A 57,335-nucleotide genomic window follows, 5' to 3' on the forward strand; every position below is an offset into this window, starting at 1 on the left:
GGCAGTGGTCCAGGGAAAGTGCGGCCGGCAGGCCGCTGTGGAGCTGCCCGGCGGGGTGCTGGAGCTATCCTGGCCCGCCGGACAAGAGATGATTATGACCGGACCGGCAACCACGGTCTTTGAAGGAGAATACCTTATCTAACGCAAAGGAGAGAGTACCATGGCAAGGATCAATGAAAATTTCAACAAGCTGCCCGGCAGCTACCTGTTTTCCGAGATTGCCCGGCGGGTGGCCGCTTACACTGCCGAAAACCCGGATCGGAGCCTGATCCGGCTGGGCATCGGCGACGTGACCCGGCCCCTGCCCGCCGCCGTCACCGCCGCCATGCACAAGGCGGTGGATGAGATGGCTACCGCCCAGGGCTTCCACGGCTACGGCCCGGAGCAGGGCTACGACTTCCTGCGGGAGGCCATTGCCCAGTACGACTACAAGGCCCGCGGCGTGGATATCAAACCTGACGAGATCTTCGTGTCCGACGGCGCCAAGAGCGACTGCGGCAACATCGGCGATATCTTCGGCATCGACAACGTGGTGGCGGTGTGCGACCCGGTGTACCCCGTCTATGTGGACACCAACGCCATGGCGGGCCGGGCCGGGGAGTATGATGCCGATACCGGCCGGTGGACCAACCTGGTCTACATGCCCTGCGTGGCGGAGAACGGCTTCTCCCCCGCCATCCCGGCGGAGAAGGTGGATCTGATCTATCTCTGCTTCCCCAACAACCCCACCGGCGCGGTGGCTACCCGGGAGCAGCTGAAGGCCTGGGTGGATCACGCCAACGCCACCGGCGCCGTCATCCTCTTTGACAGCGCCTATGAGGCCTTTATCACCGATCCCGCCATTCCCCACTCCATCTTTGAGATCGAAGGCGCCCGCACCTGCGCCATCGAGTTCCGCTCCTTCTCCAAGACTGCTGGCTTTACCGGCACCCGCTGCGCCTATACCGTGATTCCCAAGGAACTGGAGCGCAACGGCACCGCCCTCAACGGCCTGTGGAACCGCCGCCAGTGCACCAAGTTTAACGGGGTGCCCTACGTAGTCCAGCGGGGCGCTGAGGCTGTGTACAGCCCCGAGGGCCGTGCTCAGGTGAAGGAGACCATCGACTACTACCTGAACAACGCCAAGGTTATCCGGGAGGGTCTGGCTGCTGCCGGCCTCACCGTGTCCGGCGGTGAGAACTCCCCCTACATCTGGGCCCGTACCCCCAACGGCATGGGCTCCTGGGACTTCTTCGACAAGCTGCTGCGGGAGGCCAACGTGGTCACCACCCCCGGCGCCGGCTTCGGCCCCAGCGGCGAGGGCTACATCCGCCTGACCGCCTTCGGTGAGGCTGAGGCCACCCGACAGGCGGTGGAGCGCATCGTGGCTATTCTCTGAGCAGAGCTGCCGACTTGAGGGATGCAGCATGCGCAGTGAGACGGAAATGATGGAATTGATTCTGGAGGGTGCCCGGCAGGATCAGCGGGTGCTGGCGGCCTATCTGAAAGGCTCCAGAACCAATCCCAATGTCCCCAAGGACCCCTATCGGGACTTTGATGTGATGTATGTGGTGACCGAGACAGAGTCCTTCCGGCGGGATACCCGCTGGCTAGATCGGTTTGGCACCATCCTGCTCAAGCAGGAGCAGGGCGACGAACTGGGATTTGGGGAGCGCTTTGGCCTGCGGGATTGCTTCGACCAGCTGTACTCCTGGCTGCTGATATTTGGCGACGGAAACCGGATCGACATCGGTGTGGAGACGGTGGAGCATATGGAGCGGGGCGCTACCCGGAACAAGCTGTTCCTGCCGCTGCTGGACAAGGTGGGATGCCTGCCTAAGCTGCCTCCGCCCAGCGACGAGGACTTTCATGTCAAAGTTCCTGCGGAGAAACGCTACCTGGGATGCTGCAACGGTTTTTTCTGGAGCCTGTGCGATGTGATCAAAGGCTGTATGCGGGAAGAACTGCCCTATGCCATGTCGGTATATCACACCCAGGCCCGCCCCATGGTGGAGCAGATGCTGGAGTGGTATGTGGGCTGTGAGACCGGCTTTTCCCTGTCCTGCGGCAAGGAGCACCGCTTTTTTCAGCAATATCTGCCGGAGGAACTGTACGAGGCCTTCACTCACACCTATGCCGCCGGTAGCTTTCAGGTGCTTGAGGACAGCATCCACAGTGCCCGGCAGCTCTTCCGCAAGACGGCCTTGCTGGTGGCCGAGCGGCTGTCCTTTTCCTATCCGGACGGGGTGGAGGAGGGCTTTCTGCGGTACCAGCAGTTGATGGCTGACATCGCTGAAACGGAAAAGAAATGAAAAAATCCCCCTGAGAGTCATAAGGCTCTCAGGGGGAATCTTTTTCATTCAGGCCAGCTTCAGATGGGAGCGCTTCAGAGCGCTGCGGATGAGCATGCACAGCAGGGGAGCGGCCACCAGCGCAATCACGGAGTTGAAGATGGAAGCGGGAATCTTGGCGTACAGGGTCAGCAGGGCGGCTGCGGGGGTCAGGCCCTCCACCAGCAGGCCGTTGTAGAAGTAGCTCTTGGCGAAGTAGAGGATGTAGTAGATGACGCAGCCCAGCACCGCGCCGGACAGGCAGCGGGGATAGGTGGGCTCCTCCCGGTGGGAGGCCTTCCACATGATCAGACCGGCGCCCAGACCCATGGCACCCTTGGTCAGGAAGGTGAGCCAGCACTCAGAGACAAACAGGGGATTGGTCAGGTCGTACATGGCGGAGCCAAGGCCGGAGGCCAGTCCGCCGATGGGACCCAGCAGCAGGCCGGACAGGCAGCACATAATGTTGGCCAACGTAAAGGAGGTGTTGCCGCCGATGGCGATGGGCATGGTGATACGCAGATAGTTGCTGGCAAACACCAGAGCGGTCATCATGGCCAGAACCGCAAGTTTCAGCGTAGAATTGGAACGGGATTGCATGGAGAACACTTCCTTCATCTATCTTTCTTTAACCTGATTATAGCGCCGAACTGACCTTTATTCAAACGTCAGATATAAAAAATATAATAAGGTCAGATTGGAGCAAAAAGCAGCCGCAGCGGAGTGCTGCGGCTGCCGGAACAGATGGCTTAGTAGCGGCCGAAATCGCCGGAGCGGCCCTCGGTAACGTCGGAGCCGAACTCGTAGTCCTTGCCGGGCAGGATAGCGTTGAGCGCGATACCGGCAATGGCGGCGATGGCCAGGTTGGTGAGGGTCACGTGGGCCTCGCCGATGGAGAAGGTGATGCCGCCGGAGAAGCCCAGGCCGCACACCAGAATGACGGCGGCAATGATCAGGTTGCGGGAGTTGGTGAAGTCCACCCGGTTTTCCACCACGTTACGCACGCCGATGGCGGAGATCATGCCGTAGAGGATGAAGGACACGCCGCCGATGATGGCGGTGGGGATGGAGTTGACGATGGCGGCGAAAGCGGGGGAGAAGGAGAGCACCACCGCGTAAATGGCGGCCAGGCGGACCACCTTGGGGTCATACACACGGGAGAGCACCAGCACGCCGGTATTCTCGCCGTAGGTGGTGTTGGCGGGGCCGCCGAACAGGCCGGCCAGGGAGGTAGCGATACCGTCGCCGATGAGGGTGCGGTGGAGGCCGGGGCTCTCCAGGAAGTTCTCACCCACGGTGGCGGAGATGGCGGACATATCGCCGATGTGCTCCATCATGGCGGCGATGGCGATGGGGGCCATGACCAGGATAGAGGTTAGATCAAACTTGGCGATAGAACCGGTGAAATCGGTAAAGAAGGGCTGCAGACCCACAGGGGCGGAGGCGGCCACGCCGGAGAAGTCGATCAGAGGTGCCACATTACCGGCGGCGTCCACGACCGTGGCGCCCATGGCGTTGGCAATGACAGCGATGATATAGGAGCCTACCACGCCCAGCAGGATGGGGATGATCTTGATCATGCCCTTGCCCCAGATGTTGGCCACGATGATGATGGCCATGGCCACGATGGCCAGCCACCAGCAGGAGGAGGCGTTGGACACGGCGGAGGGGGCCAGGTTTAAGCCGATCAGGATGATGATGGGGCCGGTGACCACGGGGGGCAGGAAGCGCATGACCTTCTTCACGCCAACCAGCTTGATGATGGCGGCTAGCACCACATAGAGCAGACCGGCCACCACGATGCCGCCGCAGGCATACTGCAGCTTGACGGCGGGGTCCATACCGGCGTATTTACCGGCATCCAGGGCGGCTACCGCGGAGAAACCACCCAGGTAGGCAAAGGAGGAACCCAGGAAAGCGGGCACCTTCAGGCGGGTGCAGACGTGGAAGAACAGGGTGCCGATACCGGCGAAAAACAGGGTGGTCTGGATGGACAGGGGCAGGCCGTAGCCCTGTACCAGGATGGGGACCAGCACGGTGGCGCCGAACATGGCGAACATGTGCTGCAGGCCCAGGATGAGCATCTTGGGCAGACCCAGGGTGCGTGCATCCCGGATGGGCTCGCTGCCGGGGGTGCGGTTGTCGTTCATGGAACATTCCTCTCTTTCTATGCGGGCAGAAAAAAAGCAACTGCTTTTTCAAAGAAAAAACAATTGCATCCTTGCCACGGCGTTTGTCTGCTGCAATACCTTCCCTTTCAAAGCAAACGCCTCCTGTCCGCATTTTAAAGTCATAATATTATATCAAAACGACGTTATATATGCAAGGAGGACCGTTGCTATTTTGCGCATTTGGGTATAATTCTAAAGATGGAAGCGGGAGGTTGGAAAACAAAGGATGATCTGTACATTGACAGATGGCCGAAACTTTACTATAGTAAATAGCAAAAGATAAGAAGGTGAACCCATGAAACGACCCTTTGTGACACTGGACCAGCTCCGGAGTATGACGGAGCAGTACCCTACGCCCTTCCACCTGTACGACGAAAAGGGCATCCGGGAGAACGCCCGGCGGCTGAAGCAGGCTTTTGCCTGGAACCCAGGCTTTAAGGAATATTTTGCAGTCAAAGCCACCCCCAACCCCGCCATTTTGAAGATCCTGCGGGAGGAGGGCTGCGGTGCCGACTGTTCCTCTCTCACCGAGCTGATGATGTCTGACCGCAGCGGCTTTACGGGTCCCGAGATCATGTTCTCCTCCAACGATACCCCGGCGGAGGATTTCAAGCTGGCCGCCCAGCTGGGGGCCACCATCAATCTGGACGACTTCACCCACATTGATTTTCTCAAGGAGACCATCGGGTATATTCCTGAGACTATCTCCTGCCGCTTCAATCCCGGCGGAACCTTCACCATCGGTGAATCCACCGAGGGCTTTCAGGTGATGGATACCCCCGGCGATTCCAAGTACGGCTTCACCCGGGAGCAGCTCTTTGCGGGCTTCAAGAAGCTGAAGGCCATGGGTGCCAAGCGGTTCGGCATCCACGCTTTCCTGGCCTCCAACACCCTGTCCAACGAGTACTATCCAACCCTGGCCGGCATCCTGTTCCAGCTGGCGGTGGAACTGGAGCAGGAGACGGGCTGCGATATCTGCTTCATCAATCTGTCCGGCGGCGTGGGCATCCCCTACAAGCCCGACCAGCCCGCCAATGATATCGCCGCCATCGGCGAGGGGGTGCGGCAGCAGTTTGAGAAAATTCTGGTGCCCGCCGGTATGGGAGATGTGGCCATCTACACCGAGCTGGGCCGCTTCATGCTGGGCCCCAACGGCTGTCTGGTCACCAAGGTGCTCCACTTCAAGCACACCTATAAGGAGTACGTGGGAGTGGACGCCTGTGCCGCCAATCTGATGCGCCCGGCCATGTACGGCGCCTACCACCACATCACCGTCATGGGCAAGGAGGACGCCCCCTGCGACCACAAGTACGACGTCACAGGCGGTCTGTGCGAGAACAACGACAAGTTTGCCGTGGACCGGATGCTGCCGGAGGTGGAGATCGGCGATCTGCTGGTAATCCACGACAGCGGCGCGCACGGCTTCTCCATGGGCTACAACTATAACGGCAAGCTGCGCTCCGCCGAGGTGCTCCTGCAGGAGGACGGCTCCACCCGCCTGATCCGCCGGGCTGAGACTCCGGAGGATTATTTCGCCACCCTCATCTTTGACTAAAACAAAACCGGGCCGGGAAATTCCCGGCCCGGTAAAAAAAGACCTGCTGCAAATGCAGCAGGTCTTTTTCATCCGATTGGAAAGCGGAATTACTTCAGCTCCACCTTGGCGCCGACCTCTTCCAGCTTCTTCTTCAGCTCCTCGGCCTCGTCCTTAGAGACACCCTCCTTGATAGCCTTGGGGGCAGCCTCGACAGCAGCCTTGGCCTCAGCCAGGCCCAGGCCGGTAATCTCACGGACAGCCTTGATGACCTTGATCTTCTCGGCGCCGACCTCAGCCAGCACCACGTCGAACTCGGTCTTCTCCTCAGCAGCGGGAGCAGCAGCGCCGCCAGCGGCGGGAGCAGCCATAGCAGCGGCAGAAACGCCGAACTCCTCCTCCAGAGCGTGAACGAGCTCGGAGAGCTCCAGAACGGTCAGACCCTTAACCTCTTCAATGAGGGCAGTGATTTTCTCAGAAGCCATGATAGGTAACCTCCTAAATAAATTATAATTGATACAGAATGGTGCGGGGGATTATTCGGCGGCAGCCTCGGCGGGCTCGACGGAGCCGCCCTTCTGCTCGCAGATGGCCTTGATGACGATGGCCAGGCTGGTGATGGGAGCCAGCATGGTGCCCAGGACCTGAGCCTGCAGGACCTCCTTGGAGGGCAGCTCGGCCAGAGCCATGATCTCGTCCATGGACAGGACCTTGCCGTCCATAAAGCCGGCCTTGATGGTGAACTTAGCACCGTTGAACTGCTTGGCGAACTTGTTGATCACACGCATGGGAGCGATAGGATCGCCGTTGGACAGGGCCAGAGAAGTGGTGCCGTTGAGCACGTCATCCATCTCGTTCAGACCCACGTTGTTGATGGCGAAACGCACCAGGGTGTTCTTCACCACGGCGTAGTCCAGCTCGTTCTTGCGGCACTCGGCGCGCAGAGCGGTGTCCTCGGCCACAGTGATGCCCTTATAGTCCACGAGCACGCCGCTGGCGGCGTTCTGCAGCTTCTCGGTCAGCTCAGCCACGATGGCCTGCTTCTCACTGAGAACCTTTGCGTTAGGCATTTGGATTCACCTCCGTTGAATTTGAGTTCAACTTTTCCGATGCAGTCACGCAACAAAAAAGCTGTTTTCGCATTCAAAGCAGCGAAAACAGCACAAAGAAGTTCATTCCGTTGTGGCTGCATTCTCGGCAGGACTTACGGCTTGCGCCGCCTGCTGTCTTTGAACACGACTGATAGTATACAATAGAACCTGTAGAATGTCAAGCGTTTTTTTGAAAAATGATCACTTTTTTGTGAACATCCTGGGGAAAAGGGTGAGAAAAACGGGGAGCAGGAAAACCTGCTCCCCATTTTACCTCTTGTCACGCTGCGGCGGCTACGCGACGCGCGGCTTCCCTCCGTCTCGGGCTGGTCTTGGGCCGCATAACGGCCCTGCGCTCGCCCTCGCTCCGGTCCATCCGCGCTGCTCCACACGCCTTCGCGCTTCTTGTTACATCAGCTTAGCGCCGTTGATCTTCACGCCGGGGCCCATGGTGGAAGCACACACGCAGGAGCGAATGTACTGACCCTTGGCAGCGGAGGGCTTAGCCTTAACGATGGCGCCCATCAGAGCGTTGAAGTTCTCGGTCAGCTTCTCAGCGCCGAAGGAAACCTTACCGATGGGGCAGTGGATGATGTTGGTCTTGTCCAGACGGTACTCAACCTTACCGGCCTTGATCTCGGTAACAGCCTTGGCCACGTCGGGGGTGACGGTGCCGGCCTTGGGGGAGGGCATCAGGCCCTTGGGGCCCAGGACCTTACCCAGACGGCCCACAACGCCCATCATGTCGGGAGAAGCAACGACCACGTCGTAGTCGAACCAGTTCTCCTTCTGGATCTTCTCAACCATGTCCATCTCGCCCACGAAGTCGGCGCCGGCAGCCTTAGCAGCCTCAGCCTTGTCGCCCTTGGCGAAGACCAGCACGCGCTGGGTCTTGCCGGTGCCGTGGGGGAGAACGATGGCGCCGCGGACCTGCTGGTCGGCGTGACGGGAGTCAACGCCCAGCTTCACGTGCAGCTCAACGGTCTCATCAAACTTGGCGGGAGCAGTCTTAACGACCAGCTCCATAGCCTCAGCGGTATCGTACAGGGCGCCCTTGTCGATGAGCTTGGCGCTCTCCTGATATTTCTTGCCTCTAAACATTGCTCTATTCCCTCCTTCGGCTTAGTCGCCCACCACGATGCCCATGGAGCGGGCAGTGCCGGCGATCATGCTCATGGCGGCCTCGATGCTGGCGGCGTTCAGGTCGGGCATCTTGGTCTCGGCGATCTTGCGGACATCGTCCTTGCTGATGGTGGCAACCTTGGTCTTGTTGGGCACACCGGAGCCGGACTCGATGTTGCAGGCCTTCTTGATCAGAACGGCGGCGGGGGGAGTCTTGGTGATGAAGCTGAAGGAACGGTCGGCGTAAACGGTGATCACCACGGGGATGATCAGGCCCACGTCGTTCTTAGTGCGCTCGTTGAACTCCTTGGTGAAGGCGGCAATGTTGATGCCGTGCTGACCAAGGGCAGGACCGACGGGGGGCGCGGGAGTCGCCTTGCCGGCGGGAATCTGAAGTTTCACATAACCAGTAATTTTCTGTGCCATTTGAAACAGCACCTCCTACATAAATGTGGTTGGAAGCGGAACTGCTGTGCAGTCCCTCCCACGTGCGGGGGAAAGGGGCCGTGCCCGGGATTACTCAACCGGCTCGATTTCGTCCAGTTCAAGCTCCACGGGGGTTTCACGGCCGAACATGGAGACCACTACGCGGACCTTGCTGTGGTCCAGGTCGATCTCCTCGACGGTGCCCAGGAAGGATTCCAGGGCGCCATTGATGATCTTGACATTGTCGCCCACCTGATAGTTCACCACAACCTCGCGCTTTTCCACGCCCAGGGCAGCGATCTCTTCGTCGGTGAGGGGGATGGCCTTGTTGCCGGAGCCCACAAACCCGGTGACGCCGCGCACGTTGCGCACCAGATGCCAGGTCTCATCGGTCAGGACCATCTTAACCAGCACATAGCCGGGGAATACCTTACGCTCTACGGTTTTGGGGCCGTTGTCCGTGATCTCGGTAACGGTCTCCAGAGGGATGCTGACCTCAAAGATGAGGTCCCGCAGGCCGCGGTTCTCCACTGCCTTTTCAATGCTGGCGGCCACAGTGTTTTCATAGCCGGAATAGGTATGCACCACATACCATTTCGCGTTCTCAGCCATCTTCTACACCTTAACCCTTGCCAAACAGATCCAACAGGGCACGAATCACGGAGCCGGCGAGGGCGTCGAACACCCAGATGCAGATCCCAACGACGATACAGCAGAGAATGACGATCACGGTGTTGTTGATGGTCTGTTTCTTGGTGGGCCACTGAACCTTCTTCAGCTCGCTCTTGAGTTCCTTGAACCACTTGCCGATCCGAGCGAAGATGCCGGGCTTCTTGTCCGCCTTGACGTCCTTCTTCTTGTCAGACTTCGCGGGCTTGGCCTGCTCGAGCTTCTCGTTTTCAGACATTCCGTTTAACCCTTCTTTCTTCTGAGCCATCTTGCAGCACTCATTACTTGGTCTCGTTGTGGACCGTGTGCTTTCTGCAGAAGGGGCAGTACTTCTTCAATTCCAGACGGTCGGGAGTGTTCTTCTTGTTCTTGTTGGTGTTATAGTTCCGCTGCTTGCACTCGGAGCAGCGCAGGGTGATCTTCACCCGGTTGCCGGCCTTCGCCATGTTCGGCACCTCCTTCATTGTTTGACCGCATAACAGCAAAAATGCCGGATGCGGCCGCAAGCCGAATCCAGCACGTACCGGCAGCAAAATACCGCCGGATGGAACGTCACGGTGCGGATTCGGCACATTTGCCTCCCTATGTCTCACGCGGAGGGAAGGGTTTCATGCGTCATCACACCGTAAAAATGCGCACAAAAAAAGAGCCCTTTTTCATAGGTAAGTGAACTATACCACAGCCTGAGACAGAAGTCAAGCAGTTTCCACTTGTTTTTTCTCCAATCCTTTTGTATAGTGTAGAAAGCAGAAAAAGGAGTGGTGATCTTGCGTATTATGGCCATTGACTACGGCGACGCCCGCACCGGCGTTGCCATTTCCGATCCCACCGGCCTGCTGGCCGGTTACACCACCGTCATCCACAGCCGCAAGGCGGACGTGGTGGCGGAGGAGCTGGCCCGGCTGGTGAAGGACCATCAGGTGGACGAGCTGGTGATGGGCTTTCCCCGCAATATGGACGGCACCGAGGGCCCCCGGGCGGAGCTGTACAAGGCCTTTGCCGCCCAGGTGGAGGAAGTCTGCGGGTTAAAGCCAGTGCTGTGGGATGAGCGGCGCACCACCGTGGAGGCCCACAACATCCTCCACGCCTCGGGCAAGAAGATGAAGAATCACAGAAAGACCGTGGATGCCGTGGCGGCGACTCTGATTCTGGAGGGCTACCTCACCTTCAAGCGGGCCAGAGGCTAAGAACTACCTACCCTTTGCGGAACAGCTCCCGCAGACCCACTATTAAAAGAAAGCCCCCAAAGCACCGCCGCAGCAGGCCGGTGTCCAGCCCGGTGGCGGCCCAGGCGGCCAGGGCGGCGCAGGCCAGTCCGGCGAGTATGGCGGGGAGCAGCACGGATTTTTCCACATAGCCATGCTTGATGTGGGCGGGCAGGGCAGCGGCGGCAGAGGGCAGAAAGTAGAGCAGGTTGATGCCCTGGGCCTGCGGTTGGGCCATTCCGGCTATGGCGGTCAGATAGATGAGCAGCAGGGTGCCTCCGCCCACCCCGAAGCCGGACAGGATGCCGGTGGCGGCCCCGGCCAGTACAGCCAGCAGCCAGCCCATCAGAAGAACAGGGCCTTCACCCCGCCGTAGAGCAGCAGCAGGGCAAAGAGCCGGCGAAGCCACACCATATTTATATGCTGAAAGAGCTTGCCGCCCAAAAGTCCGCCAATCAGTCCCCCCACTAGGTAGGGGAGGGCGGCGGAAAAGTCCACGCCGCCCCGGAAGAGGTAGATGGCGGCGGACAGAATACACAGGGGCAGGATGATGGCCACCGAGCTGGCAAAGGCCTTCCGCTGGCCCAGTCCGCACCACCCGGCCAGCAGGGGGACCAGCACCATGCCACCGCCCCCGCCGAAAAAGCCGTTGACCAGTCCCGCCGCCGCTCCCGCCAGAGCGGGGCGGAGCCAGCTCCCTTGCGTTCTCTCCAAAAAGCATCCCTCCGTTGACGGTAGTATGTCAGCGGAGGGATGTTTTTATACCATTATACGGTTTTCAGACCGGCCAGGGTGAGCACCACATCACCGGCCATCATCAGGCCTGCCACCGGCGGTACCCAGGCCACGCTGCCGGGAACGGAGCGGCGGCCGGGAGGCGGGGCCTCGTGCTGAATGGCGGCCTTGGGCTCCTCCGGGGACCACAGCACCCGGTGGTGGGCAATGCCCCGGGCACGCAGCTCCTTGCGGACCACCCGGGCCAGCGGACAGCCCTCGGTTTTGGAGATGTCCCCGATTCGGAACAGGGAGGGGTCCAGCTTATTTCCCGTCCCAAGGGCGGAGAGAATGGGGATGTTTCGGGTAATGGCGGTCTCGATCAGATCCAGTTTGCAGGAGACCAGGTCGATGCAATCCACAATATAGTCATAGGATGTGGAAAAGAAGGACTCCCGGTTGGCGGCCTCGTACTTCTCCACCCGCACCGTGGTGCGGCACTGGGGATTGATATCGGCGATGCGGTCCGCCATGGCCTGGGCCTTGGGGACGCCCAGGGTGGAGAGGGTGGCCTCCACCTGGCGGTTCAGGTTGGTGAGCCCTACCTCGTCGTGGTCGATAAGGGTGAGGGCCCCCACCCCGGAGCGGGCCAGGGCCTCGGCGCACCAGCTGCCCACGCCGCCCAGACCGAAGACCGCAACGTGGGCAGCGGCCAGCTTTTCCATGGCTTCATCGCCCAGCAGCATTTCCGTGCGTAAAAATTTCTCGTCCATAATGCCTCCTGGAGAAAAAAGGCGGATGGCGTCTGGCGCCATCCGCCTTTCGTTGTTCGGTTAGCCCACGTAGGACAGACCGGAGCCCTGGGTGACTTCCAGATCGGCAGTCAGGCCCTCGATCCACTCGTTGGTGCGGTTGCTCTTCAGGGTGCTGGTGGTCTCCACCTTCCAGGCCAGCTCGTCCTTGCCCTGGAAGTAGATCACGTGCCAACCCTGCTGACCGGACTGAGTGTTCTCCACCAGACCGGTGTCGCCGGGCTGACGGCTCTCGTCAAAGATCCAGTCGTTGAAGGCGTCAAACATGGTGCCGGGCAGAACCTGCTCGTACAGGCCGCCGTTGGTGTTGGAGCCGGTGTCGGCGGAATTGGCGCTGGCCAGCTCACCGAAGGACTCGGCGGTCTTGTCGCCAGCCTCCCACTGGGCCAGCAGCTCCTCAGCCTTGGCCTTGGCGGCGTCCAGAGAAGCCTGGGAGGGAACGGTGGACTCGTCCACGTCGGAAGTGGTCACGTCGTCCTCCTGATCCAGCTCAGCGGTGATCAGAATGTGGCGGATGTCCACGGAAGCGGTCTCGTCCAGGTAGCGATCCTGGAAGACCACCACATAGTAGCCGTTGGAGGCCTCGATGACAGTCACATCACCGCTCTTGCGGGTGCTGTCCTTCAGCCAGTCGCCGTAGGTGCTGGACAGGCTGGAACCCTTGGTGGTGTTCAGGGTGCCGTAAGTGCTCTGGTCATCGGTGTCCACATAGCCGGCCACCTGAGCTAGGAAGGCGCTGCCCTTGTTGTCGGCAGCATTGAGGGCGGCGGCGAACTCGTCAGCCTTCTCCTTGGCAGCGGCCATAGCGGCCTCGGTCTCCTCGTCGGTGGGCTCCACGGTGTTGCCCTCGGCGTCGGTGGTGGACTCGGCGGTGCCGTCGATCAGAGCGTAGTAGTACTCATAGGTGTCCAGAGAATCCTTATTTTCGGTGTAATAGGTGTTCAGATCCTCATCGGTGATGTTCAGGTTGTCGGAGTAGTGCTGCTCATACTCCTGGATCAGCTGGGCCCGCTCCAGGCAGGTGCGGTAGGCGCTCTTGGTCATGTTCTTGCCGTAGACAGCACGCAGATAGCCGTCCAGGTTGCTGAAATTGGTCTGGGAAGCGACGCTGTTCATCTGCTCGTCCACAGCGGCCTTGCCCTCGTCGCTGAGGGTATAGCCCTCCTCGGCAGCGGCATTCTCCAGGGCGGCAGCCGTCTTCAGCTGAGTGGTAGCCTGCTCCAGGAAGTAGTCATGGTAGGTCTGGGTCTGAGCCTCGTCACGGTACTGCTCAGCGGGGTCCACACTGGAGTCAAAGCTGGACATACCGTACATGCTCATGGCATATTCCTGATTGAGGGCGGCACGGTAGTAGTATTCCACATCGGATACGTTATACTCGCGTCCGGCAATGGTCAGGGCGGTCTGAGAACGCTGGAAGATACCGGAGTCCCACACCAGGAGAACCACCACCAGGATGGCGACGATCACGCCGATGGCGGCATAGAGTACCGTCTTCTGCTTGGCGGCCTTCTGCTCTTTCAGCTCGGCACGCTCTTTCTGCGTCAAGGGCCGCTCGGTATCGCCCCGGCGCTGCTTCTTTTCTCTGGATGCGCTCATTTGTTGCTTCAGTCCTCTCGTCAATGTTCCTGCCACGGGCAGGGATGGCTGTACATCCACATCTGTATAGACAAGCCTGTATTATACAGGAAATTTGACAGGCTTTCAAGCCTAAAAAGCGGTTTTACACTTTGTTCAGAATTTTAAGGCATAAGAAAACCCCACGAAACAAATGTTTCGTGGGGGCCCCGCGCTGGCCGTGCGGATCCATTTAAAACCTGCACGAAGTGGCAGGTGGGTTGCCTCCATGATGTTTCGTTGCTTCCAACTTCCAGCCGTCCCTCAAAGGGGCGCCGGGAGGCCTGCAGTCCGCATCATGAGGGGGGCATCCCGTTTAAGAAATGTGGGTTTAAATAAAACCCGTCACGCACCGCGCAGGAATCCGGGTTCAGGAGTGCTCCTCGTCCTCGTCGGCGAAAAGTGCCTCCATAAACTGCTGATACACCAGCTCCAGCTCCTCGTCGCTGTCCAGGGTAGAGAGCTGTTCCTCGCCGTCCACCTGGACGACTTTCAGAATGATCAGGCCGTTTTCCTCATCGTCCAGATCCACTTCTTCTACCGTGTCGCCCTGCTCCTCCCCCTGAATGGCGGGGAAGAAAGCCATATAGGTCTGGCCGTTGTAATCAAGGGTATCTACATGCTCCAGCTCAAACTCATTGCCGTCCTCATCGGTGACGGTGATGAAATCAGGGCCAAATTCTTCGCTCATATCGGGCACCATACCTTCCTTTTGTTCGTCTCTATTGTAGCCTGTAGCGGGCCAAAATGCAAGAGCAGGATGGGGCAAATTTTCGGAAAGTTCCAAAAGGTTCCTGAAAAGGAAGGAAAGAGGGTGGACAACAGGGGAGAACGTGATATAATAACATCGGTTCTCTGTCAACAATATTTCGCGAAAAAAGGAACAAAAGGCTCGTTTCACCCGATACGGAGGTGTCATTTTTGCCGTCAAGATCCAATGAAAATCATCCGCAGCCCCGGCGCAGCCGGAGCCGCAAGCAGTCCTCCCCGGCCGCCCATGCGCTGGGGATTGTGGGCAAGGTACTGGGTACCCTCCTGCTGGTCATGCTGATCACGGGAGTCATCCTGGCCTGCTTTGCCATGGTGTATATCAAAACGGTGATCCTGCCCCAGGCCCATCTGGACGCCAACTTTGATATGAACCTGACCAGCACCATCTATTATATGGACCCCGACACCGGGGAATACGTGGAACATCTTGCCCTCCACGGCTCGGAGAACCGGAAGAAGGTCACCTACGACCAGATTCCCGAAAATCTGGTCAACGCCACCATCGCCATTGAGGACGAGCGCTTCCTCAAGCACAACGGCGTGGACTGGAAGCGTACCCTCAACGGTGTGCTGCTGATGTTTACCGGAAAGGACATCCAGGGCGGTTCCACCATCACCCAGCAGCTCATTAAAAACGCCACCCAGTATGACGACGTCACCGTCAAGCGTAAGATCCTGGAGATCTTTACCGCACTTGACTTTGACGCTACCTACTCCAAGGACCAGATCATGGAGTGGTACCTGAATCTCATCTATCTGGGCGACAACTGCTACGGTGTGGCCACTGCCGCCGAGAACTACTTCGGCAAGGACGTGTCTGAGCTGAGCCTGGCCGAGTGTGCCAGCCTCATCAGCATCACCAACAACCCCACCCTGTACGGCCCCAACTCCACCGTGCGCATCACCAACGAGGAGACCGGTGAGGTCACCACCGGCCGTGAGCGCAACAAGCAGCGCCAGGAGCTGGTGCTGTGGAAGATGCTGGACCTGGGGATGATCACCCAGGAGGAGTACGACCAGGCTGTGGCGGAGGAGCTGGTCTTCACCCGCAGCGAGGATGAGAGCAAGCCCTCCACCATCTACAGCTGGTACGACGAGCAGGTCATCACCGACGTCATCAACGACCTGGTGACCGAGTGCGGCTACTCCGAGACCCTGGCCGAGAACATGGTGTACTCCGGCGGCCTGAAGATCTATGCCTGCGTGGATACCCGCATCCAGTCCATTGTGGAGTCGGTGTATTACGACCAGAGCAATCTCCAGCTGACCTCCAAGAAGGGCCAGGATATCCAGTCCTCCATCGTCATCGTCGACCCCCAGGGCAATGTGGTTGGCCTGGCGGGCGCGCTGGGCGAAAAGACGGCCAACCGTGTGCTCAACATGGCCAGCGGTACGGTGCGTCAGCCCGGTTCTTCCATCAAGCCCCTGTCGGTGTACGCGCCGGCCATGGAGCTGGGACTCATTACCCCTGCTTCGGTCTATGCCGATGAGCCGGTACGGGTGCTCAACGGAAAGAACTGGCCTCTGAACAATCCCCAGACCTACCGGGGCAACATCACGGTGAACACCGCTGTGGAGGTGTCCTCCAACCCTGTGGCCGTGCGTGTCCTGGAGCAGATGGGTGCCGAGACCTCCTTTGACTTTGTGGAGGAGAAGTTCCACATCGACCTGGAGGAGTCCTACCTCAGCAACGGCGAGGTCAAGAACGACTACGGTTCCAGCCAGCTGGCCCTGGGCGGTCTGACCCACGGCGTCAGCGTTATGGACATGGCCGCCACCTACTCGGTCTTCCCCCGGGACGGCGTGTATATCGAGCCCCGCACCTACACCAAGGTCACCCAGGAGGTGGACGGGGTGGAGACGGTGCTGCTGGACAACACCGAGATTGAGGGCGAAGTGGTCCTCTCCACCAAGACCACCTATTATATGAATCAGATGCTTAAGAACGTGGTGAGCAACGGTACCGGTACCGCCGCCCGTATCTCCGGCATGACGGTAGCCGGTAAGACCGGTTCTACTTCCGCCAACAACGACCGTTGGTTCGTGGGCTATACTCCCTACTACACCGCGGCCGTCTGGGTGGGCTATAAGAGCCCCGAGCGCATCTACGCCAGCAACAACCCTGCCGCCGTTATGTGGCAGAAGGTCATGAGCCAGGTCCACCAGGGCCTGTCCAATAAGGGCTTCAGCGACGCCAGCGGCCTGACCAGCGTGGATATCTGTATGGACAGCGGCCTGCGGGCCAGCGAGGCCTGCTACAGCGATCCCAGAGGGGACCGCGTGGTGCAGATGTACCTCTTCTCCGACGACGTGCCGGCGGAGAAGTGCAGCGCCCACGTGCTGGTGGATGTGTGTACCGATTCGCCCATCCTGGATGCCAACGGCAACCCCATTGCGGGTCTGTATCACCTGGCCGGTGAGTACTGTCCCAGAGAGGGTGACGAAACTACGGTAAAGTCCATCGGCGTGCTGACCACCGACAGTGCCGACACCCAGTACACCAAGGCCTATCTGGAGTCTCAGGGTACCTGTACGGTCCACACCACCGAGACGCCCCAGCAGCCTGAGCCGTACGATCCCTCCACCTTCCGGCTGGAGGATCAGTCCACCTGGCCGACTCAGGAGCAGTGGCCCGGCTTCAACCCGGAGGATCCGTCCACCTATCCCACGGTGCCCCCGGAGACGTTGCCCACGCCTGACCCCAATGAGACCAGCGAGCCGGGCGGAACCCCCTCTCCCACCCCAGCGCCAACGGAGAGCAGTACCCCCTAGTGGGAAACCATCAAAAACCGCAGACAAGCGGGCGCCTCAGGGCGCCCGCTTGTTTCTGTTTGGGGCATAAAGATTTCAAAAGAGAAATATCAGAAAAACGTAAGGAGAGCCAGAAGGGACGAAAACGAGTGCCTCAGACAGGTGTTTTGCGGGGGAAAAGCAGCTGCTCAACCACAAAACTGGTCGGCGGAAGAGGCGAAAACCGGTCGAAGGATGCAAAAACAGGATGAGCGCGGAGAGAGGGCGGCGGAGGCTGTCCGAAATTGCGATGAGAGGCCGGTTTCACCACTGGACGGAAGCGGAAAAATCTGATACACTGAAGCCAAATCACAGCAGGAGGGACGATTATGCTGATCCAACAGGTCGTTGCATTTTTACTTGCAGGGGCTTTGATGACGAGCGGCACGGCGGGAACCGATCTCAAGGACGTGCCGCAGGATAACTGGGCATATCCCTATGTTTCCTATATCGTGGAGCATGATGTCATGTATACCACTAAGACAGGCAATTTCCTGGGCGAGGTCCAGATCAACCGGGGCGATTTTATCATCAGCCTGTGGCGGGCTGCGGGCAGCCCTGCCGGCGGTTCCGTTACGTTTTCCGACGTAACGACGGAAGATGCCTGTTATGAGGCCCTGGCCTGGGCCACACAGCAGGGGATCTGTCAGGATATGGCCGGCGATCAATTCTCTCCCGCCGCCTATCTGACGCGGGAAGAGGCGTGTGCGTTCCTGTGGCGGGCGCTGCCTGCTTTCGGCGTGGAGCAGCGGGAGGGGCAGTCCGGCGGACTGGCTGACTTTTCGGATGTGGATCAGGTAAGCAGCTGGGCCCTGGATGCCGTGGGCGATCTGTATGCACGCGGTATCATCAGCGGTACCAGCGACGGTCAGCTCTCCCCCACGGGACCGGTGACCCGCAGCGAGACGGCCGCCATGCTCTACAAGACGCTGGACCTGGCGGGGAAGATCGAGGGCGGCGAGAGCCCCTCGGTGCCCACCGGCACCGTGCCGCAGGACGAGTGGTCCTGGTTTGACGATGCGGTCTTCGTGGGCGACTCGGTTTCCCTGAAGCTCACCGGCTATGTGACCAAGACCCGGCAGAGTGACCCGGATTACCTGGGCAAGGCTCAATTCCTCACCGCTGGCAGCCTGGGCAGCGGCAATGCCCTGTGGGAAGTCAGCGACAAGTCGGTCCATCCTCTCTACCAGGGTACCAAGATGCGGCTGGAGGACTCCGTTCAGGCCTGCGGCGCCAAGAAGATGTATATCCTGCTGGGCATGAACGATGTGGGCCTGTACGGGGTGGATGATTCCGCCAAGAATATGGAGACCCTGCTGGCCCTGATCAAGGAGAAGAACCCCGACCTGCAGATCTTTGTCCAGTCGGCCACTCCCATCCACAAGGGCAACGAGAAAAAGGTGCTCAACAACGCCAACCTGCGCCTGTACAATGAGAAGCTGCAGGAGATGTGCCAGCGCAACGGTTACTACTACGTGGACATCGCCTCGGTGCTGACCGACAGTGAGGGCTATCTGCCCGACGCCTACTGCAGCGACGCCTCCGGCATGGGCATGCACTTCACCGACGAGGCCTGCCGCATCTGGGTGGACTATCTGAAGCAGGACGCGGCTACCCGCCAGGCGGGCTGAGCCCCACAAAAGATAACGCGCGGCTGGTGCCGCGAAGAAAGGTGATAAAAATGAAAAAGGTAGTGCGCAGCGTGATGCTGCTGTCTCTGGCCGCACTGATGATGCTGGGCGCCGCCGCCTGCGGCGGCAAGCAGGCGGCTGCCGACCTGGACGTCAAGGCGGTCATGGCGGATATGCTGGCCAAGTATCCCATTGAGAACGGCATGGAGCTGGGCGAGAGCGACATGCTCAACTTCTACGGCATCCCGGCGGAGGATATGGAGGCCTTTGCCGCCGACCTGGCTGCCGACGGCATCACCGCCAATGAGATCGTGCTGGTGAAGGCTAAGGACGAGGACAGCGCCAAGGAAGTGGAGACCAAGCTCCAGAACCGCCTGGACGCCCGGCGCAATGAGCTCAACGGCTATCTGCCCGATCAGTACGAGATCGTGGAGAAGAGCGAGGTCAAGCGGGACGGCGTGTATGTGCGCCTCATCATCTCCCCGGAGCAGGAGGCCCTGGTGGAGATGTACAATGGCTACCTCAACGGCTGATTAGAAAACAAAAGAGGGCTCCGCTGCATATGCAGCGGAGCCCTCTTTTGTTTTGTTATTTTTTCTGGTGGGCGCTGTCGCGCAGGCGCTCGTGGTCCTCCAACAGGGCCTGGGTGGCCAGATCGAAGGCGGCGGCATCTTCGTAACGGTTGACCAGCTCGCTCTCCTGCAGGTCGCTGTAGTCCTTCTCTTTGCCGTGATAGACTACCTTCAGCAGGATGGGGGTCAGGATGGTGGTGGCAATGACCATCAGCACCACGGGACCGAAGAACTCATCCTTCATCAGTCCGGCGGCAATGCCGTTGTTGGCTACGATCAGGGCAACCTCGCCGCGGGAGATCATACCCACGCCGATGCGCAGGGCATCCTGGTTGGAGTAGCCGCACAGCTTGGAGCCCAGGCCGCAGCCCAGGATCTTGGAAGCCACCGACCACAGGATCAGCAGGACGGAGAAGAGAATGATAGTCCCGCTCATCTGGGGCAGCACCACCTTCAGGCCAATGCTGGCGAAGAAGATGGGGGAGAGCAGGGTGTAGGACAGGGTGTCGAACCGATCCTGCAGATAGGTGACCCGGGGAGTCTTGGCGAAGATCAGTCCGGCGATGTAGGCGCCGGTGATGTCGGCCACACCGAACAGCTCCTCAGCCAGATAGGCGTACAGCAGGCAGAAGGCGAAGGAGATGACTACAAAGCGGCGCTTGTCCCGGTCATACCGCTTGAACCACCACTCCACCAGCCGGTGCATGACGATCCACACCACCACGCTGATGGCGAAGAAGGCCACGATCTTCAGCAGGACCAGCAGCACGTTGGCACCGGTGCCAGACAGGCTGGTGATGATGGTGAGGGCTACGATGCCCAGCACGTCGTCGATGATGGCGGCGCCCAGGATGGCGTTGCCCGAACGGGTGGACAGCTTGCTGATCTCCTTCAGGGTCTCCACGGTGATGCTCACCGAAGTGGCAGTGAGGATCACGCCGATGAAGACGTTCTGCAGGAAGGCGTCGCTCCCCTGGTTAAACAGGGAGGCCAGCACAAAGCCGCCGGCCAGGGGGACCAGCACGCCGATGAGGGCGATGATGAAGGCGGACTTGCCAGCCTTCTTCAGCTCGCCCAGGTCGGTCTCCAGACCGGCGTTGAACATCAGCACGATGACGCCCAGCTCCGCCAGCTGGTCCATCAGGGTGGTCTCCTGCAGTACGCCCAGCATAGCGGGGCCAAGCAGCAGACCGGCCAGCAGTGCGCCTACCACCTGGGGCAGGGCAAACCGCTTGGTCACAATGCCCAGGACCTTGGTGCTGAGCAGAATGACCGCGATCTCAAATAAGAAATGGTAATCCGTATAGACCGCTCCTCTCTCTGGAGTTGTGAAAATGCACTATAAATAGTATGAGAATTTGGTAAATAAGTCAATCGTCAATCTGGATAGAAATTATGAGGATACAAACAAAAAATATGACAACAAAACTCCCCGGTATGACGTCCATGGGGACGTTACCGGGGAGTTTCTGTTTCGTGATTGGAAAAGGAAGAAAAACGCTGGGCGACCCGCTGGAATTCTTCCTCCAGCAAAAAGGTGATGCGGGCGGCCAGTTCAGCGGGTTCTTCTTTCATATCGTCCGCCATCCAGGCCAGCATGGTGCCGGCCAGGGCGTACATATAGAAATCAACCAGGAATTCCTGGTCCCGCTCTGACAGCTCCACCCCGTCGGAGGCCTTCTCCAGAAGCCGGGAGGTAAGGGCGCGGGACATGGTGAACAGCTGGCAGTCCAGGTGTTCGCGGCCACTGGAGCGGTAGATGTGGTAAATCAGAGCATGGTTGCTCTGGATGTACTGGAAGACGTCCATCAGCGCGCTCTGCCAGGAGGTAGCATCCTGCAGAGCCTCGGCGGTCTCATGCTCCAGAAACCAGTGGAGCAGGTCATAAATATCCTGGAAGTGGTAGTAGAAGGTCTGCCGATTGACTTCGCAGTCCTCCACGATCTCCTTTACCGTGATGTCGTCCAGAAACTTTTTCTGGAGCAGATGTTTGAGGGAATTAGCCAGGGCAAGCTTTGTGCTGGGAGCCAATGGACACACCTCCTTCCCTCAGAAAAGCGACGAAACAACTGGGCTTATTATACCACAGGGGTATAAAGAATTGCAATCCTGTCGAAAGTATGGTATGATTTGCCCCGTTAAATGGGAACATCAAAGGAGAGAGGTACCATGACCATCGACTATCGGCCCAGAGGGGTCTGTTCCAACCGCATGCTGATCGATGTGGAGAACGGCGTGATCCGTTCCCTGCAGGTCCAGGGAGGCTGCAACGGCAACCTTCAGGGCATTTCCCGTCTGGTGGAGGGCATGCAGGTGGAGGAGGCTATCCGCAGACTGGAGGGCATCCGCTGCGGTTTTAAGGCCACTTCCTGCCCCGACCAGCTGGCCCAGGCGCTGAAGCAGCAGGCGCAGGGCTGAGTTTTGGCGACAAATAAGGAGGGCGTGCATATGCACGCCCTCCTTATTTGCATATTGGGTGATACTCAGGCAGCCTTGGCGGTGTTCAGAGCGCCGAAGGCGGTGAGGATCTGGTCCAGATCGGTGGTCAGCACAGCGCCGTTGGGATTGAGCGCGCCGTTGCTGTCAGCGGTCATCAGCTTGCCATAGTAGCAGAAAGACATGCCCTCCAGAGCCCAGGCGGGGATCTGGTCGTAGTCGGAGGCCTCACGCATGGACATGCCGCCCTCTTCCACGGTGACGCCGGTGAGCTCCGCATAGCGGCCCAGCGCGGTGGCCAGCTCGGCGCGGGTGATGGCACGGTCGCCCTCAAAGAGGCCGTTGCCGCTGCCGTTGGTCAGGCCGTTGTCCTCGGCCCAGGCGGCGGCGTCCGCGTAGGTCTTGCCCTCCACGTCGGTGAAGGTGGCCTTCTCGGCAACAGCGGGCTTGCCGGCCAGCTCATACAGAGCCTGGTACACAGCGCCGCGGGTGGTGTTCTCAGCGGTGGCGCTGAGGATGGTGATGCGGCCGTCCGGCTGACCATACTTTTCAGCAGTGATCACGCCGCCCAGCTCATCGGTGATGTAGTCCATCAGGACCTCGTCCATAGGCAGACCCAGATCATAATTGGCAGAAGCGGTCTTGAACGCATAGTAGGTGTCACCGCCTGCGGCCATAAAGTCGTTGGTGGCAATGGTGTACACCGCATCGGGGTCAAAGGGCTTTCCGCCCACAGACTGGATGGTTACGCGCTGGATGGAGGCAGGAGCATAGTAAGTAGAGCCGGGGTAGTCCTCGCCCTGGTCATAGGTCTTGGTGGTGTCCACGGTAAAGACGATACCGGAGACCTGGGGGAAGCCGCCCACAGCGGCAGGCGTGCAATAAGTAGAGGCTTCCAGAGCCTCCAGCAGCTCGGCACCGGTAACCTTCACAATGCTCAGGGTATTGCCGAAGGGTAGGACGGTATTGACATCCTTCTTGGTTATGTCGCCAGCCTGGATGGGGGCCCGGATACCGCCGCCGTTCGTTATAGCGGCATCGATGTCCTCACCCTCGCGGGCGGCGCCCCACATCAGGGCGTCAGTAATCAGATTGCCCAGGTTGGTCTCCTGGGTACGGTTGCCGGGGTCCTTGTCACCATTGAGGAGGACCTCAGTCTTGGCAAAGACGGTCCCGTAGTCCGCTTCCACCTGCGCGGTGATCTCAGCGGCGCGGGCAGCGATGGCCTGATCCTCTGCAGTCAGATCGGCGACCTTGACAGATTCCACAGTGGCGGAGCCGTCAGACAGGGTGACCACGCCAATATTCTCCAGCTTGGTACCGGTAGAGGTGAGAACGGTGTCGCCCACCTTACCGGTGCCGTTGGTGACGGTCAGGATATCTTCCTGAGTGGAGTGGGAGTGGCCGTCGATGAAAACGTCAATACCGGTCACCTTAGCCAGCAGGTCAACGGAGCGGTTGCCGGTACTCTCCTCATCAATGCCCAAGTGGCCGACGCACACGATGTAATCACAGCCGTCAGCCTCCAGCTTATCTACAGAGGCCTGCACATCGGCGAACATTTTATCCCCGGCATCAAAGGTAAGGCCGGCGATCTTGGCGGGATGTGCCTTGGTGGAAGTCTCAGGGGTGGTAACGCCCACAAAGCCCACCTTGGTGCTGGAGTCCGTCTCAAGCACATAAGAATCAGCAAAAGCGGCGCTGCCGTTGCTGGTCACATTGGCGGCGAGGATAGGAAATTCGGCGCTGTCGCTGAGGGTCTTGAGATTCTCATAGCCGTAGTCGAATTCATGGTTGCCAGGAACGGCCAGGTCATAACCCACCATGTTCATCAGTTCGACGGCTGTGGAGCCCTCAGAGATGCTGACGGTGGGATCACCCTGGATGAAGTCGCCGGCATCCACCAAGATCACTTCGGCGCCTTCGGCCTCATACTGGGCTTTTAGTGCAGCGACCTTGGCGTAGCTTCCGATAGCTCCGTGAACATCATTGGTGTGGAGTACCACAACGTCGTTTTCAGAGCCTCCAGCGGAGGTCTCGTCGGCGGCCATGGCAGGGACACAGAGGCTGCCCGCCATGGACAGGGTCAGAAACAGGGACAGGACTTTGCGTGTGTGTTTTTTCATTCAAACATTCCACCTTTCCTTCCATTGTTTCCCGATGGTGCAGGGATGCACACTGGATATCCTAATGGTAACAAAATGGAAACAAAAATACAAGAGGAAGGCAGGGGAAAGATGGGAAAATATTGTGCATTCTGTGTAAAAGACAAGAAAACTTCTGTTAAAATTTGACGCTTAGCCCTAAAAAGTGGGGGTCAGCAGGGGAGCGTCACCCAGGTTGGGGTACCGGAGAGGTCGGCAAAAAGCAGCCCGCCGGGCGGGAGGAAGGTGAAGAACATGGTGGCCACGCCCAGTACCAGCACCAGCAGTATCCACAGCTCCTGATGCTTCTGCCAGCAGGACCCGTGCAGCATGTGGGGGAGCAGGAAAAGCAGGGCCATCATCAGCACATAGAGGACGATGTCGAAAAAGAGGGAATCGCCCTGAAAACAGATGTGGTAGACATATCCGATAACCAGCATACCCGCCGTGGCTGCCAGCAGGGAGAAGGCCCGGGGGCCCGGCAGGGCCGGTCCCTTCCGCTGAAGCACCAGTCCGGTCAGCAGGCCGGGCCAGTAGAGCAGCTTCACGTGCTCCCACAGGCTCTCTCGTACTGGAGCCACCAGGGCGGTGGCCACGCAGGGGAGCAGGGTGTAGAGGAAATGCAGACAGGCTCCGGCTACGGTAGCGACGGCCAAAAGAATGAGTTCGGTCTTGTTCAGGCGCGGCATGGCGGACACTCCCTTCCGTTTTCTAATGGATAAGATATGCGGTCGAAAGAAAAAAATACCACCGGTGCGACGGCGGTAAAAGCAAGGAAAAAGCGGGAGAAAACAGCGGGCATAAAAACCGAAAGCCCCGCCGTATGTGAGATGGGAGAGATACCCAAGCCAAAGGAACATTTCATTGCCAGTGTGTTTCGTGGGAAGCAGTCCATATTAAAAACAGGCGCAAAAGGCGCCGGCTTTTGGGAAAGGAGTGTGTACAACGAAATGCCAAAGGAGGAACCAAAGATCAAGCCCTGGGTGGGGGCACTCCTGGCCGCGGTGGTGCTGATGTCCTGCATGGCATGGTTTCAGCCCGCGGGAGCGGCGGAGGAGCGGCGGGAGGTGATCCCCATGGGCCGTACCGTGGGCATCAAGCTGTTTTCCGACGGCGTGATGGTGGTCGGATTCGGTGAGGTGACCACCGCCCAGGGCAGTGAGACCCCCGCCCGCGACTGCGGCCTGAAAGAGGGCGACATCATCACCCACATCAACCGGGAGGAGGTGGACAGCATTGAAGAAGTCCAGTCCGTACTCCAGGAAGTAGGCGGCCAGACCATGAGCATCCGGGCGGTGCGGGACGACCAGGAGGTCCAGTTTACCGCCCAGGCCGCCCAGTGCAGTGCCGACGGCCAGTATAAGCTGGGCGCCTGGATCCGGGACTCCATGGCCGGTATTGGTACCATGACGTTCTGCGATCCGGAGAGCGGCCTCTTCGGCGCCCTGGGCCATGGCATCAATGATGTGGATACTGCCCGGCTGATGCCCATGCAGTCCGGTTCCATTCTGTATTCCGAAGTGACGGACGTTCAGAAGGGTGTCAAGGGTACGCCCGGTGAGCTCCACGGTACCTTCCAGACCAGTACCGACCTGGGTGCCCTGTGGGCCAATACCGGCAGCGGCGTGTTCGGCCAGCTCAGCGACCAGAGCCTGACCGAAGGGCTGGAGCCTGTACCGGTGGCCCAGCGCAGCGAGGTAAAGACCGGACCTGCGGTGATTCGTTCCAACGTAGCCGGTGACCAGGTGGAGGAATATGCGGTGGAGATCACCCGTATCTTTCCCGAAAAAGAAGGAGATACCCGCAACCTGATGCTGAAAGTCACCGATGAACGGCTGCTGGAGACCACCGGAGGCATCGTCCAGGGTATGAGCGGCTCGCCCATCCTCCAGGACGGCAAGCTGGTGGGCGCAGTCACCCATGTCCTGGTCAATGATCCCACCCAGGGCTACGGGATCCTGGCGGAGAACATGTTGGTCCAGGCGGAGGAGACTGCTCAGCTGGAAATCTAACCCATGTTTTGCCGGGAGCGGACCGCCGCTCCCGGCGCTCATTTTGCCGAAAAAAGGGGAGGCAATGGAGAAGTATGCTGCCCGCCGTCGGAATTTCCGGGGAAAAGTCGAACGAAGTCGAAGAGAAATAGCCAGAAATTACCAGTAAAACCCTTGCGCTTGCTGTCTGATTATGGTAAATTATAGCCAACCGGTAAACAGACTTGGCCAGTCAGAAATGCAGAGCAGGGGAGCCTGCTGGAAAGGGTGTCAATGTTGGAACGGAGAATCAAGGTCCTGGTTGCGGACGCGGGCGAGGAATTTCGCCGCATCCTGGTGGAACAGCTGGAGTCGGAGGCCGGCATCGAGGTGGTGGGAGCCACGGGCGATGGAGAAGAAGCCCTGCGCCTGGCAGAGAGTGCGGCCCCCGATGTACTGGTGATGGACCTGGTGCTGACCCAGATGGATGGAGTGGATGTGCTCCAGACGCTGGCCAAACGGGAGGAGCGGCCCAAAGTGCTGGTGCTCTCCGGCTTTGCCCGGGGCAGCGTGGCGGAGCTGGCCGCCGCCACCGGTGCGGATTACTATATGCTCAAGCCCTGCCGGCTCACCGCGGTAGCCGAGCGGGTCCGTCAGCTGGCCGCCCTCCGGGATATGGAGGACAGCGGGGATGGCGATGAGCGGTCCGGCAAACTGGAAAATGTGGTGACTAGCATTATCCATGAGATCGGTGTGCCCGCCCACATCAAGGGCTATCAGTACCTGCGGGAGGCCATCATCATTGCGGTGGGGGATATGGATGTCATCAACGCGGTGACCAAGATCCTCTATCCGGAGGTGGCCAAGCGGTTCGGAACTACCGCCTCCCGGGTGGAGCGGGCCATTCGCCACGCCATCGAGGTGGCCTGGGACCGGGGCGACCTGGAGACCTTGCAGAAGTATTTCGGCTACACCGTCTCCAACGCCAAGGGGAAGCCAACCAATTCCGAGTTTATTGCCATGATCGCGGACCGGCTGCAGCTGCAGCAGAAGGAGCGGTAAAGATCCATACGCGCCCGGCGACCGGGGAATCTCCCGGAAGCCGGGTGCGTTTTTCTCTATTCAAAGGGAGCAAAAAGGAGTATAACATAAGGGGAGCGCCGGACAGAGATCCAGGGTCCGGCGGTCCGTTAGGAGGGATACCTATGCTGGAACAACAACTGCACCGGGCCAGGACCGAGGAACGGGACCTGGAGGATCTGACCATAGAGGGAGAACAGCTCTCCGGGTTGGATCTGTCTCATCTGGAGTATACCCGGGTCCGGTTTCATAAATGCCGGTTTGAGCGGTGTGATTTTTCCAAAGCATCTTTTTATGAGACGGTATTTGAGGGCTGTGACTTTTCCAACTGCAGCTTTTTGGACACCGTGTGGAACAAAAGCACCATCTGCGGCTGCAAGGGGGACGGCGGTAAATTTATCTCCAGCCGCTGGAAGGACTGCACCCTGAGGGACAGTACCTTCCGCTACGGCAACTTTTCCAAGTCGCTGTGGACCCGCAGCAGCCTCAATGACTGTGATTTCAAGGAGGCCGCCATGGCGGAGGCGCGGGTGGGGGGTATGGAGCCCCACCATACCAGCTTCCAGAGCGTGGACTTTTTCCGCACCCCGCTGAAGGGGGTAGACCTGTCCGACTGCCAGATCCAGGGTATCACCGTGTCGGAGAGCCTGCAGGAGCTGCGGGGACTGCGCATCAATCCCGGACAGGCGGTGGACCTGGTGCACCTGATGGGGGTGCAGCTGCTCTGAGTCCCGGAACGGGGGACAAGATACAGGCATGGACCGGCCCCCTTCCGCATACCTCTTGGACAAGGGGGTGCGGATATGACGGGACTGGAACGGCTGGCCGACCTGATTTGGAACCCGTGGCTGCTGGGCCTGTTTTTGGTGACGGGATTATATTTGTCGGTACGGACCGGCTTTTTTCAGGTGTTTCACTGCCACCTGTGGCTCAAAACCACGCTGGGGGCGTTGGGGCGGAAGGACCGGCCGGGGAGCGGACAGGGGCTGACCCGGCTCCAGGCCATGTCCACCGCCCTGGCCGCCACCATCGGCACCGGCTCCATCGCCGGAGTGGCTACCGCCATCTTTTACGGCGGACCGGGGGCGGTGTTCTGGATGTGGGTGTCCGCCTTTCTGGGCATGATGACCGGATGTGTGGAAAAGACCCTGGCGGTGCGCTACCGGGAAAAGGATGAGAAGGGCCGCTGGCAGGGCGGCCCCATGTGCTACATGGAAAAGGGACTGGGAAGCCGTACCCTGGCCACCCTCTTTTCCCTGTGCTGTGTGGGCGCGTCCCTGGGGGGCGGCAACATGGTGCAGGCCAACTCCATCTCATCCGCCCTGTGGGCCAGCTTCGGCTGGGACCGGCTGGCGGTGGGGATCGTGACGGCCCTGCTCACCGGCATCGTTATCGTGGGAGGCATCGGCCGCATCGGTAAGGTCAGTGAGACCCTGGTGCCCTGTATGGCCCTGCTTTTTGTAGGGGGTGGAGTGGTGGTGCTGGTGTGCAACGCCGACGCCTTGCCCGGGGCTTTGACCCAGATTGTGGAAGGGGCGCTGACCCCCAAGGCGGCACTGGGAGGCAGTGCGGGCTACGGCATGGCCGCTGCCCTGCGCTACGGCGTGGCCCGGGGGGTATTTACCAACGAGGCCGGTATGGGTTCCTCCTCCATCGCCCATGCCGCCGCCGATACCAGAGAACCGGCGGAGCAGGGCATGTGGGGCATCTTTGAGGTGTTTGTGGCTACTATTGTGGTGTGCTCCATCACCGCGCTGGTCATCCTGACCACCGGCGTCTACCAGCCGGAGCAGGCCCTTGCCGCCATTCAAAGCGGAACGGTGGAGCCCAATATGCTGGGCGCTCCCCTGTCTGCCGCCGGGTTTTCCACCGTATTCGGTTCCTTTGGGGAAATTTTCGTGTCGGTGAGCCTGCTGCTCTTCGCCTTCACCTCCTTGCTGGGGTGCTGCTACTACGGCGAGCGAGGGCTGGAGTACCTGAGCGGCTCCAACCGCTGGCGGGGAATCTACCGAATCATCTTCCTGTGGGCCCTGGTGTGGGGCAGCGTGGCCGACGTCACGTCGGTGTGGGAGCTGGCGGATATCTTCAACGGCCTGATGGCCCTGCCTAACCTGTTTACCCTGCTGCTGCTGTCGCCTGAGGCATTGGCGCTGCTGAAGCAGTGGCGGCGGACACAGACATAAAGAAAAGGAACGCGCTGCCGAAGCAGCGCGTTCCTTTTTCCATATAAGGTTATTCCGCAGGTGCGGGGGAGGGCTGAGTTTCCGTAGTCTCCTCATCCCCGGCGGAAGGGGTCACCATAGGGGAAGGGGCGGGCTGGGCGGAGCCGTCCAGGGTGACAGAGCTGCCATCCAGAATGGAGGAGCTCTGGTCCTCCACGGCGGGGGTGTGCTGGATGGTCACCTGGTCGCCCACGTTGAGGATCACGGCCAGGGGATTCTGAGCAGCGGAGATGGAGTAATAGGTGGGATCGCCCTCCAGCTGAATGAAGTAATAGGAGTTGCCGTCCATCACCGCCGAGCGGATGTCGGTAATGACGCCGGAGACCTCGGTGCGGGGCAGCTCCTCCTCGGAGGTGATGCCCTTGTTGGCCAGCATCTGAATATACTTCTGCTCACACTCCGAGACGGAGGAGCCGGTGGCCACCACCTGATACTGGGCCACATTGACCATGGCATAGCTCTTCACCAGATTGGTGGCGTCCTTCAGGGGAATGAAGTAGGTGGGCTCCCCGGCGATGTTGAGCAGCAGGGGGAAGGTGGCAGTGTACTTCAGGTCCTGGACCACGCCTTCGGCGGAGGCCTTGGCTGCCGCCTCGGTAGCACCGGGGGCGGAGTAGAACTTGGTCTCCTTGGTGCGCTGGTTGGACAGCAGGAAGCCCAGGTTGGACTGGTCGGCGTTGGCGGAGGTGACACCGGTATACATATAAACGTCGTCGTTGAGGGCAATATAATTAGAGCCGTCGGTGGTGATGGTCACGTCCCGCTGGCCAAAGATGGAGTTGATGAAGCCGTTGACCAGAGTGCCGTGGTAGTTATACTGCTCCATGATGAGCTCGGGGGTGTAGACGTTGTCCACCCAGCTGGGCACGTCAGCTACGTCATAGTAGGTGCACTCGCCGGTGATGGCGTCCACCAGCACCGCGCCCTTGATGTCCGCGCCGCCGAAGAGGCCGATGGTCTTGACGATGCGGGGAGCGATCCAGTAGGGGCGGCCCTCCTCATTGATCTCAAACTGGGGAGTGCCGAAGATATAGGTGGGATAGTTGAAGCGCAGGTGGCGCTCAATGTTGCGGTTGAGGGGCTCGGAGAAGGAATACTTCATGCCCTCGTCCAGCCGGACCACGGTGGCCTCCTGGGTGACCATGTCCACCATCACATAGGCAGGCAGGCCGGTGCCCCGGTTGGTAAACCACTTGATCAGGTCGGCGTAGGCAATGGGAGCCACCCGCACAGGCCGGCCCTGGTAGTTGATCTGAGTGGAGTCAAAGGAGTACTCAAACTGGCTGACCATGTCGCTGAGAGTACCCATCTGCCGGTCGCTGAGGTATTCGGCAGAGGACTCGTCCAGAGTGGGGATCTCGTTGAAGGAAATCTCGGTGATGTCGGTGGCAAAGTCGCCGTCCTCCACCGTCAGCAGATCTCGATAGGCGCCGGCCCGGAAGATGGGCAGGGAGATCACGGTGCCCACCACGGCCACCACGATCAGCGCCAGAAACAGGATGCCCACCGGCAGGCAGCGGGCCTTGATGAACCGGAGGTACTCTCTGGGACCGCCGCCTCCGTGCACCAGGTCCATGCCGGAGGTGACCAGGGAGCAGAGCACATAGACCACGCACAGGATGGCAATAAAGGTGTAGAAATCACCGGACTGCAGATTGATGGGGGGCAGAGCCACATAAAAATAGATCAGCCCGATGACGGCGGTGATGATCAGGCAGATCGCCAGCTTTCCGCCTCTGCTTTTTGGGCCGCGGGCCTTGTTGGCCGGTTGTTGTTCCATGAACGTATCTCCTTTAGGCAGTTTCGACATTTTTGCCGGGGCAGGATGGCGCCGGCAAGGGTAGTATAGCCTAAAGCGGGGCAAAAGGCAACCAAAGGGGCATTAAAATTCCATAAAATAGTCTGGAAAGCCTGCCGGAAGCGGGGAAAAAAGCGGTCGAAACTTCGTACAAAATCCCATTGACGGGGCACTTTACATTCGATATACTTAGACAGGACTATGTCAAAAATCAGAAAAAATATTGTAAAGACGAGGGTAGAGACGTGGAAGAGATGAGCATCCTTCTGGGGCTGCTGGGCGGCCTTGCCTTGTTCCTCTACGGTATGCAGATGATGAGCTCCGGCCTGGAGGCCGCAGCCGGCAACCGTATGAAGCGTATCCTTGAGCGACTGACTTCGAATCGTTTTCTGGGCGTCCTGGTGGGCGCGGTGATCACCGCGGTGATCCAGTCCTCCTCCGCTACCACAGTCATGGTGGTAGGCTTTGTCAACTCCGGTATGATGACCCTGCGGCAGGCCGTGTGGATCATCATGGGTGCCAACATCGGTACCACCATCACCGGACAGCTCATTGCCCTGGATGTGGGCGTTTTGGCGCCTCTGTTTGCCTTTGTGGGCGTGGCCATGGTGGTCTTCCTCAAAAAGCCCCAGATCCACCACTACGGCAATATCCTGGCTGGCCTGGGCGTGCTCTTCATCGGTATGGAGATGATGAGCTCCTCCATGGAGCCCCTGCGGGAGTGGCCCGCCTTCGTGGATATGGTCAGCACCTTCTCCAACCCCCTGATCGGTATTCTGGTGGGCGCCCTCTTTACCGCGCTCATCCAGTCCTCCTCCGCCTCCGTTGGCATTCTGCAGGCCCTGGCGGTCAGCGGTGTCATCGGCCTTGACAGTGCCGTGTTCGTCCTCTTTGGTCAGAACATCGGTACCTGCATCACCGCCGTGCTGGCCTCCATCGGCACCAGCCGCAACGCCAAGCGGGCCACGGTGATCCACCTCATGTTCAACCTGTTCGGCACGGTGCTCTTTACTGCTGTCTGCATCCTGACGCCGCTGACCGACTTCATGGTGAACCTGACCCCCGACAGCCCAGCGGCTCAGATTGCCAACATGCACACCCTGTTCAACATCGTGACCACCATTCTGCTGCTGCCTTTCGGCAACAGCCTGGTGAAGCTGGCCATGCACATCCTGCCTGACCGGCGGGAGAGCGGGGGAGAGGGCATGCACCTGGCCTATCTGGTGCCCAACCCCACCCATACCAAGCAGGAGCATCCCATCGGCTTCTCCGCCATGTATATTACCCAGCTGCGCCAGGAGCTCAACCGCATGCTGGGCATGGCCCGGCAGAACATCGCCACCTGTTTCCAGGCGGTGCTGGACGTGGACCCCAAGAAGATGGAGGGCGCCGAGGCTACCGAGGATTATCTGGACTACCTGAACAAGGAGATCTCCCAGTACATCTCCCAGGTGATTGTTCATGAGACCAACGAGCAGGACTCCACTGCCGTCAGCGCCTACTTCAAGATCACCGGCAACATCGAGCGCATTGGCGACCACGCCATGAACATCTGCGAGTATACCCAGATGATGCACGATAAGAACATCCACTTCTCTCCGGATGCCCAGGAAGAGATCCGGCAGATGGAGCAGGTGAGCCTGGAGGCTCTGGACCTGCTGGGACAGGAGGTCACCGATCCCACCGCGTGGCTGACCAAGGTGTCTGCCCTGGAGCAGCGGATGGACGATATGACCGAGGAGTACCGCCGCAACCAGCTCAAGCGGATGCGCAAGGGCTCCTGCTCCGATGAGGCCTGCATTATCTTCTCCGAGCTGTTGACCGACTTTGAGCGGATCGGCGATCACGCTCTGAACATTGCCCAGGAGCGGGCCTCCATTTCTTCCGAAGCCACCGGCATCTAAGCAAATAGAAATCGCCTCCCGGTTTGACCGGGAGGCGATTTTTTGTTGGAATCAGGGAGTAGGGGGAGCCAGTATCCTGCGGCTGGCGCCCAGACACAGCAGGAGGGTGATAGCCTCGGTGACCGGAAAGGCCAGCCAGATTCCGGTGACTCCAAGCAGGTAGGAAAGCAGGAGAACCAGAATAGCGATACCCACGCCGCCACGGAAGAGGGAGAGCAGGAAGGAGGCCCGGGGCTGCTCTACCGCCCCCAGGAAGGAGGCGGCGATGATGTTGGGCCCGGCGAAGAGAAAGCCCCAGAAGTAGAGCCGCAGCCCGCTGACCGCCAGCCGGGCCAGTTCGGGATCGCCGTCCCGATTGAACAGAGCTGCCAGAGGGTCCGCCCAAACCTGGGCGATGAGGGCCAGTCCCACCAGACAGGAGACCAGTAGAGCCAGACGGCAGAGCTGACGGACGGTGTGGTGATCGCCCCGGCCGTAGGACTGACTGATGAGGGGCTGTGCACCCTGGGACAGGCCGGTGAATAAGGCCAGGGCCATCAGGGCCAGATTGGCCACGATGCCGTAGGCGGCTACACCTATGGTACCGGCGGCCCGGAGCATCAGGGTGTTGTAGAGGGCCAGCACCATACAGGCGGTGAACTCATTGAGAAAGGCGGCGCTGCCCAGACCGGCCATATCGGCCAGGGACCGGGGCACTTCGGCGGGACGGGCCAGCCGGAACTGATTGCGGCCGGTGAGGATGTGGAGGGAGGAGAGACACAGGCCGATCACCGGGGCGGTGCCGGTGGCCAGGGCCGCGCCGAAAATGCCCATGTTCAGGGGGTAGAGGAAGAGGTAGTCCAGGGCGATGTTGGCTAGACTGCCGGTGAGCATGGCGGTCATGGCCAGCTTGGGGTTGCCGTCGTTGCGGACAAACACAACCATGATGTGGTTCAGGAGAAAGCAGGGGGAGAAGAGAAGCACCGTGCGCAGATAGACGGTGCACAGGGGCAGCGTGTCGGTGTTGGCCCCCAGCAGCAGCGCAATGGGCTGAGCACAGAAGACGCCCAGCAGTGCCAGGAAGATCCCCAACACCAGCCCGGTGAGCAGGGACAGGGTAAAGGTGCGGTTGGCCCTGGCCTCATCCCCTTGATACCGGCAGATGGAGTAGCGGGTGGCTCCGCCGATGCCCAGTAGGACGCCCAACCCGTTGATAAGGCCGAAAATGGGAATGGCCAGATTGAGGGCCGCCAGGCCGTCCGCCCCCAGCCGGTTGGCTACAAAGAAGGTGTCGGCCATGATGTAGCCAGACAGCCCCAGCGCGCCCAGCATATTGAGCGAGATATATTTAAAAAAGGTACGTACCATGTCCGCTCCTCCCAGGTGTGGTGTGCAAACAAAAAACGTGCCTGAGTATATTCCTTCAAAGACCTACGGAATATACTCAGGCACGTTTTATCGCCTATCCGGTGACAGGCGTCATGCACATAGTTTACTAGTGGATAAGAGCATAACAGAAGGACAGAAAAATGTCAAGGTGTAGAGGAAACCTACTGGGACAGCTTTTCCCGCAGCACCTGGTTGACCACCGCCGGGGCGGCCTGGCCCTTCAGCTGCCGCATGACCTGGCCCACCAGGAAGCCGAAGGCCTTCTCCTTGCCCGACTTGAAGTCCTCCACCGACTTCTGGTTGTCGGCCAGCACCTGCTCCACCACGGCGGACACCAGTCCGGCGTCGGACACCTGGGCCAGACCGTGCTCCTTAATATAAGCATCCACGTCGCCGTCGTCGGCAAAGACGGCCTCAAAGACCTTGACAGCGGTGTTGCGGTTGACCTTGCCCTCCTGGACCAGGGCGATAAGCCTGGCCAGGGTGGGGGGCGTCAGGCGCATGTCCTTGGCCTCCAGGCCGTGGGCGGACAGCTGGCCCAGTACCTGGCCCATGACCCAGTTGGAGGCCTGCTTGGGATCGGCCCCCAGGGCCACCACTTCCTCGAAAAAGTCGGCCAGGGCCTTTTGGCTGGTGATCATTTCCGTGTCGTAGACGGGCAGACCCCAGTCCCGCTGATACCGCTCCCGCTTGGCCTCGGCCAGCTCGGGTTGAGCCGCCCGGAGCCCTTCGATATACTCATCGGACAACTCCAGCGGCGGGATGTCCGGCTCGGGGAAGTAGCGGTAGTCCTGGGCGTTCTCCTTGGAGCGCATGGCGTAGGTGGCGTCCTTGTTCTCGTCCCAGCGTCGGGTCTCCTGGACCACCCGCTTGCCCTCCTCAATGAGCTCGATCTGCCGCCGGGTCTCGTAGGCGATGGCCCGGGAGATGGCCTTGAAGGAGTTCAGGTTCTTCATCTCGGTGCGGGTGCCGAACTCGGTGGACCCGGCGGGGCGCACCGACAGGTTCACGTCGCACCGCAGGGAGCCCTCCTGCATCTTGCAGTCGGACACGCCCAGGTACTGCAGGGTGGAGCGAAGCTTCTCCAGGTAGGCGATGACTTCATCCGCCGAGCGGAAGTCGGGCTCGGTGACGATTTCGATGAGGGGCACGCCGCAGCGGTTGTAGTCCGCCCGGGTCTGGTCCAGCCAGGGATCATGGACCAGCTTGCCCGCGTCCTCCTCCATGTGCAGCTCGTGGATGCGGACGGACTTGCCGCCGCCGATGTCTACTTTGCCGTCGTGGCAGATGGGCAGGTAGAGCTGGGAGATCTGATAGGCCTTGGGCAGGTCGGGATAGAAGTAGTTCTTCCGGTCAAAGCGGCTGACCCGGCTGATCTCACAGTTCAGAGCCAGACCGGCCTTTACCGCGAATTCCAGCACCTTCTCGTTGAGTACCGGCAGGGTACCCGGCATACCGGTACACACCGGGCAGCAGTGGGTGTTGGGCGCGCCGCCGAATTGGGTGGTGCAGGAGCAGAAAATCTTGGTCTTGGTGGCCAGCTCCACATGGGTCTCCAGACCGATCACAGTTTCCCAGGTCATTGGACGTCGCCTCCTTTGGGTCTTTTCTTATGCCAGTCGGTATCCATCTGGAAGGCATGGGCGGCGTTGAGCACCGCGCCGTCACCCAGAGCGGGACCGATGAGCTGAGCGCCGATGGGCATGCCCTTGCCGTCAAAGCCGCAGGGCATGGACAGGGCGGGCAGGCCTGCCAGGTTCACCGACACGGTGTAGATGTCGCTGAGGTACATCTTCAGCGGATCGGTGAGGCTCTCGCCCAGCTTGGGGGCGGTGGTGGGGACCACCGGAGTAAGAAGCAGGTCGTATTTGGCAAAGGCCTCGTCAAAAGCTTTCTTGATAAGGGCCTTTACCTGGAGGGCCTTTTTGTAGTAGGCGTCGTAGTAGCCGGAGGACAGCACGAAGGTGCCCAGCAGGATGCGCCGCTTTACCTCGGAGCCGAAGCCTTGGGTGCGGGTCTTGCAGTAGAGGCCGGTGAGATCCTCATAGCCCTCTGCCAGCCAGCCGTACTTCACGCCGTCAAACCGGGACAGGTTGGAAGAGGCCTCGGCGGCGGCGATGATATAGTAGGTGGGCACCACGTACTCCATCACCGGCAGGGCAAACTCTTCCACCTCAGCACCACGGGCTTTCAGTACCTCGGCGGCGGCCAGTACGGCAGCCCGTACCTCGGGGTCCAGGCCATCGCCGAAGCAGTCCACCGGCAGGCCAACCTTCTTCCCCTTCAGGTTGCCGGTGAGGGAGGCCAGCAGTCCCCCGGCAGGGGCATCCAGGCTGGTGCCGTCCCGGGGATCCTTGCCCTGGATGAGATCCAGCACCGCCGCACAGTCGGCGGCGGACCGGGCGATGGGGCCCATCTGGTCCAGGGAGGAGGCATAGGCGATGAGGCCGTACCGGGACACGGTGCCGTAGGTGGGCTTCATGCCGGTGACGCCGCAGTAGGCGGCAGGCTGGCGGATGGAACCGCCGGTATCCGAGCCAATGGCGTACCACACCTCGCCCGCCGCCACAGCGGCGGCAGCGCCGCCAGAGGAGCCGCCCGCCGCCCGGGCCAGATTCCAGGGGTTTTTGACCGGGCCGTAGTGGGAGGTCTCGGAGGTGGAGCCCATGGCGAACTCATCCATGTTCAGCTTGCCCATGGACACCGCCCCGGCGGCAGTCAGCCGCTCTACCACGGTGGCGTCATAGCAGGGGACAAAGCCCTCCAGGATCTTGGAGGCGCAGGTGGTGGCCACGCCCTTGGTGCAGATGTTGTCCTTGTAGGCCATGGGCACCCCGGCCAGAGGGGAGGCGGACAGGTCGGCCGCCGGGAAGACGGGGCCATCCACCGTAACGAAGGCGTTGTTGTCCGGCTGGGCGGCATGGATGCGGGAGAGGGCGGCCTCCACCGCCTCCTGCTGTCTTACCTCACCGGTGCGGAGCTTCTGTGCCAGCTCCAGGGCAGTCAGTTCATACAGTTCCATCGCTTCCACCTCACTCTACCGCCTTGGGGACCAGGAAGGTCTCGCCATCCCCAGCGGGAGACCCGGCCAGCAGGGTCTCCCGATCGTAGGACGAGACCACCTCGTCGGAGCGCAGCACGTTTTTCAGGGGGAAAATGTGGCTCAGGGGCTCCACATCGGTGGTATCCAGGGTGTTGAGTACATCCATATAGGCCACAATGCGCTCCAGCTCCGCCGTCATGGCGGGTTTCTCCTCCGCCGGCAGCTGGAGCCGGGAGAGCTGGGAGATATAGTCGACCATATCCTCGGTAATTTTCATATTCAATCCTCCTTAAGGCTCAAGCCGGGTGCGGTCTCTGGGGAACAGACAGGCCCGGCGGACGTTGTCCAGGCCGCACAGCTGCATGGTCAGCCGCTCCAGGCCAATGCCCAGGCCGCCGTGGGGGGGCATGCCGTGCTTGTGGATCATGAGATAGCTTTCAAACTCCGCCGGGTCCATATCCCGGGCCTCCATCTTGGCTACCTGGGCGGCGTAGTCGTGAATACGCTGGCCGCCGGTGGTTACCTCCAACCCCCGGAACAGCAGGTCGAAGGACAGGGTGAAGCGGGGATCATCGGGGTCGTCCATGGCGTAGAAGGGGCGCTTCTTGCTGGGGTAGTGGGTGACGAACACGAAGTCGCTGCCCCACTCCTCCTTGGCATACTTGCCGATGGCATGCTCCTCCTCCGGCTCCAGGTCGAAGGGGTCCCGGATCTGATAGCCGTACTTCTCGGCCGCCAGCCGCTTGATCTCGTCGAAGCGGACGGCGGGAATTTTGGAGGCGTCGGGCGGCTCCACCCCCAGCAGAGCCAACTCGGCGGAGTATTCCGCTTTCAGCAGTTCCATCAGGTGCTGAAGGAAGCCCTGCTCCATCTCCATGATCTCGGTAAAGGACTGGATATAGCCCATCTCGAAGTCCAGGGAGGTGTACTCGTTCAGGTGGCGCTGGGTGGAGTGCTTCTCCGCCCGGAACACGGGGGCCACCTCGTACACCCGCTCAAAGACGCCTACCATGGTCTGCTTGTAGAACTGGGGGGACTGAGCCAGGAAGGCCTTCTTGCCAAAGTAGTCCAGGCGGAAGATGTTGGACCCGCCCTCGGCTCCGGCGTGGACGATCTTGGGGGTGTGGATCTCGGTAAAGCCCTCGCCCTGGAGGTAGTCCCGGAAGGCCCGGCCGATGGCGGCCTGGATGCGGAACACTGCCCGCTCCTTGGGAGCTCTCAGCACCACTGGCCGCAGGCCCAGCTCGGTGTCCAGGTTCAGGTCCAGCTTCTTCTTAGACAGCGGTACCGGCAGGGGAGCGGCGGGGCGGGACAGCACGGTGAGGGTGGCGTCGGTCAGCTCTTTTCCGCCGGGGGCACGGGGTTCGATGCGCCACATACCGGAGGCAGTGATCGCACACTCCTCGGTGGCTCCGTCCAGGGCGTCCTTTTGGGTGCACACGCACTGGACCAAGCCGGAGCGGGTGCGCAGGGTAACGAAGGTGATGCCGCCCATATCCCGCAGGGCATGGACTGCGCCGTGGATGGTGAGGGGCTGGTTATTCCGGCCCTCCACCGCTTTGTCGATTTGTTTTGCCAGGAATACCATACCGTTCACAACCTTTCTTGTCTGAAAAAATAAAAAAGTCCCGAAGTCGTACAATACGACTTCGGGACGGAATAAACTCCGCGGTACCACCCAAAATTGCGCCGTCGTGTGCAACGGACGCCACTCGGAACCCTTAACGCGGGTGAGACGGGCGGCCCTACCTCCCAAACAGGACTCGATGCGCCGGCTCAAAAGTGTTGCGCCATCCCATCCTGCCGGACCGGGCTCTCAGTCGGTGACCCGGATTCTCTGTCAGCTCTCACGGGCGGCGGTCTTTGTCGCAGCCTTTATGGGCGTAGTATATGCGCTTTTGCGTGGAAAAGCAACTGTGAATTTTGACAAAATCTACCCTAGGCAAAGGGAAGTGCCCTGTGTTACAATGGGGAAAACCAGCGAAGAAAGGGGGTAGGACGGTGTGAAAAACTGGGAAGAGCTCTATGCGGAATGTATGGATTGCCGCAAGTGCGGCCTGGCCGATACCCGGCACAATGTGGTCTTTGGCGAGGGCGCCCGGGACGCGGAGGTCATGTTCATCGGCGAGGGCCCCGGTGAGCAGGAGGACTTGACCGGCCGTCCCTTTGTGGGCCGTGCGGGCCAGCTGCTGGACGATATGCTCACTATGATCGACCTCCGACGGGACAAGGTTTTTATCGGCAACATGGTCAAGTGCCGTCCGCCGGGAAACCGGGACCCGCTGAACATTGAGCAGGAGGCCTGCATCGGCTATCTGCGCAATCAGGTGGCTCTCATCCGGCCCAAGATCATCGTCTGTCTGGGCCGCATCGCCGCTATCCGGCTGATGAAGGACGACTTCAAAATCACCCGGGAGCACGGCCAGTGGATGGAGAAAGCGGGGGTGTGGATGATGGCCATGTTCCATCCCTCCGCCCTGCTGCGGGACCCCTCCAAGCGGCCGGAGAGCTTTGTGGACTTAAAGACCCTCCAGGCCAAGATCCGGGAGGTCTGTACCCACACCTATGACTGAAAATCGGGACCTGCCTGGGGCAGGTCCCGATTTTTTTGAGCCATTTTGTAACCTGAGGGGTGCTGCCCGGAATGTGATGCGGGGGACTGGTATTGGGTGATAACGACATCCGCATTAGGATTATCTTTCGCTATCTTGCTTACACAGTTCCAAATATTCATTCCGGCAAAAAGCATAGTATTGCATGTAGAAAGAATTTTCATTGATATCTTCTTGCGTAACGCCTTGGGCAAGAACAAGTTCCAGATGCAGTCTGCTGCTATTTGATAAAATATAGCCAGTCTTCTTCTCGAAAATAACATAGACAAAGCTTTCATGTGAAGTGCTGAGTACATAATTATATTTTCTATTATCCGCAACTTTTTTGAGCCTATAGCAAATAAACTCTAACTCATTTCGATCCGCTTGCACCCTCTGGTTTGTGATAGCATTGACTGCATTATACACAAGGTGTTCTATGAAAGACTTGGAAAAAGCAGAGAGGCTGATTGGTGTCACAACAGCGTGTTCATGCAGCCAGGCAGAAAGCTGATTCACATCTTTTTGGGGGGTAACGACTTCATCAAATTCCATATGATTTCCCCATTTAGCCAATGATTTCTACATCTGCAATCCGTTCACTAGCCGAGGCTCATACCAGACGGGCCGGACGTTGAAAACAAAACCCGCGCCGTTTTTTCTGCAAAGGAATCAGCAAGGCTCCCGGGTCATCATGTTCAGGATCACATGGTCGGTCTCCCGCATGCCCTGGCGGCCCAACTCACCCACGTTCTGGATGGTGTGCTCCACGCCGTCGCTGATGATGCCGTCGCCGGTACGGAACTCCTGGCCGTTCTGGTACATCTGGTAGCCGAAGATACCGGCCTCCACCGCCATGCTGATCTTGGCGGCGCAGCTGGACTTGGCACCGTCGCACACCACGCCGGAGTGGAAGGCCAGGGCGTTGACGATGGTGTGCTTCACCTGGTCGTAGCCGCCCCCCAGCAGGTAGCAGATACCGGCACCCGCGCCCGCTCCGGCGCTCACGGCCCCGCAGAAGGCGGACAGGCGGCCAATGTAGGTCTTCTGGTGGATGGTGCACAGATCGGAGACCGCCAGCGCCCGGTACATCCGCTCCTCCGGAATGCCCAGGGAGCGGGCGTACTCGATGACGGGCACCGAGGCGGTGATGCCCTGGTTGCCGCTGCCGGACACGATGACTACCGGCATCTCACAGCCGTTCATCCGGGCGTCGGAACCGGCGGCCGCCTTGGCCCGGGCCCGCCGCTCCAGGGAGGCCTCGGTGCTCATGAGCACCTTGCCCACGTTGGCGCCGTAGGCGTGGAGGAGGCCCTCCTCCGCAATGGCCATGTTGTATTGGATCTGGGGATCCAGCAGGGGGCGCAGGTCGTCCACATCCACGCTGTCGGCAAAGTCCACAATACCCTGAATGGAGAGAATAGACCGGTCGGTGAGGGCGGTCTCCTGCTCCCCCTCCACCGGCAGTTCGATCTCTTTCACGCCGTCCTTTTCCAGCAGCACGATATTGGTGTGGTAGTTGGCGATGCGCAGGGTGACGGTGTGGCCGCCGCCGGTGAGGGTGACGGTGTAGTCAAAGGTCAGGGGCGTATCGGCCAGCTGGACCTGAACGGTGTGGGACTGGAGGAAGGCGGTCATCTCGGCCTTCTGCTCTTCGGTCACCACGGAAATGACCTCCAGGACTTTATCCGGGTCACCGGCTACCAGACCGGCGGTAACGGCGGCGGGGATTCCCTTGAGGCCGCCGGTGTTGGGGACAATGACGCTCTTCACGTTTTTCACCAGGTTGCCGCTGACCTGTACGGAGACCGTATCGGGGAGACAGCCCAGAGACCGGCGGGCCACCGCCGCGCCGTAGGCCAGGGCAATGGGCTCGGTACAGCCCATGGCGGGCACCAGCTCTTCCCGCAGGATCTGCAGGTACGCCTGATAGTGAGGATGGGATTTATCCATTTAAATTCCTTCTTTCCGCATTGGTACAGGGAGATAGAGCACATTTTATTGATACTCTTATGATACCGAAGGACCCGCGGATTGTAAAGAGGGATGGTTGCGCCGGGACGGCGGGACGTGGTACAATTATGGCAAGAGCGAGGTGAGCGCATTGTTTGACCATGAGTTTGACTGGGAAGAGGACGAGGAGACCGCGCTGCTGGAGGAAGCCACAGGCTTTGCCATTCTGGATGCGGAGGACGAGGACAACGGCGAGACCCTGCGGGTGCTGGAGCGCCAGGTGAGCACTCTGGAGGTGCAGCTGGAGAACCTGCAGGACAGCCTGGAGGAACTGGAGGAAGAACAGCCGGAGAGCTCTGAAACGCTTCGGCGGAGGGCCCGCATAGAAGCGGAGATCGAGGGCCTGACGGCCCGCATCCAGGAACTGGAGGCCCAGATCGACCTGATCAACGGCATTTGAATAAAATCACCCTGCATGAAAAACAGGGCTGCAAAAAGGAGGCTGGGCCTATGAACCGCAACGAGGCCTTTCTGCATTTGAACGATCCGCTACCCGCCGATATTGCCCGGCGGAAGGACATGGGGGATCTGACCGGCGCTATTCGGCTCATTGATCAGCGGCTGGAGCAGTGCCGCCAGCCCCTGCTGGCTCCCCGACTGGAGGCAGAGCGGCTGCGGCTGAGCCGCCTGCCCGGGGACTATCCCTATTCCCGAAAAGAGGCCCTGGCCATGATCCGGGCCGAGTGGCCCCAGTGCACCGAGGATCAGTTTGACGCCCTGGTGGACGGCGGGCGCATCGACTGGCGGATGATCGACGGGGAGCTGCGCTGTCACGAGCGGTTTTTGGAGTCCCTGCGCATCTATCCCAAGGAGGCGCCCGGGCTCAAGCAGGAGGAAACGGACAACACCCTGCGGGACCAGGTTCTGGCCCGGATGGAGGAAGCGGGGGAGCTGACCGCCCGTATTACCCTGCGGGCCAGCATCCGTGCGCTGGTTCCCGTGGAAGGCCGGGAGGTACAGGCCTGGCTGCCCATTCCGGCAGCCTGCCCCCAGCAGAGTGAGATCCGCATCCTGGAATGTACCCCCGGCGGCGTGGCCGCGCCGGAGCATGCTCCCCAGCGCACCATGTGGTGGCGCACCCAGGGGATGGATCGGTTTACCGTGACCTATAGCTACTTGTTCCGTGCCCGGTATGTGGACCCCAGGACCCTCCCCCTGGACCCGGTCCAGCCCACCTTTGACCTGGAGGAGCAGGCCCCCCACATCGTATTTACCCCTTACCTGCGGGCTCTGGCAGCGGAGATCTGCCGAGGATGCTCCACCCCGGCGGAGAAGGCTCGGGCCATCTACGACTATGTAACCGGCCAGGTGGATTACCGCTACCAACCCGCCTATTTGCAGCTGGACTGCATTGCCGACCAGTGTGCCAAGACCCTGCGGGGAGACTGCGGCGTCTTTGCCCTGCTGTTCATTACCCTGTGCCGGATCGCGGGCATTCCCGCCCGGTGGCAGAGCGGACTGGCGGTGCGGCCGGATGGCGTAGGTCCCCACGACTGGGCCATGTTCTATTTGGCCCCCCACGGATGGCTGTGGGCGGACTGCTCCTATGGCTCCTCCGCCCGGCGTAACATGGAGAATGTCCGCCGCCGCCACTACTTCGGCAGCCTGGACCCCTGGCGCATGGTGGCCAACTCTGCCTTCCAGGCCCCTCTGACGCCCCCTATGTCCGGTTGGCGGCAGGACCCCTACGACAATCAGGTGGGGGAGCTGATGGTGGACGGCCGGGGGCTGGATGCCCCGGAGCGGGAGTGGTCCCAGGAGCTGCTGGACTTTACCCTGCTGGAGCAGGAAGACTGAACGATTGGCCTGTATCTGGAAGGACAGCGCAATTCCGGAATTGTACGAAGCAAACGAATTGGAAGATGAATACAAAAAAGGCGCGATTCGCAAGAATTGCGCCTTTTTTGTATCGAAAATCAAATGATCTGCAAGGAATGTCAAGTCTTGCTGTGCAATCCGCGCTGTGATAAAATGAGGGACAAGACGGTCCGCCTACAGGCAGAAGGACTTGATGAAAGAAGGGACAAAATGAGCACGGAATGTCAGGAAAAAGCCGAGCGGCAGTTGTGTGCCAACTGCGGCGTCACCATTAAGTGGAACATTGCAAAACAACAGCTGGAGTGCGCCTCCTGCCGGACGCCCTATGTGCCGGAGACCACCGTGGAGCGGGTGGAGGAGCACGACTTTGACGGATATGTCCAGCGGGAAGGGGAACGGGTCTCCTTTCCGGAGGATACCACCATCGTGTGCGGCGGCTGCGGCGCACGGATCGCGGTGGATGAGTTCTGCACCGCCACGGTGTGTCCCATGTGCGGCTCCACCCAACTGCTGGAGGAGCGGCAGGAGGCCGGTGTGCCGCCGGACGGGCTCATTCCCTTCCGCGTAGACCGGGAGACAGCCCAGCAGAACTTCTCCCGCTGGGTGAAAAGCCGCTGGTTTGCACCCAACCAGCTGAAGCGGGCCTGCCAGGGAGGCAAGCTCCAGGGGGTCTATCTGCCCTTCTGGACCTTCGACGCGGAGGTGACCACCGACTATCGAGGGCAGGGCGGCAATACCCACACCTACCGGGACAGCAAGGGCAACACCCACAGCAAAATCAACTGGCGGCCGGTCCGGGGCACGGTGGGCGGACGCTACGACGACCTCCAGGTGTGCGCTGCTCTCAATACCGCCAGCCAGGTGGTGGAGAAGGTGCTGCCCTACAACACCTGCGAGAACACGGTGCCCTTCTCCCACAGCTATCTGTCCGGGTTCCTGGCGGAGCACTACGCCATTCCGGCTACCCAGGCGGTGGAGACAGCCAAGTCGCAGATCCGGGACGGACAGATCCATGAGGCGGAACAAGATATCCGCAGTCATGGCTTCAGCCACACCAGAGTGGATGATATCAACATTACCTATCACAGTGTGACCTACAAGCATGTTCTGCTGCCCGCATGGACCTCTGCCTTCACTTACAACGGCAAGCAGTATATCTACATCGTCAATGGTGAGAGCGGCAAGGTGGGCGGACAGCGGCCCTACAGCATTCCCAAGATCGCGGCGGCGGTGGCTGTGGGCGTGGCGGCTGCGGCGGCACTGATGTTTTTCTTCGAGGGAAGACAGACATCCTCTGCGCCTCACATGGACGGAGCAGAGCCGCCCCAGGCGGTGGTGTGTCAGGCGGAATCCCCCTGGCAGACCTGGGACCAACAGTTTTGAGAATGAGAAAGGATGAGCTGCCATGGCATGGTTTGGCCAGGGAAAAGATACCATTGAATGGGAAGAGACCAGAGACGACCTGCTGTTTTACAAGTGGCCCGCCAAGGAGATCAAGCGTGGCTCCCGGCTGGTCCTCCGGCCGGGACAGAAGGCCATCTTCTACTCCGACGGCATCGTAGGCGCGGTCTTTGAAAATCCGGGCAACTTTGATATTTATACCGACATCGTACCCTTCTTCTCTGCCCTGCAGGGCTGGTTCTCCCTGCGGGGGGACAGCGGCATGCGGGCGGAGGTCTACTTTGTCAATGCCAAGGAAATGACCCTGCCATGGGGCACCCGGCAGCGGATCATGATTCCCACCCCTGAGGTGCCTGCCGGCATTCCGGTGGGCTGCAATGGCAACCTGATCCTGGAGTTCCGGGATTATCAGACCTTTATCAACAAGGTGGCTGGAGTCCGGGAGACCTATTCCCTGGAGGATGTGGCCGACCGGATCATGGGCGAGCTGAACCCGGTGGTGGCCGAGGCCATTTTGAAGGGTGAGCGGCAGATGGGTCTGAACGCCCTCATCAGCCTGCAGCAGAATAGCCGGGCTTTGGGCAAGGCCATCCAGGCGGAGCTGGACAAGGAACTCAGCGAGTTTGGCCTGGGTGTGGCCGACGTGAATATCCTCGCCTTCAATTATCCGCCCGAGGTCCAGAAGATGGCGGAAAAGGCGGCCGCTCAGTCCTTTGTGACCGATGTAGGCAAGTATACCGCCATCAGCATGGCGGACAGCATGGGTGTGCCCGGCAGCGCGGGTTCCGCCGCCGCCTCTGGAATGGGCATGGCCATGGGGATGCAGATGGCGGGCCAGATGATGGGCCAGGCTGCCCAGCCCCAGCAGGCGGCCTGTGTCTGCGGCTCCTGCGGCTATGCCAGCCCCACCGTTGTCCGCTTCTGCCCCCAGTGCGGCAAGCCCATGGGACAGCCTCAGCCGACTGCGCCGGCAGGGGACCGGTTCTGCCCCAATTGCCGCAAAATGGTGAGCGGAAAGTTTTGCCCAGACTGTGGTACGCCTACCGTATAACGGCGTTGATCCAACCGAATAAGGAAAAGTCCAGGGAATATGCGTTCCCTGGGCTTTTTTTGCCCTTTGGTAGCAAAGTGCACAAAAACCACCCGGTCAAAAATCTCTTTTTAAAAGAGTTGACAAGGGGAAATGTCTGTGATATATTTTGTTCATAGTTTGAACGAATAAAATGCGGCTGTACCAAATGCGGAAGGATAGGGGGAACTAAGATGAATAAACGCACAGAAAAAAGACAAAACTTGGCACAGCTTCTGGCGGTGCTGCGGCGATATGGTCCCCTGACGCAGGCACGTATCAAAGAGTACTGCGGACTTCAGGCATCTACCGTGTCCTATCTGGTAAATGACCTGAAAAGTGTGGATCTGATTCGCACGGTGGGGCAGGAACTTCAGGAGGGCAAGGTAGGAAAGCCTGGAAATGTGATCTGCCTCAACAACGAGCATGCGTCTTTTCTCGGGCTCTATGTGGAGGACGACTGGATCGACACGTACCGCATTGGTATTGATGGGACCACCCTGAGTGCCGCCCATGTAGACTTTGACGGACAGTCTGTCAAAGAAGCGGTGATCAGTGCGGTGGCCTCTGAGCTGGAGCAGTTTCCGCAGATCAAGGGCGTGGGCATTGCCATCAAGGGCATTGTTCGCCGGGACGGCACCATTAAGTCCGGCTGGCGCCATGGCAGCGGCACCGAAAAGTCTTTCTGGAATTTTACAGGGCTGCAGGAAGCGCTGACGCAGGCATTTCCGCATATCCCCATAATCGTGGAGAACGATGCCAACTGTGCCGCTGAGCTGTACCACTATAACGTCCGGCGGGAACAGAAAGATCTGGTGCTCTATCTGCTGAACCAGATCCCCTTCGGCATTGGTTGCGGCCTGCTTCTGAACGGTTCCATATACCGTGGCAGCGCAGGGGCTGCCGGTGAAATTTTTGAGAAGGGTGCAAAATTTATCGAGTATGCCGACCAACTGAAGCGGGGCGAGGCCTCGGCGGAGCAGTTCCTGCCGGCCATCATTCCCCACATGATGGAAACGGCATATTTGCTGGACCCGGAGTGCATTGTGCTGGCGGGCAGCTATCTGAACGACCGTACACCTGAAGAGCTGGAAAAGCTGAAAACATTGTGGGACAGCGTACCGGTGCCGGTGGTGATTGCCGGCGGCGATGCGCGTCTGGACCCGGCAAAGGGGGCTGCGCTCCTTGTGACGGACAAGTATATAGAGGCCACCATCGAGGAGGTAATGCAGGGATGAAGCCCAAGGCAACAGCGATCTATTTGCTCCAAAGACTATTGAAAATGCTTGTGACGGTATGGGTGGTCATGACCATTATCTTTTTCCTGGTCCGCCTGATGCCGTCCAATCCAGTGGACCGCTATATCGAAGATCAGATGGTCCAGTACGGTATGACCTATGAAGACGCGAAAACAAGGGCGTCCTTCCTCTTCGATATGGACCTGGACCAGCCTCTGAGCGCACAGTATTTTGAGTATCTGGGCAAGGCGGTTCGGCTGGATTTCGGAGAATCGCTGCTGTCTCCCGGTGTTCCGGTGATGCAGATTATCGCATCGCGACTCCCATGGACGTTGTTTACCGTAGGTTCCGGTCTGCTGCTCTCCTTTGTGGTGGGCATTGTGATCGGTACCATTATGGCCTTCAAACGGGACAAGTGGTATGAGCCCCTGGTGACCGGCTTTGCCTCATTCCTCAGTGCCATACCGGACTTCCTGCTGGCCATTTTCCTGCTGCTGTTTTTCGGTGTGTTCACCTGGGGCGGCAGCACCCTGATCCCCATCCAGATGCTGCGGGGCAACTACAGCATGGGCGTGGTTCCGGGGTGGAACCTGGCGTTCATTCAGGATGTGTTCCTCCATGCGCTGATCCCCATTCTTACCTATATGTTGTCGCAGCTGGGCGTTTGGATCCTGCTGATGAAGGGCTGCACCACCAGCTGCCTGAACACAGACTATGTAACCATGGCAAAAATCCGGGGCCTTCCGCCGGGAAAGATCCTCTTTTCCTATATTGGCCGCAATGCCATGCTCCCCATTGTGACGGAGTTTGCCATGCGTCTGGGCCTCATCGTGGGCGGCGCGCTGATTATTGAGCAGCTGTTCGTCTACCAGGGCATTGGCCTGGAACTGCTGAACGCTACCAACGGACGTGACTATCCCTTGATGCAGGGCGTATTCCTGATTATGAGCATCGCAATCGTGCTGTGCAATTTCCTTGCCGAAGTGTTTTATGTGGTCCTTGACCCCAGAATCAAGGGCCAGAAGAAAGGCGGCTGATCCTATGGCAAAAAAAGAGGCCCCCTATATTACCCTGTCGCAATCCAGCCGGTTCAAGAAAACACTGGCACAGATGCGGTTTGCGATTCTGCATGACAAAGCTGGTTTTGCTGGCTTTTGTATTCTGACGGCCATCATTATTCTCTCCATTGTGGCTCCCGTTGTGTTCCCGCTGGACGTAATGTCCGATCCGTCTCAAATCATGCAGGGACCCAGCTCCGCGCATATACTGGGTACCGACTATCTGGGCCGGGACATCTGGGCGCAGATTGCCAACGGCGGCAGAGAGCTGCTGGTGTTCGGTCTCATCGCGGCGACCATCGGTATGGTGATGGGTGTGCTGCTTGGCGCATTCTCTGCCATCATTGGCGGTGTTTTTGATGAAGTGCTCAGCTTCCTGGCTGATGTGTGGCTGTCCATTCCCCGTTTCCCCCTTCTGGTGGTGCTCTCCGGTTTTGTGAAGCTGGACAGTCTCACGCTGGCTGTGGTGCTGGGTATCCTGTCCTGGGCCGGCCTGTACCGCACCATCCGCGCGGAGGTATTCTCCCTGCGGGAGCGGGAATTTATTGAGGCTGCCTTCATGCAGGACCTGGGCCTGGGCCACATTATTCTAAAGGAGATCCTCCCCAATCTGATGGGCTTCATCATCGTAAACTTCACCCTTTTGATGCGGGCGTCCATCTACTCCCAGGTGGGCCTGGTATTCCTGGGGCTGCTGCCTCTGGAGCAGAACTGGGGCGTCATGATCAACCAGGCCTGGACCCAGGGCGCGATCTACAACCCCAACTCCATTTGGTATATCCTGGCGCCTACCATTATGATCTGTCTGCTGATCATCTCCCTGGTCTGGGCAGGCAAGGCGCTGGAAGACGTATTCAACCCGTCCCTGAGAAAATAAGGAGGCATGGACCGTGGAACACCAAACCCAAACGATAGCTCCGCTCTTCCAGGTGGAAAACGTATCCATCGCCTACAAGACAAAGCGCGGACCGCTGCAGGCGGTCAAGGGCGCGTCGTTTTCCATCGGCGACCAGGAAGCTGTGGCGCTGATTGGAGAATCGGGATGCGGCAAGACGACCCTTGCCACATCCATTGTCCGGGCCCTTCCCAATGCGGCTTCCGTAACGGAAGGCAAGATGCTGTTCCGGCAAGCGGACGGTACCTGCTGCAACATCCTGGATCTGAGTCAGAAGGAACTGCGAAAAATCCTGTGGGAGCAGATCTCCATGGTATTTCAGGCTTCCCAGAGTTCCTTCAATCCGGTTAAGCGGATCAAGACCCAGTTTATCGACACAGTAAAGGCGCATAAGCCGGGCAAAAGCCGCGAGGAGATTATGGAGCGGGCCCGTGAGCTGCTGCGTATTGTGATGCTGGATCCGGACAAGGTGCTGGAATCCTATCCCCACGAAATCTCCGGCGGTATGAAGCAGCGGACTCTGATCGCCCTTTCACTTCTGCTGGAGCCCAGACTGATTATCCTGGACGAGCCCACCACGGCGCTGGATCTACTGACCCAGGAGAAGATCCTGAAACTGCTCAACGAGCTGAAGAAACAGTTTGGCTTCAGTCTGCTGTTCATTACCCACGATCTGGGCATCGTATCGGAGCTTGCGGATTCTGTGGTGACCATGTATGCCGGCAGAGTGGTGGAGCGGGCCCCGGTGGCGGAGTTTTTCAATCATCCCCGCCATCCGTACAGCAAGGGACTGATCAACGCCATTCCCAGACTTACCATGGACAGCAGTGAGCTGTACTCCATCCCGGGCAGCCCGCCCGACATGATCGACGCTGCGCCCGGCTGTCCCTTTGCACCCCGCTGCGGCCACTGCGTCCAGAAGTGCCGGGAAGAGATGCCGCCGCTGGAGTGTGTGGGCGAAGACGGGCACGTCTGCGCCTGCTGGAATCCGATGATGGGAGGGACAGAACATGAGTGAACTGATTCGCCTGACGGGCCTTGGAAAGTCCTTTCCTCAGAAATTTGGCAATGCGGTGACCATCCTTCAGGATATCGACCTGACCATCGGCCAGGGTGAGACCGTATGTGTGCTGGGTGAGTCCGGCTGCGGAAAGACCACTCTGGGAAAGATCATTGCCGGGCTGAGCAGCTATACGGCGGGCTCCTATCAGTTTGAAGGGCAGGAGGTCTCTCAGCTGAAAGGGGAGAGCTGGAAGAAATTCCGCAGCAGCGTGCAGCTGATCCACCAGAACCCCTATGAGTCGCTGAATCCGGCGCTGATGGTCTTTGACATCATCGCCAACCCCATCCGCCGCCACCAGAAGATCAAGAACATGGATGTGCTCTATCAGAAGGTCACCGAGCTGCTTGAGACCGTTGGCCTCACTCCGGTGGAGGATTTTGTGGACAAATATCCCAGCTTTTTGTCCGGCGGCCAGCGGCAGCGAGTATCCATTGCGCGGATTCTGGCCATGGACCCCAAGCTCATCGTGGTGGACGAGGCCACAAGTATGATCGACACCTCCCTGCGCATCAGCCTCCTGGGTACCCTGAAGCGGATCCAGGAGGAGCGCAACGTATCCTATTTCTTCATCACCCATGACCTGGCGCTGGGACGGTATTTTGCCCGTGGCCAGCGGGTCTCCATCATGTATTTGGGACGAGCAGTGGAAGAGGCACCGACGGATGAACTGGTCAGTGCCCCCAAGCATCCCTATACCAAAGCGATCCTTTCTGCGGCTGTGGGCAGCAGCGACATCCTGGAGCGTTACCAGGGTGAGCGGTATACCCTCCAGGGGACTGATATTCCCTCCTTCCAGCACCTGCCCACCGGATGCGCCCTGCATCCCAGATGTCCGCAGAAAATAGCCGGACTGTGCGACTGTGAGCTGCCTCCCCTCTATTCTGTGGGCGAGGGGCATCGGGTAGCCTGTCATCTGTACCGAGGTTCTGATGTATGACTAACTTCGCAAAATTTCTCATGGCAGTCGGTGTCGTATTTCTTGTCCTCTCTGTCTGCATGATGCAGATTACCGAGAAGGGGACGGCAGCCTATGTGATGGATGGTATTAACATCATATTGGGTCTGCTTATGATCGGCGCAGGTGCCGGATTCCTGTTTTGGAAAAGCCGTCGGAAATAAGTCTTTGTCTGATGAAAGCAATTATAAAACACGGAGGTATGAAAGATGAAACGAAGCGCCAGATCCATCCTGAGCGGTGTCCTTGCAGCTGCTATGCTGTCGGGACTCATGCTTCTCCCCGGCTGCGGGCAGAATCCGTCCAGCACGACGGACCCCAATGCATCTGCTCCCACAGGAACCGCCACTGAGCAGGCATTTGTAGGCGGCTGGCCCTATTCCACTCCGCCCACCGGCCACTACAATATGTTTGTGGCCAACGCCATTGAGCTGAAGTTTTATCGGGAGCTGCATCAGCTGCCCCTGGCCACCTACGTGGCGGAGACCGATACTTACGAGCCCATGCTGGCTGAGTCCTGGGAGGTCTCCGAGGATGGAAGTGTCTTCCGCGTGAACCTGCGCCAGGACGTGACCTGGCGCACCGGCGAGGCCTTTACCTCCAAAGATGTGTGGACCACCTTTATGATCTACCGCCTGATGGCCAATCCGGTGTGGGATTATGTGGACAAGGTGACCATGGTCTCCGACTATGAGGTGGAGTTTTCCGTAAAGACCCCCACTACGCTGCTGCTGCGGTACGTCCTGCGCAAGCCCATGGTGGACTATCTGACCTACGGCTCCTATGCGGAGCAGGTGCAGGCGCTGCTGGACGCCGGCAAGGATGAGGAATCTGCCGAGTGGAAGGAGCTGTCCAACGATTTCAGCGTCTTCCGTCCTGAGATCGTAAACGCCACCGGTCCCTACTATCTGGATCCGGCCAACGTGAACGAGTCCTGTGCCGTCCTGAAGAAGAATGAGAGCTCCTTCCTGGCCGACACCGTCAAGTTCAGTGAAGTGATCGTCTATAACGGCGACGTGGCCGATCTGACCCCGCTGGTCCTCAATGGTCAGGTGGACTTCCTGACCCACCAGTTCTCTTCCGCCACTATGGCAACCTTTGAGAGCATGGGCTATGACATGCTCCAGGTGGCCGGCGTGGATGGCATCGCGCTGTATTTCAATGAGGCGGTGGAGCCGCTTGACAAAGTGGAGGTCCGCCAGGCTCTGGCTTATGTGATTGACCGCGAGCGGGTGGGCGAGCTGGCTCTGCCCGGCGTGTCCCGGGGCACCAAGTACATCACCGGCCTGGGCGATACCATGACGGAGAATTGGGTGGACGTCAGCAAGCTCAACAACTATGAGACCGATACCGAGAAGGCCAGCCAGCTCCTGGAGAGTGCGGGCCTGACCCAGAAGGACGACGGTCAGTGGTATCTGGAGAGCGGGAAGCAGTTCACCCTGGATCTTCAGTGTCCCACTGCCTGGAGCGATGCCTCCACCGCTGCCAGCGAGATCGCCCAGCAGCTGACCACCTTCGGCATCAAGACCACCGTCAGCGGCATTGATTCCACCATGCGTCAGAACAACATCAGCAACGGCGACTATCAGATCGCCCTCTCCTTCTTCGGCACCGGTCAGCCTCACCCCGTGTTTGCCTATGAGACCCCGCTGCTGGTCAGCAACGTCAACGCCTCCAAGGGCCTGGGCTATTCCATGATCCAGGACACCGAAGCTTACGGCCAGGTGGATCTGAACCAGCTGCTCATCGATTCTACGGCGGGCTGGGATGTGGACGCTCAGAAGGAAGCGGTGGAGAAGATTGCTGTCACTGTGAATGAGACGGTGCCTTACCTCCCCATTTACACCAAGTGGTCCAAGTATATCACCAGCAACGGCATGCGCACCGACTGGGGCAGCGATGACTCGCTGTATCAGAACAGCGCCGGCGACGACAACTTCGCGGTGATCAAGATTCTCAACGGAGAGCTTGGTCCCAAGGCATAAGGAAACAAAAACCGGTTATCCGCCTGCGCAAGCAGGCGGATAACCGCTCTAAAGGTGAAAATCATGCGATCAATTCCAAACCTTAACTGGGTCAGTCAGACTGAGAAGCAGTTCCCCTGCGATGGGTTCCGCCTTTCAGCGGAGGAACCCCTTCTGAAGGCACTGTACCGGGGACTGGGAGAACTGCCCCTTCGGATGAGCGGTATCCCGCTCTCTGTCATCCAGCGGGATACCGGGTGGGAGCCGGAGGGGTACCAGCTTGCTCTGAGTCCCGCCGGGATCAGCCTGGAAAGCGCCACCCTGCGTGGTCTGCACTATGGCCTGTCCGCCCTGAAGCTGCTGCTCTTCCAGGGCAAGGGTACTCTGCCCGAGGGAACGGCCCAGGGACGGCCCCGCTTCTCCAACCGGGGTGTCTTTCTGGACGTATCCCGGGGCAAGATCCCCACAATGGACTATCTGGAGCACCTGGTGGTCTGGATGTCGGACCTGGGATACAACATCCTTCAGCTCTATTGTGAGGACAAGCTGGCTCTGAAGAAGCATCCGCTGGTAGGCTCCCTTACCGGCGTGCTGACCGAAGCGCAGATCCGGTCTTTGGATGAGCTGTGCCAGTCCTACTTTATTGAGCTCCAGCCTTGCATCCAGACCTATTCCCATATGCACGGTGTACTCCGCCTGCCCGGTTACAGCGGTCTGGCCGAGAATGAGAGCCTGTTCTCTCTGGCCGCGGGCAATGAAAGCGTCTACGACTTCCTGGAAGATGAATTTGCCGAGACGCTCCCCTGGTTTTCTTCCCATACCCTGAATATCAATATGGATGAAGCTTATGATCTGGGTACCGGCTTCAGCAAAGAGGCAGTGGAAAGCAGGGGAAAGGGGACGGTGTTTTTCGAACACATCTGCCGGGTGATTGAGATTGCCCGCCGCCACGGTGCGGAAAAGATCCTGCTTTTTGGAGACGCAGTCCACAAATATCCGGAGCTGATGGACCGGCTTCCGGAAAATGTGGCCGTGATTGACTGGAACTACAATGCGGAGGAGCATTATCCCTCCCTGCTGGAATACCCGCCTCTGGGACGGGAGTTTTGGGCCGCCGGCGGCGTCAGCACCTGGAACTCCATTTTCCCGCGGGTGTATAACTCCTATGTCAATCTTTCCGGCTATTCCGCAGGGGCAAAGCAGCTGGGGGCGGACGGCTTCCTTGTGACCGACTGGGGCGATTATGGCCACATGCAGCCTTTGGGCCTGAGTCTGTACGGGTATCTGTTCGGCGCGGTCCACACCTTCGGTCCGGCGGATCAGACGCCAGAAACCTTTGAAAAGCATGCCTGGCCGCTCATCTTCCCTGACAGTCGGGTGGCTGGTGCCTTCCGGGCTTTGATGGACTCCAATCTGGCTCCCAATATCCAGACCGGCTTCAAGACCATGACCATCTATTATTTCTTTGATGATATGCTGAATGGTTTGGCCATGCATGGCAACGAGCGCTACCCCAAGATCAGCCGGGAGGCCTTTGCGGTACTGAAGGAAAAAGGTCAACAGGCCCTGGAGCTGCTGGAGGCTACCCGGGAGGATGCGGCCCGATGGGATTACCCGGACAGCCACTGGAAAGCGCTGTTTGGAGAAAACCTGGTAAGTGAGCTGACCCTTGCGGCCAAGATGACCTGCTTTATCGCTGAGAAGGGAGAGCTGGCCTACCGCATTTTGGAGCGGCTGGACGATCCTCATTGCAGCGGCGACGAGATGCTGGATATGATCTGCCAGATCCGGGCTCAGTATCAGACATTCCAGCTGCTCCGCGATGAATTCATTACAGTGTGGATGAAGCGGGCCCGCCGCATCGGCATTGAGACCAGCCTCTCGCTGTTTGACCGGGCTGGCGCCCAGATGGGCAAAACAGCTGCATGGCTGGCGGAGCAGCGCAAGGCGTGGCTGGATCACGGAACTGCCGACGTGCCCTATACGGCAGCAGAACATTATGGAGTTCTGTGGACGTCGGACTTCCAGAACATGTGGGACCGGGCCTATCCCTGGCAGTAGCTCCCACAGGCAGTAAGTATAAAAATAGGTGAGATTGAATGAACATAAAGATTTATCCCATGGTAAAGCAACTGCATCCCCAGGAGGGGGAATGCAAGCTCTCCGCTCTGGGACTGGTGTCCTGCAGCGAACCGGTAGAAGCGCGCTGGTGGAATGAATTTCCCGAGCACCTGCTGCCCACGGCGCAGGAGGAAAGTCACCCCTTCCGCTATACTGCGGGTGAGCCGATCGAGATTTCCGCCGCAGAGGAGGAGCAGGGGTACGTGCTGTCGGTTTCCACCAGCGGCATCGTGGTACAGGGCGCAGACAGTGCCGGCCTGCGCTATGGTCTGGATACGCTGGGTCAGCTGCTGGCTCAGGCCCAGAATGATACGCTGCCCTGCCTGACCATCCGGGACTACCCTTCCCTGAAGCACCGGGGCCTGATGCTGGACGTTTCCCGCGGAAAGGTATTTACCCGTCAGTACCTGATGGAACTGGTGACCCTGCTGTCCAAGCTGCGCTATAATGTGCTGCAGCTCTATATTGAGCATACCTTTGACTTCCAGCGCCACCCTGAGATCTGTGCCGACAGCGATCCGCTGACGGCAGAGGATATCACCGCTCTGCAGGAGATGTGTAAGGCCAACGGGATCGAGCTGCAGGCAAACCTGCAGTCCCTGGGGCACTGTCGGCGCATTCTGACCCGGCCGGAGCACATGGCGCTTTCGGAAAGCGATATGTTCTGGTCTTTCAGCACCACCTCTGAGGGCTCGTTCCAGCTGCTGGACGAGCTGTATGAGGAATATCTGCCCCTGTTTGAAAGCCCCTGGCTCAATGTATGCCTGGATGAGCCCTACGACATCGGCTGCGGGCAGAGTGCGGATGCAAAGGCGCGCGGAGAGGATCTCTATCTCACCTATTTTCAGCGGATCCATCAGCTGGCCGGAAAATATGGAAAGCACATTATGGCGTTTGCCGACGTATTCCTGCGCAATCCGGAGAGCATGGCCCAGATGCCCGATGATGTCATTTATCTAGACTGGTGCTATGATCCTAAGGAGCACTACGGGACGCCTGCCAAGATCGGAGCCAGCGGGAGAAAATTCTGGGTCTGTCCCGGTACGGGAAATTGGAACACCCTCTTTCCCCGTCTGGATGGCGCAGTCTCCAATATTGTGCAGCTGCTTCGGGAAGGCATGGACGCAGGGGCGGACGGCATGCTGCTGACCGACTGGAATGACCATGGCGCCTATGCCCAGCCCGGTCCCGGCTATTATGTTTATGCCTATGGCGGCTCCGCTGCGTGGCAGGGGAACGATCCCGGCGCAGAGCTGGTCTCCGCCCAGGTCGATCAGGTCCTGGGACTTGAGGGTTATGCCAACGTGGTACGGAAGCTGGCGGAGATCTATCAGATCCCGCCGTTCTGGTCCAAAAACAGAAGTGAATGTGGTATGGCCCTCTTTGATGAGCCTGTATTTGGCCAGGCCATCCGGGGAATGGTCCCGCCGGAGACGCTGCGTGCCTATGATCTGTCTCTTCCGGAGGGGATCGAGCCGGTGCTGGAACGACACTCCCAGCATCCGCTGCGCCCCTACTTCCAGATCACGCCTTCCGTGTGCGGTCAGGTCAGGGAGATCGTGATGGAGGCCAGAAAAGCGCTGGACAGCCTGGCTGACGGTAACATCAAAGATCAGCTTTTGTATCTGACGGACGCCTTTATGCTGATGACCGACAAGCTGGCGTTCAGCAGACAGCTGCTGGAGGCCTTCCAGACACGGCGGGTGGATATTGCCCAATTCCTGCAGATGGAGGATCAGCTGCGTCTGCT

The 57,335-nt window shown here is 59.5% G+C and carries 54 protein-coding genes and 1 other RNA gene (2 of these 55 cut by a window edge); 28 read left to right on the plus strand and 27 right to left on the minus strand.

What is annotated here, in order from left to right; genetic code table 11:
• The 3 genes in view from dapF to J9789_RS02715 are tightly spaced (at most 28 nt apart) and all read left to right on the plus strand, a layout consistent with a single transcriptional unit that may run on beyond the window.
• Positions 1-142: the final stretch of a diaminopimelate epimerase gene (gene dapF, locus J9789_RS02705; protein WP_209342037.1), read on the plus strand. It extends 650 nt beyond the left edge of the window; 142 of the gene's 792 nt are visible here — the last part of the coding sequence; its start codon lies beyond the left edge, outside the window; the stop codon is at positions 140-142.
• Positions 143-160: 18 nt separating this feature from the next.
• The gene (locus tag J9789_RS02710; protein ID WP_209342039.1) at positions 161-1,378 is read left to right on the plus strand and encodes an LL-diaminopimelate aminotransferase; all 1,218 of its coding nucleotides are present in this window, start codon (positions 161-163) and stop codon (positions 1,376-1,378) included.
• Between the two features lie 28 nt (positions 1,379-1,406).
• Positions 1,407-2,291, plus strand: coding sequence for an aminoglycoside 6-adenylyltransferase (locus tag J9789_RS02715; protein ID WP_209342041.1), 885 nt, complete (start codon positions 1,407-1,409; stop codon positions 2,289-2,291).
• Positions 2,292-2,339: 48 nt separating this feature from the next.
• Here the strand turns inward: J9789_RS02715 and J9789_RS02720 are convergent, their stop codons facing one another.
• Both J9789_RS02720 and J9789_RS02725 read right to left on the minus strand, forming a co-directional pair.
• On the minus strand, positions 2,340-2,909 hold the full coding sequence (locus J9789_RS02720) for an ECF transporter S component (RefSeq protein ID WP_209342042.1): 570 nt from the start codon (positions 2,907-2,909) through the stop codon (positions 2,340-2,342).
• Between the two features lie 149 nt (positions 2,910-3,058).
• Positions 3,059-4,459 carry a uracil-xanthine permease family protein gene (locus tag J9789_RS02725; RefSeq protein ID WP_209342043.1) on the minus strand — a complete coding sequence of 467 codons (1,401 nt, stop codon included), beginning with the start codon at positions 4,457-4,459 and terminating at the stop codon, positions 3,059-3,061.
• 316 nt (positions 4,460-4,775) lie between these two features.
• Between J9789_RS02725 and J9789_RS02730 the strand changes: the two genes are divergently transcribed.
• Positions 4,776-6,035 (plus strand): diaminopimelate decarboxylase, encoded by a 1,260-nt coding sequence (locus J9789_RS02730; RefSeq protein WP_209342045.1) that lies wholly within the window; start codon positions 4,776-4,778, stop codon positions 6,033-6,035.
• Positions 6,036-6,124: 89 nt separating this feature from the next.
• Here the strand turns inward: J9789_RS02730 and rplL are convergent, their stop codons facing one another.
• The 7 genes from rplL to rpmG form a co-directional block, all read right to left on the minus strand.
• Entirely contained in the window at positions 6,125-6,499 is a 375-nt protein-coding gene (gene rplL / locus J9789_RS02735; RefSeq protein ID WP_065534595.1) for a 50S ribosomal protein L7/L12, read from the minus strand.
• Between the two features lie 51 nt (positions 6,500-6,550).
• Complete coding sequence (gene rplJ / locus J9789_RS02740; protein ID WP_209342047.1) at positions 6,551-7,084, minus strand: 50S ribosomal protein L10; 534 nt, start codon at positions 7,082-7,084, stop codon at positions 6,551-6,553.
• Between the two features lie 429 nt (positions 7,085-7,513).
• Positions 7,514-8,206 (minus strand): 50S ribosomal protein L1, encoded by a 693-nt coding sequence (gene rplA, locus J9789_RS02745; RefSeq protein ID WP_209342048.1) that lies wholly within the window; start codon positions 8,204-8,206, stop codon positions 7,514-7,516.
• 21 nt (positions 8,207-8,227) lie between these two features.
• Positions 8,228-8,653 carry a 50S ribosomal protein L11 gene (gene rplK / locus J9789_RS02750; RefSeq protein WP_209342050.1) on the minus strand — a complete coding sequence of 142 codons (426 nt, stop codon included), beginning with the start codon at positions 8,651-8,653 and terminating at the stop codon, positions 8,228-8,230.
• A gap of 90 nt (positions 8,654-8,743) precedes the next feature.
• Positions 8,744-9,265 carry a transcription termination/antitermination protein NusG gene (nusG, locus tag J9789_RS02755; protein ID WP_087338083.1) on the minus strand — a complete coding sequence of 174 codons (522 nt, stop codon included), beginning with the start codon at positions 9,263-9,265 and terminating at the stop codon, positions 8,744-8,746.
• Positions 9,266-9,275: 10 nt separating this feature from the next.
• A complete protein-coding gene (secE, locus tag J9789_RS02760) occupies positions 9,276-9,590 on the minus strand; it encodes a preprotein translocase subunit SecE (RefSeq protein ID WP_245184997.1) in 315 nt (104 codons plus the stop codon).
• Positions 9,591-9,603: 13 nt separating this feature from the next.
• The gene (rpmG, locus tag J9789_RS02765) at positions 9,604-9,768 is read right to left on the minus strand and encodes a 50S ribosomal protein L33 (protein WP_087188137.1); all 165 of its coding nucleotides are present in this window, start codon (positions 9,766-9,768) and stop codon (positions 9,604-9,606) included.
• Positions 9,769-10,089: 321 nt separating this feature from the next.
• Here rpmG and ruvX point away from each other — a divergent pair, with 321 nt between their 5' ends.
• A complete protein-coding gene (gene ruvX, locus J9789_RS02770) occupies positions 10,090-10,509 on the plus strand; it encodes a Holliday junction resolvase RuvX (protein ID WP_209342057.1) in 420 nt (139 codons plus the stop codon).
• Between the two features lie 7 nt (positions 10,510-10,516).
• Here the strand turns inward: ruvX and J9789_RS02775 are convergent, their stop codons facing one another.
• The 6 genes from J9789_RS02775 to J9789_RS02800 all read right to left on the minus strand — a co-directional run bounded on the left by J9789_RS02775 (position 10,517) and on the right by J9789_RS02800 (position 14,361).
• Positions 10,517-10,873, minus strand: a complete 357-nt coding sequence (locus J9789_RS02775; protein ID WP_245184998.1) for a TSUP family transporter — start codon at positions 10,871-10,873, stop codon at positions 10,517-10,519.
• Entirely contained in the window at positions 10,873-11,241 is a 369-nt protein-coding gene (locus J9789_RS02780) for a TSUP family transporter (protein ID WP_209342059.1), read from the minus strand. The genes J9789_RS02775 and J9789_RS02780 overlap by 1 nt, the downstream gene beginning before the upstream one ends.
• A 53-nt stretch (positions 11,242-11,294) precedes the next feature.
• A complete protein-coding gene (locus J9789_RS02785; protein WP_209342061.1) occupies positions 11,295-12,014 on the minus strand; it encodes a tRNA threonylcarbamoyladenosine dehydratase in 720 nt (239 codons plus the stop codon).
• Between the two features lie 60 nt (positions 12,015-12,074).
• Positions 12,075-13,652: a peptidylprolyl isomerase gene (locus J9789_RS02790; RefSeq protein ID WP_209342064.1), complete on the minus strand. Its 1,578-nt coding sequence runs from the start codon at positions 13,650-13,652 to the stop codon at positions 12,075-12,077.
• Positions 13,653-13,833: 181 nt separating this feature from the next.
• A non-coding RNA gene (gene ssrS / locus J9789_RS02795) (6S RNA) lies at positions 13,834-14,036 on the minus strand.
• A gap of 4 nt (positions 14,037-14,040) precedes the next feature.
• Complete coding sequence (locus J9789_RS02800) at positions 14,041-14,361, minus strand: DUF1292 domain-containing protein (RefSeq protein WP_245184999.1); 321 nt, start codon at positions 14,359-14,361, stop codon at positions 14,041-14,043.
• Positions 14,362-14,591: 230 nt separating this feature from the next.
• Here J9789_RS02800 and J9789_RS02805 point away from each other — a divergent pair, with 230 nt between their 5' ends.
• The 3 genes from J9789_RS02805 (at position 14,592) to J9789_RS02815 (ending at position 19,395) form a co-directional block, all read left to right on the plus strand.
• Positions 14,592-17,213, plus strand: a complete 2,622-nt coding sequence (locus tag J9789_RS02805; protein ID WP_209342067.1) for a transglycosylase domain-containing protein — start codon at positions 14,592-14,594, stop codon at positions 17,211-17,213.
• 347 nt (positions 17,214-17,560) lie between these two features.
• Positions 17,561-18,862: an S-layer homology domain-containing protein gene (locus J9789_RS02810; RefSeq protein WP_209342068.1), complete on the plus strand. Its 1,302-nt coding sequence runs from the start codon at positions 17,561-17,563 to the stop codon at positions 18,860-18,862.
• Between the two features lie 50 nt (positions 18,863-18,912).
• Positions 18,913-19,395 (plus strand): DUF4358 domain-containing protein, encoded by a 483-nt coding sequence (locus tag J9789_RS02815; protein WP_209342069.1) that lies wholly within the window; start codon positions 18,913-18,915, stop codon positions 19,393-19,395.
• 55 nt (positions 19,396-19,450) lie between these two features.
• Here J9789_RS02815 and J9789_RS02820 read toward each other — a convergent pair whose 3' ends face one another.
• Positions 19,451-20,770 (minus strand): cation:proton antiporter, encoded by a 1,320-nt coding sequence (locus J9789_RS02820; RefSeq protein ID WP_209342301.1) that lies wholly within the window; start codon positions 20,768-20,770, stop codon positions 19,451-19,453.
• A gap of 119 nt (positions 20,771-20,889) precedes the next feature.
• Positions 20,890-21,465, minus strand: a complete 576-nt coding sequence (locus J9789_RS02825; protein WP_245185000.1) for a TetR-like C-terminal domain-containing protein — start codon at positions 21,463-21,465, stop codon at positions 20,890-20,892.
• Positions 21,466-21,603: 138 nt separating this feature from the next.
• Between J9789_RS02825 and J9789_RS02830 the strand changes: the two genes are divergently transcribed.
• Positions 21,604-21,852, plus strand: a complete 249-nt coding sequence (locus J9789_RS02830) for a TIGR03905 family TSCPD domain-containing protein (RefSeq protein ID WP_209342079.1) — start codon at positions 21,604-21,606, stop codon at positions 21,850-21,852.
• A 65-nt stretch (positions 21,853-21,917) separates the two neighbouring features.
• On the opposite strand, the gene J9789_RS02835 is transcribed toward J9789_RS02830, so the two are convergent.
• Positions 21,918-23,996, minus strand: a complete 2,079-nt coding sequence (locus J9789_RS02835) for a 5'-nucleotidase C-terminal domain-containing protein (RefSeq protein ID WP_209342081.1) — start codon at positions 23,994-23,996, stop codon at positions 21,918-21,920.
• Between the two features lie 191 nt (positions 23,997-24,187).
• Entirely contained in the window at positions 24,188-24,703 is a 516-nt protein-coding gene (locus J9789_RS02840; RefSeq protein WP_209342083.1) for a DUF6512 family protein, read from the minus strand.
• Between the two features lie 261 nt (positions 24,704-24,964).
• On the opposite strand from J9789_RS02840, the gene spoIVB reads away from it, so the two are divergent.
• From spoIVB to J9789_RS02860, 4 genes are all read left to right on the plus strand, one after another.
• The gene (gene spoIVB / locus J9789_RS02845; protein ID WP_209342085.1) at positions 24,965-26,026 is read left to right on the plus strand and encodes a SpoIVB peptidase; all 1,062 of its coding nucleotides are present in this window, start codon (positions 24,965-24,967) and stop codon (positions 26,024-26,026) included.
• Between the two features lie 252 nt (positions 26,027-26,278).
• Complete coding sequence (gene spo0A / locus J9789_RS02850) at positions 26,279-27,046, plus strand: sporulation transcription factor Spo0A (RefSeq protein ID WP_209342086.1); 768 nt, start codon at positions 26,279-26,281, stop codon at positions 27,044-27,046.
• Between the two features lie 143 nt (positions 27,047-27,189).
• A complete protein-coding gene (locus tag J9789_RS02855; protein WP_209342088.1) occupies positions 27,190-27,792 on the plus strand; it encodes a pentapeptide repeat-containing protein in 603 nt (200 codons plus the stop codon).
• Between the two features lie 75 nt (positions 27,793-27,867).
• Complete coding sequence (locus J9789_RS02860; RefSeq protein ID WP_209342090.1) at positions 27,868-29,247, plus strand: sodium:alanine symporter family protein; 1,380 nt, start codon at positions 27,868-27,870, stop codon at positions 29,245-29,247.
• Positions 29,248-29,296: 49 nt separating this feature from the next.
• On the opposite strand, the gene J9789_RS02865 is transcribed toward J9789_RS02860, so the two are convergent.
• Positions 29,297-31,066, minus strand: a complete 1,770-nt coding sequence (locus J9789_RS02865) for a CvpA family protein (RefSeq protein ID WP_245185001.1) — start codon at positions 31,064-31,066, stop codon at positions 29,297-29,299.
• 272 nt (positions 31,067-31,338) lie between these two features.
• Between J9789_RS02865 and J9789_RS02870 the strand changes: the two genes are divergently transcribed.
• Complete coding sequence (locus tag J9789_RS02870) at positions 31,339-32,988, plus strand: Na/Pi cotransporter family protein (RefSeq protein WP_209342303.1); 1,650 nt, start codon at positions 31,339-31,341, stop codon at positions 32,986-32,988.
• A gap of 51 nt (positions 32,989-33,039) precedes the next feature.
• On the opposite strand, the gene J9789_RS02875 is transcribed toward J9789_RS02870, so the two are convergent.
• The 5 genes from J9789_RS02875 to aspS form a co-directional block, all read right to left on the minus strand.
• Complete coding sequence (locus J9789_RS02875; RefSeq protein WP_209342093.1) at positions 33,040-34,335, minus strand: MATE family efflux transporter; 1,296 nt, start codon at positions 34,333-34,335, stop codon at positions 33,040-33,042.
• Positions 34,336-34,517: 182 nt separating this feature from the next.
• Positions 34,518-35,939, minus strand: coding sequence for an Asp-tRNA(Asn)/Glu-tRNA(Gln) amidotransferase subunit GatB (gatB, locus tag J9789_RS02880; RefSeq protein ID WP_209342095.1), 1,422 nt, complete (start codon positions 35,937-35,939; stop codon positions 34,518-34,520).
• Positions 35,936-37,378 carry an Asp-tRNA(Asn)/Glu-tRNA(Gln) amidotransferase subunit GatA gene (gatA, locus tag J9789_RS02885; protein WP_209342097.1) on the minus strand — a complete coding sequence of 481 codons (1,443 nt, stop codon included), beginning with the start codon at positions 37,376-37,378 and terminating at the stop codon, positions 35,936-35,938. Before gatA ends, gatB begins: the two co-directional genes overlap by 4 nt.
• Positions 37,379-37,388: 10 nt before the next feature.
• Positions 37,389-37,676: an Asp-tRNA(Asn)/Glu-tRNA(Gln) amidotransferase subunit GatC gene (gene gatC, locus J9789_RS02890; protein ID WP_209342099.1), complete on the minus strand. Its 288-nt coding sequence runs from the start codon at positions 37,674-37,676 to the stop codon at positions 37,389-37,391.
• A 12-nt stretch (positions 37,677-37,688) separates the two neighbouring features.
• The gene (aspS, locus tag J9789_RS02895; RefSeq protein WP_209342109.1) at positions 37,689-38,987 is read right to left on the minus strand and encodes an aspartate--tRNA(Asn) ligase; all 1,299 of its coding nucleotides are present in this window, start codon (positions 38,985-38,987) and stop codon (positions 37,689-37,691) included.
• 415 nt (positions 38,988-39,402) lie between these two features.
• On the opposite strand from aspS, the gene J9789_RS02900 reads away from it, so the two are divergent.
• Complete coding sequence (locus J9789_RS02900; RefSeq protein WP_209342111.1) at positions 39,403-39,972, plus strand: uracil-DNA glycosylase; 570 nt, start codon at positions 39,403-39,405, stop codon at positions 39,970-39,972.
• A 120-nt stretch (positions 39,973-40,092) separates the two neighbouring features.
• Here the strand turns inward: J9789_RS02900 and J9789_RS02905 are convergent, their stop codons facing one another.
• Positions 40,093-40,545, minus strand: a complete 453-nt coding sequence (locus tag J9789_RS02905) for a hypothetical protein (RefSeq protein ID WP_209342113.1) — start codon at positions 40,543-40,545, stop codon at positions 40,093-40,095.
• 117 nt (positions 40,546-40,662) lie between these two features.
• Positions 40,663-41,943: an L-serine ammonia-lyase, iron-sulfur-dependent, subunit alpha gene (locus J9789_RS02910; protein WP_209342115.1), complete on the minus strand. Its 1,281-nt coding sequence runs from the start codon at positions 41,941-41,943 to the stop codon at positions 40,663-40,665.
• 97 nt (positions 41,944-42,040) lie between these two features.
• On the opposite strand from J9789_RS02910, the gene J9789_RS02915 reads away from it, so the two are divergent.
• From J9789_RS02915 to J9789_RS02975, 13 genes are all read left to right on the plus strand, one after another.
• Positions 42,041-42,403 (plus strand): hypothetical protein, encoded by a 363-nt coding sequence (locus J9789_RS02915; RefSeq protein WP_209342117.1) that lies wholly within the window; start codon positions 42,041-42,043, stop codon positions 42,401-42,403.
• Positions 42,404-42,453: 50 nt separating this feature from the next.
• Positions 42,454-43,800 carry a transglutaminase-like domain-containing protein gene (locus J9789_RS02920; protein ID WP_209342119.1) on the plus strand — a complete coding sequence of 449 codons (1,347 nt, stop codon included), beginning with the start codon at positions 42,454-42,456 and terminating at the stop codon, positions 43,798-43,800.
• A gap of 231 nt (positions 43,801-44,031) precedes the next feature.
• Positions 44,032-45,204, plus strand: coding sequence for a hypothetical protein (locus J9789_RS02925; RefSeq protein ID WP_209342121.1), 1,173 nt, complete (start codon positions 44,032-44,034; stop codon positions 45,202-45,204).
• 22 nt (positions 45,205-45,226) lie between these two features.
• The gene (locus J9789_RS02930; RefSeq protein WP_209342123.1) at positions 45,227-46,273 is read left to right on the plus strand and encodes an SPFH domain-containing protein; all 1,047 of its coding nucleotides are present in this window, start codon (positions 45,227-45,229) and stop codon (positions 46,271-46,273) included.
• A gap of 212 nt (positions 46,274-46,485) precedes the next feature.
• The gene (locus J9789_RS02935) at positions 46,486-47,529 is read left to right on the plus strand and encodes an ROK family transcriptional regulator (protein ID WP_209342125.1); all 1,044 of its coding nucleotides are present in this window, start codon (positions 46,486-46,488) and stop codon (positions 47,527-47,529) included.
• Positions 47,526-48,566, plus strand: a complete 1,041-nt coding sequence (locus tag J9789_RS02940; protein ID WP_209342127.1) for an ABC transporter permease — start codon at positions 47,526-47,528, stop codon at positions 48,564-48,566. Before J9789_RS02935 ends, J9789_RS02940 begins: the two co-directional genes overlap by 4 nt.
• A gap of 4 nt (positions 48,567-48,570) precedes the next feature.
• On the plus strand, positions 48,571-49,464 hold the full coding sequence (locus J9789_RS02945; protein ID WP_209342129.1) for an ABC transporter permease: 894 nt from the start codon (positions 48,571-48,573) through the stop codon (positions 49,462-49,464).
• A 13-nt stretch (positions 49,465-49,477) separates the two neighbouring features.
• Positions 49,478-50,500: an ABC transporter ATP-binding protein gene (locus J9789_RS02950; protein ID WP_348633619.1), complete on the plus strand. Its 1,023-nt coding sequence runs from the start codon at positions 49,478-49,480 to the stop codon at positions 50,498-50,500.
• Positions 50,493-51,482, plus strand: coding sequence for an ABC transporter ATP-binding protein (locus J9789_RS02955; RefSeq protein ID WP_209342131.1), 990 nt, complete (start codon positions 50,493-50,495; stop codon positions 51,480-51,482). Before J9789_RS02950 ends, J9789_RS02955 begins: the two co-directional genes overlap by 8 nt.
• Positions 51,479-51,664, plus strand: a complete 186-nt coding sequence (locus tag J9789_RS02960; RefSeq protein WP_209342133.1) for an LPXTG cell wall anchor domain-containing protein — start codon at positions 51,479-51,481, stop codon at positions 51,662-51,664. The genes J9789_RS02955 and J9789_RS02960 overlap by 4 nt, the downstream gene beginning before the upstream one ends.
• 45 nt (positions 51,665-51,709) lie before the next feature.
• A complete protein-coding gene (locus tag J9789_RS02965; protein WP_209342135.1) occupies positions 51,710-53,485 on the plus strand; it encodes an ABC transporter substrate-binding protein in 1,776 nt (591 codons plus the stop codon).
• A gap of 63 nt (positions 53,486-53,548) precedes the next feature.
• Positions 53,549-55,525, plus strand: a complete 1,977-nt coding sequence (locus tag J9789_RS02970; RefSeq protein ID WP_209342136.1) for a glycoside hydrolase family 20 zincin-like fold domain-containing protein — start codon at positions 53,549-53,551, stop codon at positions 55,523-55,525.
• 38 nt (positions 55,526-55,563) lie between these two features.
• Positions 55,564-57,335, plus strand: partial view of a glycoside hydrolase family 20 zincin-like fold domain-containing protein gene (locus tag J9789_RS02975; protein WP_209342138.1) — the 5' portion only. It continues 232 nt past the right edge of the window; 1,772 of the gene's 2,004 nt are visible here — the first part of the coding sequence; the start codon lies at positions 55,564-55,566; its stop codon lies off the right edge, out of view.

Origin of the sequence: Flavonifractor sp. AGMB03687, assembly GCF_017811815.1 — a bacterium.
Classification (GTDB): domain Bacteria; phylum Bacillota; class Clostridia; order Oscillospirales; family Oscillospiraceae; genus Flavonifractor.

Bases quoted from the DNA above. Each gene is read 5' to 3' on its own strand.
- nusG (WP_087338083.1), bottom strand. From the start codon at position 9,265: ATGGCTGAGAACGCGAAATGGTATGTGGTGCATACCTATTCCGGCTAT.
- gatA (WP_209342097.1), bottom strand. From the start codon at position 37,378: ATGGAACTGTATGAACTGACTGCCCTGGAGCTGGCACAGAAGCTCCGC.
- J9789_RS02815 (WP_209342069.1), top strand. From the start codon at position 18,913: ATGAAAAAGGTAGTGCGCAGCGTGATGCTGCTGTCTCTGGCCGCACTG.
- J9789_RS02965 (WP_209342135.1), top strand. From the start codon at position 51,710: ATGAAACGAAGCGCCAGATCCATCCTGAGCGGTGTCCTTGCAGCTGCT.
- J9789_RS02925 (WP_209342121.1), top strand. From the start codon at position 44,032: ATGAGCACGGAATGTCAGGAAAAAGCCGAGCGGCAGTTGTGTGCCAAC.
- J9789_RS02775 (WP_245184998.1), bottom strand. From the start codon at position 10,873: ATGGGCTGGCTGCTGGCTGTACTGGCCGGGGCCGCCACCGGCATCCTG.
- J9789_RS02960 (WP_209342133.1), top strand. From the start codon at position 51,479: ATGACTAACTTCGCAAAATTTCTCATGGCAGTCGGTGTCGTATTTCTT.
- J9789_RS02720 (WP_209342042.1), bottom strand. From the start codon at position 2,909: ATGCAATCCCGTTCCAATTCTACGCTGAAACTTGCGGTTCTGGCCATG.
- J9789_RS02940 (WP_209342127.1), top strand. From the start codon at position 47,526: ATGAAGCCCAAGGCAACAGCGATCTATTTGCTCCAAAGACTATTGAAA.
- gatC (WP_209342099.1), bottom strand. From the start codon at position 37,676: ATGAAAATTACCGAGGATATGGTCGACTATATCTCCCAGCTCTCCCGG.
- J9789_RS02710 (WP_209342039.1), top strand. From the start codon at position 161: ATGGCAAGGATCAATGAAAATTTCAACAAGCTGCCCGGCAGCTACCTG.
- secE (WP_245184997.1), bottom strand. From the start codon at position 9,590: ATGGCTCAGAAGAAAGAAGGGTTAAACGGAATGTCTGAAAACGAGAAG.
- J9789_RS02830 (WP_209342079.1), top strand. From the start codon at position 21,604: ATGACCATCGACTATCGGCCCAGAGGGGTCTGTTCCAACCGCATGCTG.
- rplK (WP_209342050.1), bottom strand. From the start codon at position 8,653: ATGGCACAGAAAATTACTGGTTATGTGAAACTTCAGATTCCCGCCGGC.
- J9789_RS02945 (WP_209342129.1), top strand. From the start codon at position 48,571: ATGGCAAAAAAAGAGGCCCCCTATATTACCCTGTCGCAATCCAGCCGG.
- rplJ (WP_209342047.1), bottom strand. From the start codon at position 7,084: ATGCCTAACGCAAAGGTTCTCAGTGAGAAGCAGGCCATCGTGGCTGAG.
- J9789_RS02840 (WP_209342083.1), bottom strand. From the start codon at position 24,703: ATGCCGCGCCTGAACAAGACCGAACTCATTCTTTTGGCCGTCGCTACC.
- J9789_RS02785 (WP_209342061.1), bottom strand. From the start codon at position 12,014: ATGGACGAGAAATTTTTACGCACGGAAATGCTGCTGGGCGATGAAGCC.
- J9789_RS02920 (WP_209342119.1), top strand. From the start codon at position 42,454: ATGAACCGCAACGAGGCCTTTCTGCATTTGAACGATCCGCTACCCGCC.
- J9789_RS02730 (WP_209342045.1), top strand. From the start codon at position 4,776: ATGAAACGACCCTTTGTGACACTGGACCAGCTCCGGAGTATGACGGAG.
- spoIVB (WP_209342085.1), top strand. From the start codon at position 24,965: ATGCCAAAGGAGGAACCAAAGATCAAGCCCTGGGTGGGGGCACTCCTG.
- J9789_RS02905 (WP_209342113.1), bottom strand. From the start codon at position 40,545: ATGGAATTTGATGAAGTCGTTACCCCCCAAAAAGATGTGAATCAGCTT.
- J9789_RS02835 (WP_209342081.1), bottom strand. From the start codon at position 23,996: ATGAAAAAACACACACGCAAAGTCCTGTCCCTGTTTCTGACCCTGTCC.
- J9789_RS02855 (WP_209342088.1), top strand. From the start codon at position 27,190: ATGCTGGAACAACAACTGCACCGGGCCAGGACCGAGGAACGGGACCTG.
- J9789_RS02725 (WP_209342043.1), bottom strand. From the start codon at position 4,459: ATGAACGACAACCGCACCCCCGGCAGCGAGCCCATCCGGGATGCACGC.
- rpmG (WP_087188137.1), bottom strand. From the start codon at position 9,768: ATGGCGAAGGCCGGCAACCGGGTGAAGATCACCCTGCGCTGCTCCGAG.
- aspS (WP_209342109.1), bottom strand. From the start codon at position 38,987: ATGGTATTCCTGGCAAAACAAATCGACAAAGCGGTGGAGGGCCGGAAT.
- J9789_RS02790 (WP_209342064.1), bottom strand. From the start codon at position 13,652: ATGAGCGCATCCAGAGAAAAGAAGCAGCGCCGGGGCGATACCGAGCGG.
- rplL (WP_065534595.1), bottom strand. From the start codon at position 6,499: ATGGCTTCTGAGAAAATCACTGCCCTCATTGAAGAGGTTAAGGGTCTG.
- J9789_RS02810 (WP_209342068.1), top strand. From the start codon at position 17,561: ATGCTGATCCAACAGGTCGTTGCATTTTTACTTGCAGGGGCTTTGATG.
- J9789_RS02870 (WP_209342303.1), top strand. From the start codon at position 31,339: ATGAGCATCCTTCTGGGGCTGCTGGGCGGCCTTGCCTTGTTCCTCTAC.
- J9789_RS02875 (WP_209342093.1), bottom strand. From the start codon at position 34,335: ATGGTACGTACCTTTTTTAAATATATCTCGCTCAATATGCTGGGCGCG.
- gatB (WP_209342095.1), bottom strand. From the start codon at position 35,939: ATGACCTGGGAAACTGTGATCGGTCTGGAGACCCATGTGGAGCTGGCC.
- rplA (WP_209342048.1), bottom strand. From the start codon at position 8,206: ATGTTTAGAGGCAAGAAATATCAGGAGAGCGCCAAGCTCATCGACAAG.
- J9789_RS02800 (WP_245184999.1), bottom strand. From the start codon at position 14,361: ATGAGCGAAGAATTTGGCCCTGATTTCATCACCGTCACCGATGAGGAC.
- J9789_RS02955 (WP_209342131.1), top strand. From the start codon at position 50,493: ATGAGTGAACTGATTCGCCTGACGGGCCTTGGAAAGTCCTTTCCTCAG.
- J9789_RS02970 (WP_209342136.1), top strand. From the start codon at position 53,549: ATGCGATCAATTCCAAACCTTAACTGGGTCAGTCAGACTGAGAAGCAG.
- J9789_RS02715 (WP_209342041.1), top strand. From the start codon at position 1,407: ATGCGCAGTGAGACGGAAATGATGGAATTGATTCTGGAGGGTGCCCGG.
- J9789_RS02910 (WP_209342115.1), bottom strand. From the start codon at position 41,943: ATGGATAAATCCCATCCTCACTATCAGGCGTACCTGCAGATCCTGCGG.
- J9789_RS02930 (WP_209342123.1), top strand. From the start codon at position 45,227: ATGGCATGGTTTGGCCAGGGAAAAGATACCATTGAATGGGAAGAGACC.
- spo0A (WP_209342086.1), top strand. From the start codon at position 26,279: ATGTTGGAACGGAGAATCAAGGTCCTGGTTGCGGACGCGGGCGAGGAA.
- J9789_RS02860 (WP_209342090.1), top strand. From the start codon at position 27,868: ATGACGGGACTGGAACGGCTGGCCGACCTGATTTGGAACCCGTGGCTG.
- J9789_RS02865 (WP_245185001.1), bottom strand. From the start codon at position 31,066: ATGGAACAACAACCGGCCAACAAGGCCCGCGGCCCAAAAAGCAGAGGC.
- J9789_RS02935 (WP_209342125.1), top strand. From the start codon at position 46,486: ATGAATAAACGCACAGAAAAAAGACAAAACTTGGCACAGCTTCTGGCG.